The organism is Archangium sp. (assembly GCF_036277355.1).
Taxonomy (GTDB): Bacteria; Myxococcota; Myxococcia; order Myxococcales; family Myxococcaceae; genus Archangium.
Genome location: NZ_DASUNC010000196.1, coordinates 1 through 56,137 on the forward strand (window position 1 = coordinate 1; position 56,137 = coordinate 56,137).

Here is a 56,137-nt window from a genome sequence, read left to right on the forward strand (position 1 = left end):
GTCTGCTTCAATCGTGGCAACCCCCAGGCACTTTCACGCTCCACTGGAGCTTCTGGCGACGCCGTCACCAAGCCATTGCCAAGCTCTGTCACTACCGCAAGCGCACCTCTCAGAGCAGGTAAATCACTCGCAACTGTAGTGATTGATGCGATGGCGAAACGGGGGAGCCGCCCTAGATGAATTCCATGCCACGGACTCAGGCACGGCGTTGGTCAACCGGCCCAGCGCCACGTCGAAGCGGCCGACCGCGTTGTGGAACGCGGTGATGCGCTCGAGGTTCTTCAGGTCCGTGTTGCTCATCACAGCGCTCTTCTCGTTCGAGTTCATGGTTGTCGTTACTCCGGGGCAGCTCTCCGGCCCCTTTCGACATGAAACCCCGGCGTGCCGCGCGTGCGCCGGCTGTGAAGGGTGTCACTGGAAATCGGCGAACGGGAGCACACCCGGGAATGCGGTCGCGGATGCCACGGGCCCGACAAACGCCTGCTCACTCGCCGAGGGGGCGGCGTCTGGTGCTAGGCTCCCTCTTCCGCCGTCAACGCTGAAGAGGGGGAGCCATGTCTCGTCGCCGCTCGCGCTGGGTTGCCGTCCTGTTGCTCACGTCCGCCTGCGCCACCGCGCCCAGGCCCCTCTCCCGGGAGGGCTCGGGAGAGGCCGTCGCGCGGAGCGGGCGCACGGTACCGGACACCCGGTCGCGCGACTTCCTCACGCCTCCGGAGTTGATGAAGCGGATCGAGGCCTCGCCGGTGCAGTACCTCATCGAGGACCTCGAGAGTCTGAAGGGCGTTGCTCCCGAGCAGCTCGTGGATGCCGTCTGGCCCCATGGCCCCGAGCCTTTCGACGTACCCGTGGTCGAGCAGTCCGCGGACGGCTCACGGGTCGTGCGGCCGGCGACGTTCAATCCCGAGGCGATGGCGTTCATCCAGCAGGCCGAGGTGCACTACCGGGCGAAGCGCTACGCGGAGGCGGAGAAGCTGTATGCCCAGGCGCTCGAGAAGGAGCCGGGCAACTACCTGGCGGCCCTCAATCTCGGGGACGCGGCGCTCTTCTCGGGGCACCCGAAGACGGCGCTCACGCGCTACGAGCGGGCCGCTCGCATCAACCCCGACGACCATCGCAGCTACTTCTTCCGGGGCACCGCGCTCGTGCATCTGGACCGGATGGCCGAGGCGCGTGACATGTACGCCTGGGCGCTCACGCTGCGCCCCGAGCACCCGTATGTGATGCACGCCCTCGAGCAGAACGCGGACACGCTGGGCATCCGGTTGCAGCCGCGAGTGCTGCGGCCCCGGGCCCTCGCGCGCGTCGAGGGCAAGGGGGTCTCCGTCCATGTCGACCCGGAGTCCTCCTGGCTCGTCCATGGGCTGTGCAAGGCGCTGTGGCTCGGCGAGGAGTCCCATCGCGTGGAGATGACGGGCGAGCGCGACCACCACCCCACCCACATCGAGGAGCACGAGTGCCTGGGCCTGCTCGGCGCCGTCTACGCGCGGTTCCAGGAGGAGGGAAAGCCGAAGGACCCGGCCCTGGAGCGCCTCCTGCGCATCGTGGAGGATGGCTACGGCAAGGAGCTCATCCTCTACGAGGTGCTCGCACGGCGGGCGCCCCACGTGGTGCTCTCCCTCGAGCCCGAGGCCCGCGAGCGGCTGCACCAGTACGTGCTGCGTTTCGTGGTGCCGCTCGAGGGGGAGGGTGACACGGGCACCATTTCGCTCTGAGTGGGAAGGTCCTTTTGCACGGCCCGGATGTGCCCCAGGAGGGAAGACGTTTTCCCAGGGTGGGCATCCGGCTGCCCCTCCGGCGGGCGGTCCTGACCACCATCCGCCATGCCGCTCGCGGCGGGCTGGCACCGCCTTCGCAGTGACTCCCGGGCTCAGGGGGGAGGGCACGCGATGGTGAAGAAGAAGACTCCCACGCGGAAGCGCAAGGCCCGGGGGGCCGTGGTGGTGGCGGGGGCCCTGGCGCTCATCGGGGCGGCGGTCGAGGTCGCTTCAGGCGGCGTGACGGTCGCCGAGCGCATGCTCGCCCTCGTGGTGAAGGCCCGGCAGGCGCTGGCTCCCTCCGCCAACGCCGCCGAGCCGCCGGTCTGCGAGCTTCCCAGGAAGTAGCCTTCCCGCCCGCTCTACGGGCGCGGCGGACCGTACGCCACGGGCCGGATCGCCGAGCCCGAGCCTCCGCGCTCCTTGAGCGGCAGCACGAGCGTGCAGGAGAGCCAGGTCCTGTCCTGGGCCATCGCCGTCAGGCGCACGTTCTCCAGCAGGTGGATGCCCGCCTGGCTCAGCAGGTAGTGGTGGGCGTAGAAGGGGAGCCCTGGCGGGGTGCCCGCGGGAGGCGGCGCCTGGCCCTGCAACTGGCCCGGGTTGACCGGATCCACGAAGGGCGCGTCGAGGCCCACCGCGACGATGGCCTTCTGCGCGATGTAGTTCACCGCGTCCACGGAGAGCCCGGGCGCCTGGGAGTAGTAGGTCCCCGTCACGCTCGGATCCTCCCAGAGCTCCTCCCAGCCGGTGTAGATGTAGAGCACGTCGCCCGGGAGGATGCCGCGCCAGCCCAGCCCCTGGGCCTGGAGCATCCCCTGGATGTGGGCCGCGGTGATGAGCTGGCCTCCCGCGAGCCGGTTGCCCCCGCCCACGTACGTCCGCGCATCCAGCAGCACGGCCGTGGTGACGATGGGCGGCGCCTTGTCGATTCCCAGCTTGAGCAGGGGCGAGCCGGGAGCCGGCTTCACCTGCGCCTGCGTGTAGCCGTTGTAGTAGACGGCGTTCTGCGAGGGGATGGGGCCCGTGGCGGGATCCCACGGCTGGGGCAGCACACCGAAGTGGCCGATCGCGTCCATCTGCGTGCCCTGGCCCGCGGGCTCCCCGCAGATCGTCTCGCCGTTGACCGCGTGCCGCGAGTACGGCGGGCCGAACGTCGGCTCGTACTCGTAGTCGAGCGGAACGGCGAACGGCGACATCGGCATGGTCTCCGAGCGCACGTGCGACAGCTCGTACTCCCGCGACTTCGGGTTGATCAGGTACGCCGCGCAGCGCATGCGCGTGGCCACCCCTTGCGTGTTGCCCATTCCGCGCTCGTCACCGGCGGGCCACGGCGGTGTCGGCGCATGCAGCAGCGACTCATCCAGCAGCAGCGGGTCATTCAGCCGCGGATCCCTCAGCAGGGGATCGCTCAGCAGCGGATCATTCAAGAGCTGCCGCTCGCGCTGGGACTGGAGATCCTCCGGGGAGCGCATGGCCGACGAATCACAAGCACTCAGGGCACCCGCGGCGAGCGTCACCGCGATCACGTTCATCCATTTCATGTTGTTCCCACCCTCCGCCGGCCAGGGTAGGGGAAAGCGCTTCAACCGTCGATGTGGGCCGTCATGGGAAGCTCGAGCGTGGCGAGGGCGCCCTGTCCGGGTCCCGCGCTCTCCAGCGTCAACTGTCCCCCCAGCAATCGCGCCGCGAGCGCGCTGGAGTGCAGCCCGATTCCGTGGCCGCCCTTGCGCGTGGTGAAGCCATGGTTGAAGAGGCGCCGGGCCACGTTGGGCGCGATGCCCTGGCCGGTGTCCCGCACCTGGATCCGGATCCACGCTCCCTCCGTGTGCAGGCCCAGCCACAAGGTGCGCCGCCCGGGATCCACCGCCTCCATCGCCTGCCAGGCGTTGCTGATCAGGTTGAGGAGGATCTGCAGCAGCCGGTGCCTGTCCACCTTCACCCGGGGGATGGGCGCGAGCTCCTTCTCCACCCGCACGCCCGTCTTGCGCAGGGCCCCGCCTTGCAGGCGCAGGGCCTCCTCCAGCACCTCGGGCAGCTCGCACTCCTCCACCAGGAGCGTGGACGTCGCGTACGTCTGCTGCAGCTGGATGATGGTGCGCACGCGCTCCACGTTCTTCCCCAGCGTCCTCAGGCCCTGCCGCAAGGACTCGCGCTCCATCTTCAGCTCGGACGCGAGGCTCGGCAGGTAGGTGAAGAGGTGCTGGCCCCGCTCGTCGTGCTCGAGGAAGTCCGAGAGGTGGGGCCGGTGCTCGGCCAGCAGTTGGAAGACCTTGTCGACCCGGTCCACGCGCGAGGCCTCCACCGTGTGGTGCATCTGCTCGGTGTCCACCACGATGCTGGTGAGCGTGTTGCCCACGTCGTGCAACACATTGGAGGCCACCTCGGCCATTCCCACCGAGCGCGCCGTCTCCACCAGGCGCGCCTGGGCCTGCTTCAGCTCGCGCGTCCGCTCCTCCACGCGCTGCTCCAGCTCCTCGTTGGCCCGGCGCAGGGCCGCCTCGGCCTGCTGCACCTCGGTGTAGAGCCTCGCGTTCTCCACGGAGATGGCCGCCTGGGAGGCCAGGTGCCGCAGCAGGGTGATGCGGCCGGACTTGAAGGCCTCGGTGGTGAGCGCGTTCTCCAGGTACAGCAGTCCGCAGACCCGCTCCTGGCGCATCAAGGGCAGGCACAACACGGCGCGCGCCCGGCTGTGGGCGAAGAAGATGTCCGACGCGAAGGGGTGGGCCTCGGAGGTGTCGTTGATGAGGACGGGCTCGCTCGTCCGCCGCACGTAGGAGAGCAGGGTCCACGGCAGCACCGGGGGCGCCCCCTCCGGCGGGGTGGGCTCCAGCGCTCCGCGAACGGAGTCCACGAGGGCCTCCACCTTCAGCGCCCCGCCTTGCAGCAGCAGCAGGGCACCCCGCTGGGCGCCGGCATTCTCCAGGGCCACCCGCATGAGCGTGGCCACCAGCCTCCCGAGATCCATCTCCGAGGAGATGGCCTGCTGCGCCTTGACGACGGTGAGCGCGTCCAGCTGGGCCGAGTCCGAGTCATAGCTGGTGGAGTCCTCGTGGCTGGAGGCCGGCGCGCCCGTCAGCAGCGACCACTGCCGCTCCAGGTGCCGCGCCTTGCCGTCGGCACCCCACTGGACATAGGCCTCGCGGGCCCGGCGGGCGTAGAAGCGGGCCAGGGCGTCCAGCCCCCGCTCCTCCCAGAAGCGCGCGGCCAGCTCACAGGCCAGCGCGAGGTGGTTGACGAGGCCCTGCTCGTGCGCGGCTCGAATGGCCTCCTCGTAGACCGCCGGGGCCGTGTCCACCCGTCCCTGGAGGCGCTCCAGCTCCGCCGCCACCATCCGCTCGGGGGCGCGGAACGTCTCCGGGCAGTGCCGCGCCCACTCGTCCAGCTGTTGGTGGTGGCCCTGGAGCTCCTTCAGATCCTCCCGTTGCCGCTCCGCCTGGCCTCCCCGGTAGCTCGCCGCCAGGGCCAGGGCCCGGTAGAGGTGGTACTCGAGCTGCTGGATGCGCCCGAAGTTGGACCAGCTCAGGCCCCTGGCGACTTGCGCGGCCTGGCGGGCCTCCTCGTAGGCGCCCCGCATGAGGCACGAGCGGGCCGTGATGATGGCGTACCAGAAGCGCAGCGTGGGCATGCGGCTGCCCAGCTGGGCCTCGAACGTCTTCTCGTCGAAGCCCTCCATGCTCAGCGAGTCGAAGGACACGGTGAGCCCCCGCATCTGCTGCACGAAGGCGTGGGAGACCCGCATCATGTCCTCCGGCTGCGGGTAGCCCACCTTGTGCGCGAAGTCCTTGCGCACGACCATCTCCCGGGCCACCTCGGCCAGGTCCGTGCCGGAGAGCAGCTGCACCGTCGTGATGAAGAGGCAGCAGTAACACGCCACCTGGTAGTCGCCCGACTGGAGCGTCTGCTGGAAGGCCCGGTGGTAGAGCTTCATCGCCTCGGGGATGGGCTTCACCCAGAGGCTCGCGTGCGCCAGGGTGAAGATCGTCCTGCCCCGCCAGGCCGCGCCGTCGGGGCTCTCGACGAGCTCACAGGCCAGCCGCCCGAAGGCATAGCCCCGGTGATAGTCCTTGAAGTAGCTGGCGATCACCGTGCCGTACCACGCGTAGCCCGGTGCGGCCGCGGCGGTGTACCCGTGGCGGAGCGTCAGGGCCACCGCATGGCACAGGTGCAGGGCCAGGAGCTTGTCGTCCGAGAAGAAGGCGGGCCAGGTCAGCGCCGCCAGCAGCTCCATGACGGTCTTCATGTCCGGATCCGTCATGGGGGGCAGCTCGCGGAGGCTCTCGACGGGGCGCTTGCCCAGCAGGGCCTCGGTCTCCTGGTGGGCGGCGATCACCTGCTCCCAGGTGGGCCTGGGCGGAATGCTCACGCCGAAGCGCTCCAGACACTCCAGCAGGCAGGCGGCGGCGGCGGCCCCCTGGTTGCGCGTGAGGAGGAGGGTGCTCTTGAGCTGGTAGGCGGACGCCATCTGCTGGCGCGTGGTGGCCCGGGTGAGCAGCTCCTCCACGAGCCCGCTGGCCCCTTCGCTGTTCCTGCTCACCAGCTCGCACGTGGCCTGCTCCAGGCGCAGCGAGAAGGCCATCGCGGGCGCCGTCCGCCAGGGGTCGCCGGGCAGCAGCGAGAAGGCCATGGTGAAGTAGCCAATGGCCGAGCGGTAGGCCACCGAGGCCTTGGCCCGTGCGCCCGCCTCGGCGTTGAGCCGCGCCAGCCGCGAGCGCTCCTCCACGCTGGAGATCAACTCCGCGCCCGCGTTGAGCTGGCCCACCACCTCGAAGAGGCGCTCGTGCAGCTCCCCGGGCGAGAGGCGGCTCCACAGCCGCCGGCCGATCTCCAGGTGGACCGCCTTGCGCTCCTCCTCGGGGATGAGGGCATAGGCGGCCTGGTGGATGCGATCATGCGGGAAGCGGTACTGCTGGGCGCCCGTCTCCACCAGCAGCCCCTCCTGCAGCGCCGGCTCGAGCCCGCGCTCCACCTCGGGGGCCTCCTGGCGGGAGAGCAGGGCCACCGTCTCCAGGGCGAAGGCATCGCCCACGCACGCGGCCAGGCGCAGCAGTTGCTGGGTGGGGAGGGGGAGCTCCCGCAGCCGCCCGGCCATGAACTCCACCACGTTGTCCGAGTAGCCCCGCGCCCGGACGGCCCGCTCGTTCCAGCGCCACGCGCCGTCCGACCCGCGCGTCACCCCTCCGTCCTGGTAGAGCGTCTGGAGCAGCTGGAGGAGGAAGAAGGGGTTGCCCCCCGTCTTCTCCTGCACCAGCGCGGACAGCGGCTCCACGAGCGCGTCCGTGGCGCCCGGCAGGGCATCCGCCACCAGCCGCCGCGTCTGCTCGGGAGCCAGCGGCCCCAGGTGGATGTCCAGCAGCCGCCCCGCCGCCTTCTGCGTCTCCGCCAGCGTCAGCGCCAGCGGGTGCGAGGCGCTCACCTCGTTGTCCCGGTAGGCGCCGATCAACAGCAGGGGAGGGGTGTCGGGGTGGGTGGCGAGGTACTTCAGCAGCGCGAGGCTGGCGAAGTCCGCCCACTGCAGATCATCCAGGAAGAGCACCAGCGGCCGCCCGGTGGTGGCGAACACCGCGAGGAAGCGCAGGAAGAGGCGGTGGAAGCGGTTCTGCGCGTCGGCCGGTGGCAGCTCCGGCACCGGGGCCTGCCTGCCCACCACCTGCTCCAGTTGAGGCACCAGCGCCACCAGCACCTGCCCCAGGCCCTCGAAGGCCTCCAGCAGACGCTGGCGCCAGGTGGCCACCTCCTCGTCGCTGCCGGCCAGCATCTGCTGCACGAGCGCCCGCATGGCCTGGGCCAGCGTGGCGTAGGGCACGTCCCGCTGCAGCGGGTTGAACTTGCCCCGGAGGAAGAAGCCGCGGCGCCCCAGCAGCGGCTTGTGCAACTCGTGCACGACGGAGGACTTGCCGATGCCCGAGTAGCCCCGCACCAGCACCCACTCCGTCTTCCCGGTGCGGGCCACCCGCTCGAAGGCCTCCAGCAGCGTCTGCCGTTCCGCGTCGCGCCCGTAGAGGCACTGCGGGGCCTGGAAGCGCGCGGGGAAGTCCCGCTGCCCCAGGGGGAACTCCTCCGGCTCGCCCCGCCGCAGCCCCTCCCCGTACCGCTCCAGGTCCGCCTTCAGCCCCTCGGCGCTCTGGTAGCGATCCTCGGCGGCCTTGCCGAGCAGCTTGAGCACCACCGCCGACAGCAGGGGCGGCACCGAGGGCACGCGCTGGCTCGGGGGCACGGGCGCCTGGGCCACGTGCGCGTGGACCCACTCCAGGGCGTCCCGGCCCCGGAAGGGCTGCTGTCCGGTGAGCAGCTGGTAGAACACCACCCCCAGCGAATAGAAGTCCGTCCGGTAGTCCACCGCCCGGTTCATCCGCCCGGACTGCTCCGGGGACATGTAGGGCAGCGTGCCTTCGATGAGCGGGGCCGCCGCGGCCTCCACGTGCTCCAACTGCCGCGGGCTGGCCAGCCCGAAGTCGATGAGCCACACCCGCCCTCCCTCCGAGAGCAGGATGTTGGCCGGTTTGATGTCCTTGTGGATGACGCCCCGCCGGTGCACCGCCGCGAGGATGTCCGCCAGGGGCACGGCGATGGCCAGGAAGCGGGAGGGCTCCAAGGGCGCGCCCACCTGCTCCGAGAGCGCCTTGCCGCCCACGTCCTCCAGCACCAGCACGGGCCGATCCGCGTGCACCTCCAGGCCATGGGCGGTGATGACTCCGGCCGTGCCGCGCAGCCGCTGCAGCAGGGTGTACTCGCGCTGGTAGCGGGCGCGCTCGCGGGGACCGGGCTGCTCCGAGCGCGGCGTCTTGAGGATGACGGGCAGCCGGTCCGCCTGACGCACCGCATGGAACAACAGGTTGTTGTTCGTCGTCTGGAACAGACTTCGAAGCTCGTACCCCGGCAGTTCCATCATCCTGGACTCCATAGACCCGGCCACCGAGCGAAGGAATATAGGAGTTTTACGGATAGGGCGGACGGAACTCCCACGAAATCCCCGAGCGCACAGGGGCAAAGGTGTGTCCGCACGTGCTGTGATTTTCTCCAAGGAGCCGTCCATGCGCTCGAAGGTGCGGTCGACGTTCATGACGATGATGTGGGGAGTCTCGCTGGCGGGAGGTGCCGCGCTGGCGGAGGCCCCGCGGGAGCCCGCGACGGAATCTCTCCGCTCCTCCACCGGAGCCCTGGAGTGGACGGAGGCGCTCGGTACCGGAGAGGGCACGGGCGAGCTGGTGCGCACCCGGGAGGGGCTGGTGTACGAGCCCTACAACGTGATGCGCCGGCCCGAGGGGCTGCGGACGCTGACGGGCCTCTACACCTTCCCGGCCCGCCGGCTGGAGCGGCCGGTGGACACGGTGCGGCCGCTGATCCGGGCGCGGCTACGCCACCACGCAGGCGGTGTCGGATCCGGCGGTGTTCTTCTTCTACCTGTCGGCGCCGGCCACCAAGACGATCGACGCCCGGTGGACCGCGGGCACCAACCGCTCGACGACCGCGCCCTTCATCATCACCAACGCCAGCGGCACCAACCTGGCCACGGTGAGCGTGAACCAGCAGATCAACGGCGGGCAGTGGAACACGCTCGGCTCGTGGAGCTTCCCGGCCGGCTGGAACAAGGTGCAGCTGAGCCGCTGGACCACGACGGGCTACGTCGTCGTCGCCGACGCCATCCAGGTGCGGTGAGGCACTGAAGCGGGGTGGGGCACGGCTTCGGGGCCGTGCCTCACTCCTCGCCCATCAGGCCCAGGTTGTATTTGAGGATGTAGGGTTTGCCGGCCTGGATCTCGACCTGCAGCGTGATGTGCTTTCCCTGCTCTTCGTTGACCAGTTGCACCATGTGCTTCCCGGCGGGAAGCTCGTAGGGCGGCAGCGGTGTCTGTCCAAGGCGCTTCCCGTCGACCCACACGATGGCGTAGGGCCGGATGCGGAACTCCAGGCTGCCTGGCTTCTGTCTGGTTTGCGCGGGCTCCAGGTCGAGGACCGGTACGACGATGGGCCGGTTCTTCGGTCCCTTGATGGACGGGTTCTTCCTGGGGCCAGTCCGCGGGGGCGGTGGGGGTTCCGGACGCGCGATCTCCTGTGTGGGTTCCGGACGCTTCGTCTCCGGAGCGGGAGGAATCACGGAGGGGTCGGCGGAAGCGATGGCTCCCGCGGGCGTCTCCGTCTTTGTCTCCTGGGGCTTTTCAGGGGCGGGTTCCGCTTCCGCTGCCTTCGGGAGCGGAGCCGGTGCTGGCGGTTGTTGCCGTGGTGGAGCCGTTGCCCGAGGCGTGGACACGGCCGGCTCCTGGAGCGCGACCGGCTGGGGGCCGGGTGTCTCGTCACGCCGGGCCATGCATGTCAGCACGAGCAGCACCGCGACTCCCGCTGCCACGGCCACCAGGCGCTTTCCGAGCTTGTGTCTGGCGGAACGCTCGTCCGGCTCCAGGCGCGGCTCGGACGCGGGAGCCTCGGCTGGGATCTCGGTCTCCTTGCGCGTGGGAAGGGTGGGAGCGGGACGTTCCATGCTCGTCACCAGCTCCGGCCTGGGCTCCTGTGGGCTGCTGGGAATGCCCTTGGCGGGAGTCTTGGAAGGCATGCCCTTGGGCGGCGTGCCCTTGGGCGGCGTGCCTTTGGCGGGAGTCTTGGACGGTATGCCCTTGGGAGGTGTGCCCTTGGCGGGTGTGTTCCTGCCCGGCGTGTATCCGGAGATGGGCTCCGTCACCGCGGCCTCGCTCAAGGCCGTCACCCGTTTCATCAGCTGCGCGAGGTGCCAGGTGCCAACGGGCTCTCCGGTCGACACCATGAAGCGCTCGAGGTCCGCCTGGAAGACATGGCAGTCCGGGTAGCGTTGATCCCGATCCTTGGCCAGTGCCCGCTCCAGGATGTTCCTCAGCGCCACCGGGAGATCCGGCTGCCGCTTCTCCGCGGGGATGAAGGGCTCGTGGAGGATGGCTTGCACCATGCTCGCTTCGGTGGTGGCGTCGAACGGCTTGTGCCCCGTGAGCAACTCGTAGAGCACGATGCCGAGCGCGTACACGTCCACCCGCCGATCCAGCGCGGCGCCCCGGAGTTGCTCCGGAGGCATGTAGGCCAGCTTTCCCTTGATGACCCCCGTCTGTGTCCGATGCCCCTGGTCCGCCGCCTTGGCGATTCCGAAGTCCACCACCTTCACCGCGCCCTGATGGGACAGCAGGATGTTGTCCGGGCTGATGTCGCGGTGGATGAGGCCCAGCGGCACGCCCAGCTCCGGATCCCGGCTGTCGTGGGCGAAGGCCAATCCCTCGCAGGCGCTGGCGATGATCCGCGCACAACAGGCCGGCGGCAGGGGCACCTCCACGGCCCGGGCCCGCTTCGCCAGCACGCGCAGGTTCAACCCGTCGATGTACTCCATCGCCAGGAACCAGGTGCCGTCCGCCTCTCCGAAGTCGAAGATCTGGACGATGTTGGGATGGTTCAGCTGCGCGGCCAGCCGGGCCTCGGCGATGAACATCTCCACGAACTGCGGGTCCTCCGCCAGGTGCGGCAGGATGCGTTTGACCACCAGCGCCTTGGTGAAGCCCATGGGGCCATCGGCTCGGGCCAGGTACACCTCGGCCATGCCCCCCGTGGCGAGCTTGCTGACCAGCTGGTACTTGCCGAGCATCATGGAGATTGCCCCCCGAGGCAGCTCAATGTGGTCCGCCCGGGGGCAAGCGGGTAGGCGGGCCGTCGATCGCTTCTGCTGCTGCAAGACAGACGGCGCGTCCGGCTGTTCGCGCGCGGACATCCCGGGGCCCCCCGCGCTTCCCCGGTGAGATCCCGCATTCCGGGCAGCCCAGGGCAAATCGTACAGACTCACTGGACTCGCGGGTTTTCTTGGCTCTACCCTGAAGGCCAGGATGCCTGGCTGCCCTCCTGGCGGCCAGAGGGGAGCCTGGATGAATCGGACACTCGAATGGAGCCTGCCGCTCACCGCGCTGGTGGTGGGACTCGGCGCCGGAAGCGCCCGCGCGCACTACAACCCGTCGACGGTGGCGTATGACGCCAACCCGGCCCCGTCCCTGCTGGCGACGGTGTCGGGGTGTGACGACTGCTCGGAAGTGGTGAACCTGCCGTTCGCCTTTCCCTTCTATGGGAAGACCTTCACGCAGGTGACGGTGTCGAGCAACGGCTACCTGGTGCTCGGCAGCACCACCGCCAGCAGCATCAGCAATCCCCAGTTCTCGTGGTCGGGCTCGGCCGTCGCGCCCGCGGGGACGATCTCCCCCATGTGGGACGACTGGAACCCGGGCGCCGGCGGAGACGTGTACGCGGGCCAGGTGGGCTCGGCCTACGTGGTGGAGTGGCGCAATCTCTACCACTACGGGCAGTCCACCGCCGGGGGCTACACCTTCAAGGTGAAGTTCTTCAGCGACGGTGCCTTCGAGTTCCACTACGGCACCGTCACCGGAGGCTACGGCGCGGGCGCGGACAATGGCCTCTCGGCCACCGCGGGCTTCCAGGAGGGGCAGAACACCGTCGCCCATCCGGTGAGCTACAACCAGGCCTCGCTCGCGAGCTTCTCCGCCCGGCGCTTCACCCGCCCGGGCGCCGCGGCCGTCTACGTCAACATCCGCGATGGTCTCTTCAATCAGTTGCGCCCCGAGCTGATGTACTCGCTCGACTACACGTGCGGCACCTTCAACGGCTCCACCACCGCCGTCAGCACCAGCTCCAGCGCGAATGACGGGTGGGCCTTCTCGGCCGTGGGCTGCTCCTCGACGCCCTCCCTGCGCGGCACCCGCTTCGGCGGTGACACCGCGGGCTACAGCGTCTCCACCTATCCGCTCATGGGCGGCGAGACCGCCGTCACCAGCGGCACCTACGTCTTCATCAAGCGCTCGGACGTGACGCCCCGGCAGACGCGGCAGAGCGGCTTCAGTGTCACCTACGGCGGCACCACCTCGTACCGGGCCGTGCTCGACTACTGGCAGAGCGGTGCGCTCGACAAGCCGCTGCTCATCATCACCGGGTTCGATCCGCTCAACACGGACTCCACCGCCAACTACCTGATGCTGATGGGCGACCTGGTGCGCACGCTCAACGCCGAGGGCTACGACGTCATGATCGGCAAGCACGGCGACGGCAACCAGCGGCTCGGCTGGTTCCGGGGCGAGGTCTCCGCGTGGGTGGATGACATCCTCGGCCGCATGCCCCTGGGCAGCAAGGTGCAGGTGGCCGGCATCAGCCAGGGCGGCATCGTGCTGCGCGACACCCTGCACAACAACACCAACGGGATTCTGGGCAAGGTGAAGGCCTGGTACTCCATCGACTCGCCGCAGCTGGGCGCCAACCTGGGCCGTGCCTACCGCGGCGTCCAGACGCTCCTGCTGTGCCACCAGCCCGAGACGAATACCGGCCGGCGCAAGCTCACCTCGCCGCCCGCGTATGACCTGTCCTACAGCATGGCCACCACGTGCTCCTGCGACAACGAGCCGGAGAACTCCACGTGCGGCAGCACCAGCAGCTACCACGCTCTGTATTACGGGAGCATCGGCTGGCCCACGTCGTCCATTCCGCGCTACGCGCTGGCCTTCGGCGACGCCAACCCCACCAACGGCTACACGAAGATGGGCAGCGACTCGCGCCTGTATGACTTCACCTATACCGGGTGGTTCTGCTCGGAGGACCGGGACTGGGAGCCGGGCCAGCGCGATTGCGTGGCGGGCTCGCGCAGCATCTCCGGGGCCGACGTGAACACGGACCAGGGCGCCTCGCTGTGCGGCACCTTCCGGCTGCGCCTCCAGTTCGAGCCGGCCTTCATCAACGCCGACTCGGCCCTGGCGGTGACGGGCAACGCGCTCAACCCGGAGGCGGCCAGCTCGAGCTGCCCGGTCAACTACAGCTCGCTCGCTCCCACGCAGTGGAAGGACTGGGCCTCCAACGACTACAACGAGAAGCATGAGATTCTCACCTCCGCGCTCGCCAACCGGATGCTCACCTGGCTGAGGGCGGAGCAGTGAGCCGGACCGGAGCCCGGGCCCCTTCCGCCCGGGCCTCCGGGAAGGAGCGAGGATGACGTCGGCAGACAGTCAGCGTCCGGGGCGGGCCCGGTGGGTGGTGATGGGCCTGGGGCTCGCCGCGGTGCTGGGCGGAGGTCTCGCCGTGTGGCGCGGGGCAGGGGAGCCGCCCGTGCCCGAGCAGGCCGTGGCCGGGGCTTCCGCGCCTCGTGCCGGGGCGGCGCCGGCGCTGGCCTCACGGCCGGTGGGGGCTCCGCTGCGCATCGTCCGCCTCACCGCGTCGCCGCACGACGTGCCCGTGGGCGGGCGGGTGGAGCTGGGCTGCGAGGTGGAAGGCGGCTCGGGCGAGGCCAGTGCACGGCGCTACACCTGGGTGGCGGCGCGGGGACGGCTGGAGCAGGAGAACGGACCGGCGGCGGTGTGGGTGGCTCCGAAGACGCCGGGCCTCCACCAGGTGGGCGTGCTCGTCCAGGAGGGCGAGGCGCAGGTGAAGCAGACGTTGATGCTTCATGTCCACGTCCCCACGCCCGAGGATCTGGCCACGCTCATGAAGGAGGGGGACTGGAAGAAGGCGCGGGAGCAGTCGCTCGCGGAGCGGCAGGCGGCGGACACGAAGCTCGCGGCGCTGGGCGAGGTGGTGGCGAAGCGGGAGACGCGGGAGGACCGGCTGCGGGCGTACTTCGCGCTCGAGGACCTGGCGGCGCTGCAGCTCGACGAGGGCCGCTACGAGGAGGCGCTGCGCTCCTACGAGGAGCTGCTGGGGAGCCACCTGGAGACGGATCCGAAGCGCAAGCCGTTCCTCGCGGGGAAGGCGAGCGCGCTGTTCGCGCTCGGGCGGGAGGACGAGGCCCTGCGGGTCTACGCGCAGGCCGGGGATGAGAACCTCCCCATGTCCCACTACTACGCGGGCCTGTTGCTGGAGGCGCGGGGGCAGTTGCCCGAGGCGCTCGAGGCCTACCGGAGGGCCGCCGAGGCCAATCGCTGGTTCGCGGATCCGCTGCTGCGCCAGGCCCAGCTGATGTTGCGGCTGGGGCGGCCCGCCCAGGAGGTGGTGGAGCTGCTCGTCACGGCCTCGCCGCGCTTCGGGCGGGAGCTGCTGCTCGAGCGGCTGGCCACGGACTCGCAGTTCGCCGCGGTGAACCAGGCGCTCACGGCGAGTGGCCGGGCCGCGGAGCTCGAGGAGCGCCGGCCCATCGAGACGCGCCTCCCGGAGCCGCCCAAGCCTCCCGAGCCCGGACGGACGGCGGTGATCACCCCGGAGGAGTGAGGGTTGATCTCCAGCCGCGAACGAGCAGGCGCTATCGTCCAGGACCTCAACCGCTGCTCCAATCGAGGTCACGCCATGCTCCATCCCTCGCCAGCCCGTATGCTCAGCCTCGCGCTGGGTTCCCTCGCCCTGTCAGGCGCCATTGGCTGCAGTCACGTGGCCAACCGCGTCATCCAGCGAGACACGCTGATCAACGCCGATCTCTTCTCGCCGCGGCCGGAGATCCTCTCGGCCGGCTACGGCTTTGAAGGCATCATCGGCGTCAAAGGTGGCGAAGCCGAGGTGCGCGCCGCTGGCGGCACGTGGAACAGCGTGACCTGCACCCACGGCGAGTCCCCTTCCCGGCGGGTGCTCACCTCATCGGTCGAGCCCAACATGGGACTTCCGGTCGAGCACGCCGACGCGATGCCCATCGTCTTCAGTTGGCCCTTCCTGCCCTCGACGCTGGCGCCCACCGATTTCGCGATCCACCTCAACGACGGCACCACGGTCACCCCCGCCTACGCCACCCTCTCGCCCAACTACGAGTACAACGAGCGGCAGGTCGCCGTCGTCTTCGGCGAGTTCGGCAACCGCCTGCGCCCCGGCGAAGAGGGCGCCCTCTATCCGGTGCGGGTCGAGGTCGTCGCCGATGACAAGCCGCTGATGCTCGTGGGCCCCAACGGTCCCGTCAGCGCGGTCGGCCTCGGCAAGGAGAGCAGCAACCCCTATGTCGCCGGGCCTTCGCTCGTCGCCGCCAAGCTCACCCGCTACTCGACACTGGGCGAGGGCGGCCCGCCTCCGCTCGCGGGTCCCTTCCCCAACGATGGCGTCGCCCTCTATGGCAACGCCGCCAGATACCGGCTGCGGACCTACACCTCGGGTGGTTTCTCTCCAGACGGCGTCCGCGGCCTGCGCCCCAACGAGTTCGAGCGCTTCTTCCGCCTGCACCTGCGTCAGCCCGACGGCACGACGCTCGTGGTTGATCGCGCCGGCGTCGATTACACCGTCGCTGGCGGCAAGCTCCGCGTCGTCGGCCTCGCCGACCTGGGCCTGGTGGCCTCCGACGCGGTGAACTACGACGACTGCTACGTCGAGGACTGGGACAACTACATCGACATCGTCCTCGACGGTGACGAGGTGGCGATGCGGACCCTCACCGCGGTCGAGATTCCCGCCACCGGGCCCTACGGCGCCTTCTACAACCCGGGAGGCCCCGGCAATGCCCCCACCCCCGGCGTGCGCTACACCGAGCCAGGGCGGGCACAGGTCCAGCCGGTGACGCTCGCGCTCGATGATCCGATGACGGTCAACTATGGCCAATAGGGGCCCGTACCTTACTTCGCCCGGGAGCGCCTCATGACAGCGCGCTGGTACGCCGCATGCTTCTCGTCCCGGTGTGTGCTGGAACGAGGGTGTGAGGATGGTTCGTGCAACGAAGGCGTTCCCCCTGATTGCCGCCCTGCTGGCGGGCGCACTGGGCGCCTGTGACGAGGACGAGGCGGGTCCGACGGCGCCCTTCCGCGCCTGGGTGCTGGTGAAGTCCGCGTATGTGCGTCGGGAGCCCTCCCCGGACTCGCCCGTGGTGGGGCTGGTGGCGCGCGATGATGAGCTGTGGATCACCGGCTGTGTGCCCGCCTGTGACGCTCCGGAGGGCTGGGCCCTGCTCGGCGGGGATGGGGCCATCCGCCTGGCGAACCTGAAGCTCAATCCCCCCTCGCGCGCCACGCCGCCTCCCGGTGTGGCGCTGCCCTACGTCTATGGAACGGTGAAGAAGGGTGGGGCGGTGGTGCGCGAGGATCCCCGCGCCGACGCCCCGGTGCTGGAGCAGGCGCAGGCCTCGCACGTGGTGGCCTTCCACGACGAGCCGGAGCTCCAGGACGCGGGCTGGCTCGGACGGCCCGGCGGTGGCTACGTGTCCACTTCCGACGTGCGGCTCGCCCATCCGAGCACCTTCGCGGGAGAGCACCTGCCCACCCTGCCTCTGGCCTTCATTCTCCGGGGCCCCAAACCGGTGCCCGCCGGTGACGCGGGCGTCCCGGACGGCGGCGTGCCCTTCGCCCCCCAGAAGCACGATCGCTTCACCTTCCAGGGCATCGACAAGGCGGGGAGGGTGCTCGTCGCGGGAGGCGCCCTGCCGCGCCAGGACGTGCGGCTGGTCCTCCCTCGCGAGCGCCCGCCGCAGGTGAAGCCGGACGAGCGCTGGGTCCACGTCGAGGTGTCGGAGCAGGTCCTCACCGCGTACGAGGGCGACACGCCGGTGATGGCCACGCTCGTCTCCACCGGCAAGGCCGCCACCCCGACGCAAGAGGGGCTCTTCCGCGTCTGGCACAAGGTGGTGCACGACACCATGCACGGCCCCGAGAGCGACCCCTACGTCGTCGAGGAGGTGCCCCACTCGCTCTTCTTCCACCGGGGCCAGGCGCTCCACGGCGCCTTCTGGCACGACGCTTTCGGCAACGCCGTCACCCACGGCTGCGTGAACCTGTCCGTGAAGGACGCGGCGTGGCTGTTCGAGTGGGCACCGCCCCCGCTGCCCAGGGGCTTCCACGCCTACTCGCCCGAGCCCGCCGGGCGCACGGGCCTGTGGGTGCTCGTCGAGCGGCGTCCCGTCACCCGGGCCATTCTGGAGGGCGGCAAGCCAGTCGGGCCCCGGGACGGTCCTGCACAGGTCTCGCCCCTTCGTTAGGTTGACATCAGGCCCGCCAGGGATGGGCATGCAGGACGCAACTCTTGCCGTCCGAGCCCCGCCAGTGCGCAAGGGATGCGTCCTCGCGCACCTCCACCCCCTGACGGCCGGAAGGCAGGGCGCTTGCAGTCCTGGAGGGCATCATGACCCCGCTCAGGTCCATCTTCCCCGGTCCTCCCGCCTTCACCCAGGGCTGGCATGTCTCGGTGTCGGACGTCTCCTCGTGGCTCGAGCGGCGGAACAAGGTCGTGCTGGCCGTCATGGCCACGCTCCTGCACGCGCTGCTCTACGGGTTGCCCAACCGCATCCACCTCGCCCCGCCGGTGCAGCTGCCGATGACGTGGCTGGACCGCGTCACTCCCTTCCTGCCCCTGACGCTCTGGCTCTACCTGAGCGCCTACGCGCTGGTGTTCACCGCCTTCTCGCTGTGCCGCAAGCCGGGGAGCACCGCCCGCTTCATCTACGCCTTCTTCACGGTGGTGGGCGTGTCCACGCTGGTGCACTGGATGTGGCCCACGGCCTACCCGCGCGCGCTGTTCCCCGTGCCGGAGCAGGCCTCGCCCTTCGTGCACTGGACCATGGCCCGTTTCCGCGAGCTGGACAGCCCCGCCAGTTGTCTGCCGAGCCTCCACGTGGCGGCCGCCTTCATCTCGGCGTTCGCCGTGGCGGGGGAGGGGGATCGCCGCGCCCCGCTGCTCATCGCGTGGGCGGCGCTCATCTGGGGCAGCACCCTCACCACCAAGCAGCACTACGTGGTGGACGGGGTGGCGGGGCTGTTGCTGGCCCTGGCCGTGTGGGCCCTCTTCTATGCCAGGCCCGGGGCCCGGGAGCAGGCACGGCTCAGCAGCCGGGATTGCTTCCCGGGCTCACGCCGAGCAGGCTCGTGAAGCGCAGGTAGGTGTCCACGCGGCTCTCACCTAGACTGGCCGTGCCGCACAGCCCAGAGGGAGACCATGCCTCAGATGCTTCGCCCACCGTCCGTGGGCCCCATCGTCGGACACACCACGGACACCCGCGTCCGTCTCTGGATTCGCGCCGCCGATGTTCCGGACCTGCGCACCGTGGGCGTGGCCGCGCTCTACGAGTGGGGCCGCTCCGAGCCCAAGGAGGTGCGCTACTTCCGCCTCCATCGCGAGTACGACCGCACCGGCACGGTGGACTTCGAGGGCTTGAAGCCCGACACGCGCTACACCGCCCGCGTGGGCTCGGTGACGGTGGACAGCCTCGACTCGGAGCTGATCGTCGAGGACGAGGAGGTCTTCGAGCGGCTCCCCAAGGATCTCCGCGTGTGGAAGGAGGACTTCCTGCGGTTGGATCCGGAGGTGTCCGAGGCCTCCTTCACCACCTATCCCAGCGCGGCGAGCGGCGGCTTCTCCTTCCTCATGGGCTCCTGCCGCTACCCGGGCCTCATGGGCCAGTCCAAGCGCTCGGATGAGATCTTCCAGGCCATGTACCGGCACGTGGAGATGGCCCGGAGCGAGGACGCGCTCCCGCCCCGCTTCGTGCTGATGTTGGGAGACCAGATCTACGCCGACAAGCTCAACCGGAGCCTCCCCCTGGGCCGCGCGGACACCTGGCGCGAGTTCCAGGAGCGCTACGTCGAGGCCTTCACCACGCCCTACATCCGCCAGCTCATGCGCTCGGTGCCGACGTACATGATCCTCGATGACCACGAGATCGAGGACAACTGGGTGCAGTCACGCCTCAAGGATGCCCTCAAGCGGGATCTCTTCCACAACGCCATCCGCGCGTACATGAGCTACCAGTGGGTGCACGGGCCGCGGAACTTCGACAAGCGCATCCACTACAGCTTCGACTACGCCCAGGTGCCCTTCTTCGTGCTCGACGGGCGCACGCAGCGCATCCGCGACGACGCCGATGACTCCCTGCGCGGCAACCACCTGCTGGGCTTCCCCGCCAAGGCGAGTGCCCCCGGCTTCAAGGGACAGCTGGACCAGTTCTGCGACTGGCTCGTGGAGATGCAGGCGCGGCGCGGCAACGTGCCCAAGTTCGTCGTCTCGCCCGGCGTCTTCGTGCCCAACGGCGTCGGCTCGCGCGGCGGGAATGGTGGGGCGAGTGACTCCTGGCCCGCGTTCCCGGAGACGCGGCGGCGCGTGCTGCGCACCCTCATCGAGAAGGGGGTCCAGAACGTCGTCTTCCTCTCCGGTGACATCCACTGCTCCAACGTCTCGGAGATCTCCTTCGAGAAGAAGCGCGGCGGGAAGCTGCCGCTCAAGGCCTTCTCCATCGTCTCCTCGGCCTTCTACTGGCCCTTCCCGTTCGCCGATGGGGATCCGCTCGGCTTCGTGCACGACTCGAAGGCCGAGGAGGATGGTTTCGACGTCGACGGCTCCGTCACCATGCACTACCGCACCCGCGGCTTCGAACAGGACGACAACTTCACCCAGGTCACCTACGACATGGCCCGCAACGCGCTCGTGGTGCGCAACTACGGCCGCAAGGGCAAGGCCTTGAATGAGCCCAACGAGCTGAAGCTCGCGGCGCTTTGATTCACGGGCTCGGGGTGGGGAGCGCGGCCTGCTCGCCGTGCTCCACGTCTCGCGCCCGCCGCCACGCCCCCGGCCCCACGCCATGCCAGCGCTTGAAGGCCTTGTTGAAGGCCACGGCGCTGCGCGAGGGTCATGCGGAAATCTTCCCTTGGTCCAGGTCGTGATTCCTCATGCCTCGCGAGCCTCCCATCGTCCTGCCCGTCTCGCTGCCCCTGCTCGGGCACGCCAACCCCTGGGCGCTCCTGCTCGCGAAGGAGGAGGGTTATTCCCTCTCCGCGGCCTCCCTGCTCTCCGAGCGCTATGCCCTCAAGAGCGATGAGAAGCCCTTCGTGAGGGAGCTGCTGCGCCGCAAGCGCAACGTGTGGGCCTTCCGCTGCGACCAGCGCCGCTTCGCGGGCGACTTCGTGGTCGTGGACATGTCCGAGCCTCGTCCCGAGCGGCGATGGGTGGTGGTGCTGGACCTCAAGATGGGCGCACCGCTCGTGCTCGGGGGTGGCGGGGCCGGTGTTCAGCTCACCCATGCGCAGCTCGCCGTGGAGGCGCTCGCCGCGCACCAGGGCGTCATCAGCTCCGGTACCCGGTACGAGCTGGCCACGGGCGACAAGGCCGCCATCCTCGACTGGCTGTGCGCTGGACGCCGCCGGGGGCGCTCCGTATCGCGCTGATGGAAGACCCTCAACCCTCCCTCAGGGCTTCAACGCGCCCATCAGCTCCGCGAGCATGTGTGGCGGGAAGCGGTGCCAGCTCTGCCAGTAGCGGAACGCCGCGAAGGCGTTCACCGCCACGCCGAAGAGCAGGGCGTTGGCGAGCAGCCACCTCGGGATGAAGCGCTGGAACAGTTCCAGCTCCAGGGCCTTCACCAGGCCGATGGCCATCAGCGGCAGCAGGGGCACGATGAGGCGCGGGCCATAGCACCAGCCGCCTCCCCAGTCGTTCCAGAGGGCCACCAGGAGGAAGGAGGGGAGGATGCCGGCCAGCAACATGCCTCCCTCGAGGGGCCGCTCGCGCACGAGCCTCGGCCACCCCAGCAGCCCCACCAGCACGGCCGGCGCGAACCACACCAGGCCCTTCGGCCGTGACACCAGCAGGCCCTCGAGCCCCTCCCAGAGATTGCCCACCATGAAGGGGTAGGGGCCTCGCCAGGGCGAGCCGTACATGTGCTGGTTCAGCCACAGCAGCAGCCCGGTGGCCACCGCCGGCATCACCGCCACGAGCACCCCCTGGAGCCAATCGCGCCGCAGCAGCGCGGGCACCATCAGCACCGGCACCAGCAGGGCCAGTTGCGGCTTCATCAGCATGCCCGCGGCCACGCACAGCCCCGCCCAGAAGCCGCCGCGCTCGCGAAAGCCGAGCACATACGCTCCCAGCAGCAGCGGCACGAGGAAGGGCTCGGTGAAGAAGCTCCGGCCGTGGTACCAGACCGGCGTGGCCAGGAAGGCCGCCACCAGGGTGAGCCGGAGGGCGCTCTCGTGCGTCGTGTAGCGCCGCAGCAGCCGGTCCAACAGCAGCATCCCGCACACCGTGGCGAGCCCCGCGCACAGCAGGGCGCCCGTCTCCACATACGGGGTGTGGCGCAGCGGCCAGAGCACCGGAGCGAGCAGGAAGGCCAGCCCCACCGGGTGCGCGCTGTACTCGGGGCCGAGCGCGAGCCGGGGATCGAACCGCGCGTGGAAGGCATACCGCGGCAGCCCGTTCGCGTCCCTCGTCCACCGCGAGTGGTCCACCAGGTCCCGCCACACGTAGCGCTGGCCGTCGATGTACCAGATGGAGTGGTGGTCCATGACGCGGCCGGCGTTCTTCCTGCCGCCCTGCGGGGCGCCCATCACCACCTGCGCGTGGTTGTTCTTCAGGTCGAGGTCCCCGTCCAGCAGCACGCTGTTGAGGAGGATCAGGTACGCTTCCTCGTCCGCGCCCATCACGGTGGCCGGGCCGAGGTGGTTGCGCCACGGGCCGGGGTACTCGGTGACGCACTGGGGCGCGAGGAGCGCCAACGCGAGCAGCGCGAGGAAGAGCCGGTGCGAACGGGAAGCCGCCATCGGCCCGCACCATAGCGTCCCGCCGCCGCGCGGTGGGCCGAATCCCGGCCGGCCAGCCGCCGGGGGGCAACCCTTCGCGGAGGCGGGAATCCGCGGAGCTTCGCGGTAGAATGGCCACGCTCACGTGGCACGAGCGGCCCCATGACGATGAACCCGACTCCCCCCAACAGGCGCATCCTCGTCGTCGACGACAACGAGGACATCCACGACGATTTCCGCCGGATCCTCCAACCCCGGGTGGACACCACCGGGCTGGACGACCTGGAGATGATGCTCCTGGGGGAGACATCGGCCGCGCCCCGGCCGCCGACGTTCGAGCTGACGAGTGCCCACCAGGGCGCCGAGGCGCTCGAGAAGGTCCGCGAGGCGCTGAAGGCCGGCACCCCCTATGCGCTCGCGTTCATCGACATGCGGATGCCGCCCGGGTGGGATGGCGTCGAGACCCTCTCGCGCATCTGGCGGGAGGATCCGCGCCTCCAGGCCGTCATCTGCTCGGCGTACTCGGACTTCTCGTGGGAGAGCATCAGCGTCCGGTTCGGACAGACGGACCGCTTCCTCATCCTCAAGAAGCCGTTCGATGCCGTCGAGGTCCGCCAGATGGCGTGTGCGCTGGTGGAGAAGTGGATCCACCACACCGCGAGTCAGCAGGCCGAGCAGGCGCTGCTCGGGAACGAGGCGCGGCTGCGCGCGCTGCTCCAGGTGCTCCCGGGCGCGCTGCTGCGTGTCGCCGCGGATGGCACCTGTCTGGAGTTCCAGCCGTCCCGCGAGGCCACCCCGGGCTCGCGGCTGGCCTTCACTCCAGGCTCCAGGCTGGCGGACTCCCTGCCGGCGGCCACCGCCCGGGAGCTGCTCGCCTGGCTGGGCCAGACCCCCAGCGGAGGCCCGGCGCGCGTCCTCCAGCTCGAGCTCCCGGTGGAAGGCGAGGTCCGGTGCTTCGAGGCGCGGATCGCCGCCATCCACCCGGCGGAGGCCTTCGTGCTGCTGCGCGACGTAGCTCGGGAAGACGGCGGATGACGCGCAAGCTGCGACAACTGCTCTGGCCCTTGTTGGGGATGCTCGCGCTGAGCATCTCCCTGCAGGCGGTCTCGTTGGTGGCGGTGGTGGAGATCGACGCGCGGGTGGATCGGAACCGGCAGTACGCCGCGGCCGCGTCGAGCCTGCACGACATGGTCGAGAAGTTCGAGAACGCGACCTATCTCGCCGTCGTGGGGCTGGCGGCGTCCGATGGGGAGATGTTGCTCCGGCAGCGGGCGGCCGCCCAGGCCCTGTCCGAGCGCTTCATGGCCCTGAGCGGGGCGATGCTGCGAGGAGGAGGCCAGGAGGGGGGCGAGTTGCCGCCCGAGGGCATCCAGGAGCCCGAGGCCCTCGAGGCGATCAGCTCCCTGGTGGCGCTGTGGGACAAGGCCAACGCGGCCCATGTGCGCGTCCTCCGCTCGGAGAACCGCTCGCTCAAGAACAACCCCGATCTGGAGGCGTTCCGGGCCGCGACGCGGGACCTGTCCGAAGCGTCCGGGAACGTCTCCGGGATGCTCCAGCGGCACACCCAGGAGGAGCTGAGCCTGCTCGGTCTGGTCCAGCGCGTCATTCCGGTGGGCGCCTTCCTGCTGACGCTCCTGCTCTTCGGGTTCGTGATCCAGCGCATCTTCCTGCCGTTCGTCGCCTCGACGGAGGAGCTCGAGCGCAGCGAGGCCGCGCTGCGCTGGGTCCGCGATGAGCTGGAGCAACGGGTCATCGAACGGACCGACGAGCTCGCGCGGGCCAACGAGGCGCTGCGCCACGCCCACGACGACCTCGAGCTGCGCGTCAAGGAGCGCACGCAGGAGCTGCGGGACACCCAGCGCCGCGCCGTGGAGCTCGCGCGCCAGGCGGGCATGGCCGAGCTCGCCACGAACGTGCTCCACAACGTGGGCAACGTCCTGAACAGCATCAACACCTCGGCCACCATCCTCGGCGAGCGGCTGCGGGCGCTCCGTCTGCCGTCGCTGCTCAAGATCGCCGGACTGCTGGAGGAGCACCGCGCCGAGCTCGGCACCTTCATGACGGGGGACGAGCGCGGGCGGCGCCTGCCCGAGTTCCTCGGCAAGCTCGGGGAGAACCTGTCCGCCGAGCGCGACGAGATGCTCACCATGACGGCGGCCCTCCACCGCCACGTCGAGCACATCCGGACGATCGTCGAGGTGCAGCAGAGCTACGCCATGTCCTCGAGCCTCGTGGAGGCGGTCTCCCTGGAGGAGTTGATCGAGGACGCCCTGCGCATCAACGGGGCGGCGCTCGGGCGGCATGGCATCACGCTCGAGCGGAACCTCGTCCCGCTGCCCCGCGTGATGGTGGACAAGCACAAGCTGCTGCAGATCGTCCTCAACCTCATCAGCAACGCGAAGTACGCGCTGAACGACAACCCGCCCGGCGAGCGGCGGCTCACCGTGAAGGTCGAGCGGCCCACGGAGGAGCTCGTCCGCGTGCAGGTGAGCGACAACGGCATGGGCATCGCGCCGGAGCTGCTCACGAAGATCTTCCAGCATGGCTTCACCACGCGGAAGGAGGGGCATGGCTTCGGCCTGCACTCGTGCGCGATCGCCGCCCGCTCGATGGGGGGCTCGCTCGCGGCGCACAGCGACGGCCCCGGGAAGGGAGCCACCTTCACGCTCGAGCTGCCCTTCCGGCCCGAGACCGGCACGGCGGAGCGGGTGTCCGCCTAGAGGCGCGCGTTAATCCAGATGCCGTCCATCCGTTGGAAACAGAGCCGTGCTTTGATGTCCGGATGCATTCGGACATGACCGTCGGCTGTCGCGCACTGGAGGTCGAGGATCGGGTTCAAGGCGCACGTATTCCCGTGCGGGTGCTCTACCCGGCGCGAGCGCCTGAACGGCTCGAGCACTTCGGACCGTATTCGCTCTCCGTCGCCACCGACGCCCCGGTGGAAGGGGAGCGGCTCCCGCTCGTCGTCATCAGTCACGGGACGGGTGGTTCTCCGTGGACCCATCGCGGCATGGCGGCGCACCTGGCGCGTGCTGGCTTCGTCGTGGCCCTTCCGGAGCACCCGGGCAACAGCCGCTCCGACAACAGCCTTGCGGGCACGGCCGTGAATCTCGAGAACCGGCCTCGCCACGTGCGCCTCGTGCTCGATGCGCTCTTCGGTGATGCGCAGCTGGGCCCGAGGTTCTCGCCCGCTGGGGTGGGGGTGATCGGCCATTCCATGGGCGGCTACACCGCGCTGGCGGTGGCCGGTGGGCGCCCGTCCTCCTCCCCGAACGAGTCTCCCGATGGACAGAGCCGGGCCATTCCCGTCGTTCGCGATCCTCGGATCCGTGCGCTGGTGCTGCTCGCGCCCGCGTCGCCCTGGTTCATGGCCGAGGGGGCGCTCTCCGGCGTGGACCTGCCCATCTTGATGCGCACGGCGGAGCTCGATGAGCACACGCCCGCCATGCACGCGGAGATCATTCTGCGAGGCGTTCCTCGTCCGGAGCGCATCGACCACCGGATCGTCCCGAACGCGGGCCACTTCTCCTTCCAGAGCCCGTTCCCTCCGGCGATGACGAGCCCCGGGTTTCCTCCTTCCCAGGATCCCAAGGGCTTCGACCGTGCCGCGTTCCAGCCGGTGCTCCACGCGGAGATCCTGACGTTCCTCCGGGATTCGCTCGGGAGTGACGCGCGCCCCGCGGCGTGAGGATGTCCACAACTGGACACCCGGCATCCGCGAGTGCCCCAGCCGGCCGAGCACGTCGCGCAGGCGGTGCTCCTTCAGGAGCCGTCCCCTCCGTGTGCCACTGCGTATGGGGAAAAAGGAAACCCTAGGAAGTCGCAGCGGCACCCGTCGAGGCGCGCGAGCCTCGCCCGAGGGGTCGGGCCTCACGCGCCCGGGTGTGGGGCGGAGTGAGGCCATGACCGTGCATCGGGGGGGGGAGTGGTTCAGTGCTCGTGGCCGGGGCCGTGGGCGTGGCCGTGCTCGAGCTCCTCCTTCGTCGCCGCGCGCACCTCGCGCACGGTGACGTCGAAGTGGAGCGTCTTGCCGGCCATCGGATCGTTGAAGTCGATCACCACCGTCTTGGGGCGCACCTCCTTCACGAGGAACTCCACGTCATCCCCGTCCTCGTCCGTGGCGCTCACGATGCCACCGGCCTCCAGCTCCATGTCCGGCGGGAAGTCCTCGCGCGGCACCTCCTCCACCCCGTCCGGATCGTATTCCCCGTAGCCGTCCTTGGGCTCGACCACCACCTTCAGCGACTCGCCTGCCTTCTTGCCCTCGAGCGCCTTCTCCAGCCCGGGGACGATCTCCTCGTACCCGTGCAGGTAGACGAGCGGATCTCCCGGCTCACTCTCGTCGATGATCTTCCCGTCTCCCAGGTGGAGCCGGTAGTCGATGGAGACGACGCTGTCCTTCGCGATCTGCATGGAAGCCCTCCTTCGGGCTGCACTCGGGCTCGCCCGGAGCCGGACCTTCCACCGGCGGCGCGGGGGAGGGGACTCCTGCGGGGCCCGAGTGATGATGGGGTTGCGCACGCGCTCCGTGCAGTGGAGCGGGCCGCTCACCTGCTCTCCAGGTGAGTGGGTGCCGGCGCTCTGTAGCACGCGGCATGGCCGCCCGCTCCACGAGATTCAGCTTCGGTGGATCTGTTCGAGCAGGCGGGACAACTCGAAGCTCCATGCGCACACGCCCCGCGTCCTCGCACGTGCAAAGTGTGCGCGGGGGCTCATTCATGAACTCCTGGACAGGCCTGGGTTCCTCGAACCCCATGTGGTGCCCGAGTGACCCAGATGAGAGTGGCTGGCAGCTGTAGTACTCTTCTCAAGGTCAGCCCGGCGTGCGTGTTCCTCACGAATTCATCGAATGGGATCTCGATGGATGCCGAGGAAGCCGCTCATCGGTCCCCTCGACTCACTTCTCCCTTCGGGCTGCGAGGACGGTTTATGGCCCCGTCGAGTTCTTTCCGGAACGACGTCTCTCCCTCCGTGGTGATCAAGGGCAGTGGCATGGCGCTGCCGCCGCTCGCCTTCACCAACGAGGACATCTGCCAGTGGCACGGCCGGCGGGATCCGACCTGGGTCTACGACACCTTCGGGGTCAGGACGCGGCACACCCGCTACGACTACCACCATGATCGGCTCGATGACCTCGACGAGGACGATCTCGTCTTCGAGGCGGCGAAGAAGGCGCTGAAGGACGCGGGGATGCACATCAACGATGTGCAGGTCATCCTGTTCGTGACCCTCACGCCCACCACGCTGTGCACGCCGGATCCCGCGTGCATCCTGCACCAGCGGCTGGGGGCGCCGGCCAACGTGCTGGCGCTCACGCACGTGGCCGGCTGCGCGGGCACGCTCAACGCGATGATGATGGCCACGGCGATGATCCGCTCGGGCCAGGCGCGCAACGTGCTGGTGTGCGCCGCCAGCTCCATGTCCTCGTACATCAAGCCGGAGCTCAAGGATCGCGTCTGGCTGCAGGCGACCATCTTCGGGGATGGGGCGGCGGCGCTGGTGCTGTCGGGGGAGCGCACGAAGGAGCCGGTGGGGTTCTCCAACTTCCACATGCACACGGAGCCCGGGCGGGACATCGTGCACAAGAAGTTCGGCGGCTCCAAGCACGTGCCCACGCGCGACAACATCCAGGAGGTGCTGGAGGACCACTTCGTCATCGACTACCGGAGCGTCCCCAACAACATCTCCCAGGCGTTCTCGCGGCTGTACACCGAGGTGCTCGCCGCCCGGGAGATGAAGGAGGCCGACTGGGTGCTCTTCAACATGAGCAACGCGCAGCTGCAGCGGCGCTGGCTCAAGAGCGTGGGGGTGCCCGAGGAGAAGTCGTTCTTCAACATGGAGGAGCAGGGCAACTGCGCGGCGGCCTCGCTGGGGCTCGTGCTGACGGACTTCCTGCACGCGGGGCGCCACGAGTCCGGGCAGACGGCGTTGATCCTCGGGGTCGGCTCGGGACTACACTCCGGGGGAGTGCTCTACCGCTTCCCCTGAGAGGGTCATGGAGTCACCGGCGTCGTTGACGGCCCTGGATGCGTTCTTCGCGGGGCCGGATGATCTCCCCATCGAGTTCGCCTTCTTCTACGAGCGGTTGCCCGCGGTGGAGGTGCTGGCCGAGGGGCTGGCGCGGACGCTGCCCGCGTTCGCGCGGCTGAGGGAGGGGGTGCCGCTGGTGGAGGTCTCGGGGGTGGAGGTCCCCCCCGAGGACAAGGTGTCGCGGGCCGTGCTCTTCGACTCCGTGCAGCCGGGCTCCGGGCCGCGGTGCCGGATGAAGATCTCCCACTTCACGGGGGGAGGAGGGTGCCTGGGGGCGAGCATGTCGCACGGGCTCGGGGATGGGGTGAGCCTGGTGGGCTTCCTGAGCGCGTGGGCGCGGGCCGTGCGCGGCGGGCAGGTGGCTCCGGCGGCTCCGGCCATGGAGCCCGTGTTGCCGCCCCTGCCGTCGTTGGACAAGTCCCTGTCCCTGGAGGCGCAGCTGCGGCGTGCGGGCTTCCGGCTCCGGGCGCCCACGACTCCCCGCGTCCGGGAGGAGTACCGCTGGGACATCCGGCGCTTTCCTCGCGAGGAGGTGGACACGCTGCTGCGGGACGCACGGGTGAGCCGTCCCCAGGTGACGTCGGGCGACGTGCTGGCGGCCCTCCTGTGGCGGCACTACCGGCAGTCCGGGCGGATGGCGAGATCCGAGCCGGAGCTGGCGACCGTCTTCGACTTCCGGCGCGTTCCCAGACTGCTGCCGGCGTCGTACTTCGGCAATGCCGGGCTGCCGCTGCGCGTGTCCCTGTCGTACGAGGAGGCCGCGGCGCTGTCGGTGCCCGCGCTCGCGGCCCTCATCCGGGCGCGGCTCCAGTCCGCGAACGCCGAGGACTTCCTGCGGTGCCATGCGCTCCTGGAAGAGGTGCAGCGCAGGTGGGGGCGCGAGGGCGTGGACTGGCTGGGGTTCTCGACGGAGGGCCACGGGCTGCTGGTCAACAACATCTCCCGCTTCGATCTGTCGCTGCTCGACTTCGGCACGGGCGCGCCGCACGCGTTCGACGTGATCACCCCGATTCCGCGCGTGTGCTTCATCATCTCCCGGGGAGACACCCTGGAGGCGCATACGTCGCTGCCGAAGGCCTAGCGCGCCGGCTCGTCCGGTGGCCGAGGGAGCGGGCCTCTCCCGGGGGCCCGTTCCATCACATCCGTCCCGTGCGGACTCCTTCTTGATTGACGTGTACCCCCAGATGGCCGACAGGCCGCGAGGAGTCCGACATGAAGAAGAACGCCAAGGACAAGGCACCTCGGAAGGGTGGGAAACCCTTCTTCGCGCACTTGCTGGAGGCGCAGGAGTTGGAGCGGGTCTCGGGTGGCTGCAGGCCCGTATCGCATCCGGAGACCCGGAAGTACCCCTCCGACTCCGACGAGGGCGACAAGGAGCCGATCTTCACCACCTTGAAGTACCCCTCGGACAATGAGGACAGCGGCACCATTTCCTGAGGCTCCATCCCACGCCGGGACCGCGATGTGCCCCCCATGACCCGGCGGTGCCTCCGGCCGTATCGTTGGACCTCATGCGATCGTCGGGTCCCGTCGTGGGTCGTCCGTTGATGTTCCTGCTCCTGCTCGCGTCGAGCGCCCGGGCCTCCGAGCCCGCGCCGGACAGCGCCGCGAAGCCGCCTCCGGCCGCGCTCCAGCAACGGGTGGAGCAGGCGATGAAGAGCGCCGAGGAGCCTCTCTCTCGCGAGGAGTGCCAGGCGCTCACGGGCTGGACGCAGCCGCTCGAGGAGTGCTCGCTCACGGCCGTGGTGGGAGGAAGGGCCGCGTTCCTCCAGCTCACGACGGAGTGTGGCGGGGACTCGTGTGACGTGCAGGTCTTCGTCTACCGCCCGGGCCGGCCCCTGCTGCGGTTGCCGGACTCCATCAAGGGCGGCTCGCTCACGGGGGGCCACCTGGCGATGACGCCCTCGCTGGAGCACGTCATCACCGACTGGGTGGGCCTGGGTCCGCGAGACATGGGGGACTGGCGCGTCGAGCTCTACCGGATCGAGCTCCGGACGGGGAAGGCCTCGCCCTGGGTGAAGGGCTGCTTCTCCCCGGCGCTGTCTCCGGGAGGCCGGTGGATCCTCTGCCGCAACCGGCGCGGGGACGTGTTGAAGGTGCCCCTCACGGGAGGCACTCCCACGCTGGTGCACCGCAGCGGCCTCTCCGCCGAGCAGGTGCTCTGGACGCCCTACGCCTCCCTCTACCCGGACGCCGTCACCTTCCCCTCGCCGGAGCGCCTCCAGGTCACCACGATCGTCCTGGGAGGCCCGGAGGGCGAGGAGCGCCGCACCCAGGAGCTTGCCTGGAAGGAGTAGCCACCCGTGTTGAGCGGGAGGCTGCACCCTCTCCCTCTGGGAGAGGGCGGGGGGTGAGGGTCTTCATTTGCGCGACGTGTTCCAGTGAGCCGATTCACCGGAACGCGTTCACGACGAAGACTCCAGCACGCGAGAATTCGAGGATGGCCGTTCCGGGTTTGGATTCGGGCTTCTTCTGCAACTGACCACGAGCGAGCCGAGCCACAGCGCAAATGGGAATCGGCTCTTCGTCGGGCACGTGCGCCTCGTAATACCGGATGACGACCTGCGGGCCACCCGTCCACACCCGGCCATAAAGACGGGTAACGGGCGGAAGGGGTCCGAGGCTCTTGTCCAGCATGCTTTCCACGGGCCCGTCATACAGGGTGATGGGGCTGGTGTCGGTCTGGTTGGTGTCCAGTTCGACGATCGAGCCATCCCCCACATTCAGGTGAAGGACCCGCATGACTTCGAGCGCCTTTTCCGGGCATTCCTGCGGGCCTGGGCTCCCGTCTGGGCGAAGGGGCACGCCTCCGGCAGTCACACAACCGGAGCACATCCACAGCAGGACGACGGGGGCCAGAAGTGGCACGTGGATCAGAGCCATTTGGGCACGCATGTACTAGCGCAACAGTTGTCGATCCAGAAGAACCCAGACCTCTCGCAGCCCGGAGCCTCGTCGGAAGAGCTCTAGAACGAGCCGCTCGGGGCCCATCTTCGAGTCGAAGACGCCCGCGTCCATGACGACGGCGATGGTCCCGCTCATTCCTCCCGGTGCCAGGTACTCCTGGGTGGCACGCAGCGCAAAAGGCTTCTTCTCTCCTCCAGCCTCGGTCACCACGCGCGCTTCCAACAGACTCCAAGACTCGGTGGGGCTGTTGTTCTTCACGTCGAAGACGACCGCGACCTTGTTGTCTTTCTTGCTGGCGAGAACGGTTACCAGGAATTCAACGCCCTGGGGATTCTTGAAAAAATGAACCAGCTTCGGACGCATCGACGTCATTTTCACCGCCCCCTTCGCCAGGAGTGCGGCGAGGGCGTGGTCGATCGAGGTCTCCTCGTTGCGGTAGCGCTCATTCTCTTCCTCGAGAACGCGCTCCCGGGTCTGGTGATGAGCCAGACGGCTCCGGAGCGCTTCCGGGCTTTCTTCGTCAGGGAACACATTCACCTGATGATCGAACCGCGCTTCTTGGGCCGTGACCGTGAAGGGGAGTTCCTTCCCGTTCAGCAGCGTCACGACCAGCAGGAAGCGATCCTCCGGGTCGAGGTCCTTGAGTGGCGTCACGACGACGAGATGACCCCCTGCGAGCAAGGGCTCGAAGCGGCCTTCCCAACCCAGCATCTTCGTTTTGGCGGGGTCGACCGGCTGCGCGAACCGAAGCACGGTTCCCATTCCACCGGCGACGTACACCGGGTGTACCGCTTCCCTTGGATCGTCCGGAAGGTAGAGGCTCCGGGAGACAGGCTCGTGTCCCTTGGCCACGGCCATGGACGCCACGAGGACCAGGAGCAGGGTAGACTGCCGAGGTAGGAAGTTCCTCATATAACCACCTAACCTAAGAAATTGGGTCGCGGATGTCCAGCGTTCCATGCTCCGACCTGTCACTGCGTCTCCGGGACCTGTTCTGAGGGTCGCGTGACTCCGAACATTCACTATGACAACCGCGAGATCGAGGGCGAGCGGATCGAGTTCCCCAAGCACGCCATCTACTTTCTCGGGCCGAACGTCACATTCCGGCGTTGCACCCTCGTCTTCAGCGTTGCCGCGAGGTGGCTGCACCTGCTGTCAGGGAAGCTGATCGACTGCACCATTCAGGCGAAGAGCGAGCTCACGACCCTGCCGTGGGCCACGATGAATCTGAGGGGATGTCGTTTCAAGGGCCGGTTTGCCGGCAACGACTTCGGGTTTCGTCAGGACCTGGACGACAGCTCGAGGAGCGGGCGGATCGAGGACTGCGACTTCACCGACGCACGGCTCGATGGCTGCCGGTTCTTCAACTGCGACATGAGCTCGATTCGACTGCCGCGCTGGCCATGCTTCACGTTCATGGATCCGCGCGGGCATGCGGTGGAGCTGGGTCGTTGCGAGTGGCCGGGCCGGTTTGGGAATCTCATCGAGAGACTTGCCACGATTCCCGAAGGCACGGTCGCGGTGACCTGGCACGCGCCTACCGTCGCAGAGAGGATGGACACGACAGGCGAGGAACTGCGCGCGGCGCTGGAGCGGGCACCTGGGATCTTCATGTAGCCCAGGCAGCTTCTTCCGCGCATCCAGGTGCCGGCCTACTCCTCCGCCTCGAAGTCCACGTTGAAGACCAGGCGCTGGTCTCCGGGCAGCATGAAGGTCTTCTCCCAGACGGACTCGTTCTGGGTGACGCGCAGCTGGTGCTCGCCCTCGAACAGCGTCTTCTCGGAGACCGGTGCCGTGCCCAGGTCCTGCCCGTCGAGCGTCACCTTCGCTCCGGAAGGCGCGTGCACCAGGATGGAGCCCATACCCAGGCGGATGCGGAACGTCACCGTGTCCGGAGTGGAGCGCACGTCGATCATCCGTGCCGTCCGCAGCCCTCGGGCCTCGTCCAGGAAGTTGAGCATGTGGCGGCCCGGCGCGAGCGGAACCGTCAACGGCGAGCGGCCCATGGCCTTGCCATCCACGGACACCGACACGTCGCCGGGACTCACGAAGATCTCCACCGGCGTGGGCGGCACGGTGGGCGCCGCCGGGGCCGCCGCCACGCGCACTCCGGCATCCGTTGGGGACGCGGGCGCGGCCTCGAGCAGCACGGGCGTGTCGAACCGCAGCTCCTCACCCGCGTCCGTCCCCAGGTCCTCGACGGGCGGGGGCTTCTGCCGGACGCTCCAGACGGTACCCACCGCGCTCACGAGCAGCACGGCGCCCACCGCGACGGCGAGGGGCGTGGACGAGCGGCGCGCACGCGCGGGCCGGGTCTCGGCGGGAGGCGGCGCCGGCACAGCGGGGGGCTCGGCCACGGCGGGCGGCGCCAGGCTCGCGGGCGGCACGCTCGGCGCCGGCTCCTCCGGTGGCACGGCCGTGGGGAGCTGCGTGCGGACGGAGACGGGCTCGGGCGCGAGGATGGGCGCGGAGCCGGTGATGGGGAGCTGCGCGCGCACGGAGATGGGCTCGGGCGCGATGATGGGCGCGGAGCCCGTGATGGGGATCTGCGTGCGGGCGGAGACGGGCTCGGGCGCGACCACGGGCACGGGCCCGGTCAGACGCGCGGGCGCGACCGCGCCGCGGGCGAGCGCCTCGAGCCCCTTGTCGATCGTCCGCTTCCGGGCGGCCCGCAGCTCGTTGTCGGGAGGGATCAGCTTCGAGATCAGCTCGGCGAAGGCCGTGGACGGGGGCAGCTCGCCCGAGACGGCCACCAGGGCCTCGCGGAAGGCGAGGGCACTCGGGTACCGGTCCCCGGAGCGCTTGGCCGTCGCGCGGCGCACCACCTCGTTGTAGGGCAGGGGGATCTCGGGCGGCAGCGGCGGCAGCGGCCGGTTGAGGATCGCCTTGTCCGGCTCGATCGAATCCTGGAACGGCTTGCGCCCCGAGAGGCACTCGTACAGCAGCAGCCCCAGGAGGAACACATCCGTCAGCACCGAGGAGGCCTCGCGGCCGCCCAGGAGCTGCTCGGGGGCGATGTACAGGCGCCGGTTGCGCACCCGGCGTCCATTGCGCTCCCTCGGCGCCACCCCGAGCGCTCCGTACCCCGACACCTTGCACACGCCGTTGAACGAGACCATCACGGTCTCCGGGCGCAGATCTCCGTGGATCAGCGGCGTCCCATCATCGTTGCCCGCCACGTGCGCGTAGTGCACGCCCATGGCCACGTCCGCGGCCACCAGCGCCGCCAGGGGCGGGGGCAGCCGCTGGGCCGCGTCCAACACCTGGCGCAGCGGCTCTCCATCCGCGTACTCCGTCACGCGCGCCAGCCGGCCCTCCAGCGTCACCAGCCCATGCACCCGCAGGATGTTGGGATGCTCGAACACGACGGCGCGCTCCGTCTCCCGCTCCAGCCGCGCGCGCTGCATCGCGTCCTGCGCCACCTCGGCCGGGGCCCACACCAGCACCACCGGCCGCGGCGCGGCTCCTTCTTCCAGCGCCAAGGCCAGAAACGGGCGCGAACCCTCTCCTGGCATCAACGGACCCAGTGACTGGTAGCGAACCTGGCTCATGGATTCCCTCTTCTACGGCGACCCGACTCCCACCGCCAGCCACAGGGTGTGAGTTCCACTCCCTGACAGAATGGTAAAAATCGAAGAATCCACCAGCCGTGAAATGAGAACTTCACTTTCCCTGGAAAACAAAGTATTAATACACCTCTACTGAATTGATTCGGTGGGGCTGTGTTGACCCTCCCTGATGGTGGAGTCGAGGCAGCCCCGGAGGGGAGTGGGGCATGCGGCGGACCTCTTACCAGTCGCTGATGCGTCACGAGGGCCAGACGGGCTCGGGGACGGGTGCGTGCCGGCCGGTCTTCGTGTTCTCCGGGCAGGGGTCGCAGTGGACGGGCATGGGGCGTGCGCTGCTGGAGCGCTCGACGGTGTTCGCGCTGGTGCTGAAGGCGTGCGACGTGCAGGTGCGGCGGCTGATGGGCTGGTCGTTGCTGGAGGTGCTGACGTCGGACAGCGCGCGGCTGGGAGACATCGAGGTGAGCTGTCCGGCCATCGTGTCCATGGAGATCGCCCTGGCGGCGCTGTGGCGCTCGTGGGGAATCGAGCCGGTGGCGGTGGTGGGGCACAGCATCGGCGAGGTGGCGGCGGCGCACGTGGCGGGAGTGCTGACGCTGGAGGACGCGATGCGGGTCATCTGCCACCAGGGCCGGACGGTGGGGAAGCTGAAGGGGAAGGGGGCCATGGCGGTGGTGGGGTTGCCGTGGGCGCACGTGGGAGAGGCGCTGCCCGAGTTCTCGGGCCAGGTATGGCGGGTCATCCACGCGAGCCCCGAGTGGACGGTGGTGGCCGCGGAGCCGGAGGTGTTGGAGCGGGTGCTGGGGGCGTTGCGCAGGCGCGGGGTGCCGGCGCGCCGGGTGGACTCGGAGGTGGCGGCGCACTGTCCGCAGGTGGATCCGTACCGGGAGGAGCTCCAGGGGTTGCTGCGGGACATCTGCCCGCGCTCGGAGCGGCGGCCCATCGTCTCCACGGTGACGGGAGGCGCGCTGGCGGGGCCGCGGTTCGACGCGGGCTACTGGGTGCGCAACCTCGCCGAGCCGGTGCTGTTCCGCGAGGCGGTGGACACGCTGCTCGACATGGGGCACGACGCCTTCCTGGAGGTCAGCCCGCATCCGCTGGTGAGGCACTCGCTGGAGTCGTGCCTGGAGGGCGCGGGAGTGGAAGGGCGGCTGTTCGTGTCGATGCGGCGCGGCAAGGAGCCGACGCAGGAGATGCTGGCGACGCTGCGCAGCCTGTCCCGGCCGCCCGCGCCGGAGCGGCAGGCCGAGGCGTCATTATCGGTGGCCGGGGAGCCGTTCCTGGCGCACGTGGCGTGAATCACCCGAGCAGCAGGGGCCGCCGAGCAAATGCGGTGTGTTGCGGCAACCCGTGGCATCCGGTGCGCGCGGGGCAATGAGACGGCGGGCGGGCGGGTGAGCGCCCGGTCGCCGCGGCAGCCGCGGCTCGGAGCCGCCCCCGGACGCCGCACCCTACCTCGGATGTCACCTCCTCCTGTATGATGGGAGGGGTCTGGCGGGAGCGCCAGCGGGAGGAGTGCGAACATGGGTCGGGGAAAGCGTCCAGCCACCTACGAGGACATCGAGGCCCTGCCGACAGGGTGGGTGGGGGAGATCATCGACGACGAGCTGTGGGCCTTTCCACGGCCGGCGGCGTGGCACACGCGGGCGGCTTCGAAGCTGGGCGTGCTGTTGGATCGCTTCGACGTTGGGCAGGGCGGTCCAGGGGGGTGGTGGCTCCTGGACGAGCCGGAGCTGCACTTCGGACGGCAGGTGCTGGTCCCGGACCTGGCGGGCTGGCGGCGGGAGCGGGCGCCCGGGCTGCTGGAACGGGACGAGCCCTTCTTCGACCTGGCGCCTGACTGGGTCTGCGAGGTGCTGTCGCCCTCCACGAGCGCGTTGGACCGGGGGCGCAAGCTGGACGTCTACCACCAGGAGGGGGTGAGCCATGCGTGGCTGGTGGACCCGCGAGCCCACACCCTGGAGGTGTACCGCCGGGGCAGGAAGGGCTGGCGGCTCGCCGCCCGTCACGGGGGCGAGGAGGTGGTTCGCGCCGAGCCCTTCGATGCCGAACCGCTCGAGCTGGGGCTGCTCTGGGTGACGAAGTCCACCCCAGCTCCAGGGCCCTGAGGCCTACCCCGGGGTGAACCACACCACGGAGAGGGGAGGCAGCGTCAGCGTGGCCGAGGCCTCCTGTCCGTCCCAGCCGAACTGCTCGGTGTGGATGCGGCCCATGTTGCCGATGCCGGAGCCGCCGTAATCCCGGGCGTCCGTGTTCATCAGCTCCACGTAGCCGCCGTGCCGGGGGAAGCCGACGCGGTAGCCCTCGCGGGGCACGGGCGACAGGTTGGCGATGCACACCACGTGGCCTCCCGGCTGCCGCGAGCGCCGCACGAAGGCGAACACGTTGGCCGCCGCCGCGTCCGGTTGCAGCCACTGGAAGCCGAACGGCTCGCTGTCCGCGTCGTACAGCGCCGGGTGGCTCCGGTAGAGCTTGTTCAGGTCCGCCATCATCGCGCGGATGCCCCCGTGGCCCGGATCCCCGAGCAGGTGCCAGTCCAGGCTCCGGTCGTTGTTCCACTCGGCGGGCTGGCCGAACTCGCCGCCCATGAAGAGCAGCTTCTTGCCCGGGTGCGCCCACATCCACGCCAGCAGCGCCCGGAGGTTGGCGCGCTTCTGCCACGCGTCTCCCGGCATCTTCCCGTACAGCGAGCCCTTGCCGTGCACCACCTCGTCATGGCTCAGCGGCAGCATGAAGTGCTCGCTGAAGGCGTACAGCAGGCCGAAGGTGAGCTGGTTGTGGTGGTGCTGACGGTAGATGGGATCCTTCGAGTAGTACGTCAGCGTGTCGTGCATCCAGCCCATGTTCCACTTGAAGTGGAAGCCGAGTCCGCCCTCGTGGGTGGGCTGGCTCACCTTGGGCCACGCGGTGGACTCCTCGGCGATCATCACCGCGCCGGGGAACTTGCGGCGCACGGTGTCGTTGAGCTCGCGCAGGAAGGAGATGGCCTCCTCGTTCTCGCGGCCGCCCCAGCGGTTGGGGACCCACTCGCCATGCTTGCGGCTGTAGTCGAGGTACAGCATGGAGGCCACCGCGTCCACGCGCAGGCCGTCGATGTGGTACTCCTCGAGCCAGAAGAGCGCGTTGGCGATGAGGAAGTTGCGCACCTCGTTGCGGCCGAAGTTGAAGACGTAGGTGCCCCAGTCCGGCTGCGTGCCCTGGCGGGGATCCGCGTGCTCGTAGAGGGCCGTGCCGTCGAACTGGCCCAGCGCGTGCGCGTCCCGGGGGAAGTGTCCGGGCACCCAGTCCAACAGCACGCCGATGCCCTGCTCGTGCAGGTAGTTGACGAGGTAGCGGAAGTCATCCGGGTGGCCGAAGCGCGCGGTGGGGGCGTAGTAGTTGCCCACCTGGTAGCCCCAGGAGCCGCCGAAGGGGTGCTCCGAGACGGGCATCAGCTCCACGTGGGTGAAGCCCATCTGCTTCACGTAGTCGGCGAGCGCGGTGGCCATCTCCCGGTAGCTGAGGGAGCGATCGCCGTCCTCCACCACGCGCCGCCACGAGGCCAGGTGCACCTCGTAGACACTCCACGGCTCGTGGTCCACGTTCTTCCCGCGGCGCGCCTCCATCCACTGCCCGTCCGACCACTGGAAGTGGTTCAGGTCGTGCACCACCGAGGCCGTGGCCGGAGGCACCTCGGTGCGGAAGGCGTACGGGTCCGACTTCAGCAGGCGCGCGCCGCCGTGGCCGGGGCGGATCTCGAACTTGTAGCGCGTGCCCTCGGCGACCTCGGGGATGAAGAGCTCCCAGATGCCCGAGGCGCCCATGCGCCGCATGGCGTGCAGCCGGCCATCCCAGCTGTTGAAGTCACCCACCACGGACACGCCCGCGGCCGTGGGCGCCCACACCGCGAAGGCCACGCCGCTGATGCCGCTGTGGTGGATGGGGTGGGCTCCCATGCGCTTCCACACGTCCTCGTGCCGGCCCTCGCCCACCAGGTGCAGGTCGATGTCGCCCAGCGTGGGCAGGAAGCTGTAGGGGTCCCTCAGGGTGAACTTCTTGTTGCCCGGGTACTCCACCTCGATGAGGTAGTTGAAGTGCTCCGTCTTGCCGTTGATCCGGGCCTCGAAGACGCCCCCCAGCCGGTGCGTCATGGGAATCCGCCCGCCGAACTCGGGCAACACGTGGAGGGCCACGGCATCCGGGCGGAAGGCCCGGACGACGATCGCGTCCCCATCCGGGTGGATGCCCAGCACGCGATGCGGCTCGGGGTGCCTCAGCTCCACCACCTGCTGCAGCTCCGCATCCACCTGCTGCCGATCCATCGGCTTCTTCACTTGCGAACCTCCATCCTCATGAGTGCCTGGACGGGGATGCGCACCCAGTCCGGCCGGTTCTGCAACTCGTAGCGCACTTCGTAGAGCATCTTCTCCAGCTCGAAGGCGTCAAGCATCGAATTGAAGGACGCATCGTCCTGGGGCAGGAAGGCCGCCCCGCGCGTGGCGGCGCGGTAGCCCTCGAGAAAGGCCTTGCGTGCCGGGCCCACGCGATCGCCGCCGCTCTGGCCCTCCAGCCCCACCGTCGCCTCCGCGTAGTCGAAGGAGCGCAACATTCCCGCAACGTCCCGCAGGGCCGAATACTTCTCCCGCCGCTGGGCGAAGCTGCGGCCCGGCTCTCCCTCGAAGTCGAAGAGGAGCCAGTCCCCCTCGGTGCGCAGTACCTGGCCGAGGTGGAGATCTCCGTGGATGCGGATCTTCTGCCCCGAGGGCGGCACCTGCGCCAGCTGGGTGGCGTGGCCGATGAGGCTCTCGCGGCGGCCCTCCAGGTCGGGGAACTGGCGGGAGGCCTCGTTGAGGGTGACGCCCATCTCTCCCACGATGGAGGCGCTCCAGCGCTGCATGTCCTCGGCGAGGAGGGGCTCCGGGGAGAAGGCGGGATCATCCGTGCTGGAGGCGAACGCATGGTGCAGCTCGCCCAGCCGCTGGCCCAGGCCGCGCAGCTCGCCGAGGAAGGCGTCCGTCAGCCGGGGTCCGGCGCGGAAGTGCTTCAGCGTGTAGAGCCAGCCGTCGGTGACGTGGGGGATGTAGCGGTGGACCACGGCGAGGGTGGCGCCCGCGGGCCCCTCGGACTGGAGCGCGCCCAGCAGGGTGGGCGTGGCCCGGAAGGACGTCTTCGTGGCGAGGAAGCGGCCCACCTCGTACTCGGGGTTGAGGCCGGCCTCCAGCTTGCGGATGACCTTGAAGATGACCTTCTCGGCCACCACCACCGAGGTGTTGCTCTGCTCCACCTGGAGCCGGCGCACGGGCAGGGGCGAGGGCAGGGCCATCAACCCCTCGGGGGTGTCCAGCCACTCGCCCTTCACCGAGCCCGAGGCGCTGGGGATGGAGCGCTTCTCACGGATGAGGCTGAAGAGACCGCGCAGCACCTCCACGTCATCGAGCGCGTCCTGGACGCCCTCGCCCTTGCTCTCCACGGGGAGCAGGTAGCGGTCCGGGTGGCCCAGCTCGTAGGTGACCTCCACCACGGCGAGGGTGAAGTCGCGTCCGCCGGGCAGCTCGACGCGGGCGTGGTCCACCACGGTGACGGCCTTGATGGGCCAGGCCTTGCCGGCGAACCAGCGCTGGTTGCGGAGGTAGTCTGGCAGTTTGGTCAGGTCGATGGGGGCGGTCACGGCATTCCTCTCCCGGGCGCGAGCTTCTCGAGGCGGAACCACAGGAACATGTAGGGGCCGAGCGTGAGCTGGTACGGCATGCCGGAGATGCGCGGGAAGGGCGTCTCGCCGATCAGCTCCACGGGCACCTGGCCCTCCCACTCGCGCATGTCGAGCACCGCCGGCTGGGCGAAGCGCGAGAGGTTGCAGATGATGAGGATCGTCTGTCCCTCGTACTCGCGGGTGAAGGCGAGCACCTTGCGGTTGTCGTGGTGGACCCAGCGCAGCTTGCCCATGGCGAAGGCGGGGTAGCGCTGGCGTACGCGCAGCAGCCGCTTCATCCAGTTGAGCATGGACGAGCGGGTGCGCTCCTGGGCCTCCACGTTGATGGACTGATAGCCGTAGACGGGGTCCGCGATGATGGGGGCGTACAGGCGCGCGTAGTCGGCGCGGGAGAAGCCCGCGTTGCGGTCGCTCGTCCACTGCATGGGGGTGCGCACGCCGTTGCGATCGCCCAGGTAGATGTTGTCCCCCATGCCGATCTCATCCCCGTAGTACATGACGGGGGTGCCGGGCAGGGTGAACAGCAGGCTGTGCATCAGCTCGATCCGCCGCCGCCCGTTGTCCATGAGGGGAGCGAGCCGGCGCCGGATGCCGAGGTTGATGCGCATGCGCGGATCCGTGGCGTACTCCCGGTACATGTAGTCGCGGTCCTCGTCCGTGACCATCTCGAGCGTCAGCTCGTCGTGGTTGCGCAGGAAGATGGCCCACTGGCAGTTGTCGGGGATGTCCGGGGTCTGCTGGAGGATTTCCACGATGGGCGTGCGGTCCTCGCGGCGCACCGCCATGAAGAGGCGGGGCATCACGGGGAAGTGGAAGCCCATGTGGAACTCGTCGCCGTCACCGAAGTAGACGCGCACGTCGGCGGGCCACTGGTTGGCCTCGGCGAGCAGCATCTTGTCGCCGCCGTACTCCGCGTCGAGCGTCTTGCGCAGCTTCTTGAGGAAGGCGTGGGTCTCGGGGAGGTTCTCGCAGTTGGTGCCCTCGCGCTCGAAGAGGTAGGGCACGGCGTCGCAGCGGAAGCCGTCCACGCCCATGTTCAGCCAGAAGCGCATGACGTCCAGCATGGCCTCCTGGACCTCGGGGTTGTCGTAGTTGAGGTCCGGCTGGTGGCTGAAGAAGCGGTGCCAGAAGTACTGCTTGGCGACGGGATCCCACGTCCAGTTGGAGCGCTCGGTGTCGGTGAAGATGATGCGCGTGCCCCGGTACTTCTCGTCCGTATCGCTCCAGACGTAGAAGTCGCGCTTGGGGCTCTTGGGATCGCGCCGCGCCTCCTGGAACCAGGCGTGCTGATCGCTCGTGTGGTTGACGACGAGCTCGCTGATGACGCGGATGTCGCGCTTGTGGGCCTCGTCCACCAGGCGCTGGAAGTCCGCGAGCGTGCCGTAGTCCGGGTGCACCGCGTAGTAGTCCGCGATGTCGTAGCCGTCGTCCTTCAGGGGTGACGGGTAGTGGGGCAGGATCCACAGGCAGGTGACGCCCAGGTCCTGCAGGTACGGGAGCTTCTCGATGAGACCGGGGATGTCCCCGTGCCCATCCGCGTTCGAGTCATAGAACGCGCGGATGTGCAGTTCGTAGATGACTGCCTTCTTGTACCAGAGCGGATCCGTCCGGGTCATAAGCTCGCTGGGGTGTCATTCGTAGTAGTCGAACGCCTGTTCGCTGCGGCGGAAGCGGTACACGGCCCAGATGGCCGCGGGCTGCTCGGGCGTGAGACGCACGTGCGCGGTGGGCCCCTGCCACAGGCTCCGCTCGTCCGTCATCAGCTCGTGGACCTGATACGTCTCGTCCGGTGGGATGCCCAGCTCCTTCAGGGGCACGTGCAGCACGGACTCCTGGGCATGGTAGGGATCGAAGCTCACCGCCACGAGCACCTGGCTCGAGCCGTCTGGGGTGCGCTTCAGGTAGAACATCACCTGCTCGTTGTCCGAGGGATGGAAGCGCAGGTTGGAGTAGAGCTGGAAGGCGCGGTGCTCGCGGCGGATGGCGTTGAGCCGGGAGATGTAGCCGCGGATGTTGCCCGGGCGCTCCAGGTCCCACGCCTTGAGCTCGTACTTCTCCGAGTCGAGGTACTCCTCCTTGCCCGGCTTGACGGGAGTGCCCTCGCACAGCTCGTAGCCGCAGTACATGCCCCAGGTACTGGAGAGCGTGGCGGCCATGGCGGCGCGCAGGCGGAAGCCTCCGGGGCCGCTGCGCTGGAGGAACTCGGGGAGGATGTCCGGGGTGTTGGGCCAGAGGTTGCCGCGCATGAAGTCGGCCACGGGCGGCGAGGTGAGCTCCGTGAGGTACTCCTCCATCTCCTGCTTGAAGTTGCGCCAGGTGAAGTAGGTGTACGACTGCTGGAAGCCGAGCCTGGCCAGGGCCTTCATCACCTTGGGACGGGTGAAGGCCTCGGAGAGGAAGACGACGTCGGGCCGGACGGAGTGGACCTCGCGGATGAGCCAGGCCCAGAAGGGCAGGGGCTTGGTGTGCGGGTTGTCCACGCGGAAGATGCGCACGCCCTGCTCCACCCAGTGCATCACCACCGACTTGAGCTCGGGCCAGAGCGTGGCACGCCCGGGGCCCATCCAGTCGAAGTTGACGATGTCCTCGTAGCGCTTGGGCGGGTTCTCGGCCGTCTTGATGGTGCCATCGGGCCGGTGGAGGAACCACTCGGGGTGCTCCTTCACGTAGGGGTGGTCCGGCGAGCACTGCCAGGCGATGTCCAGGGCGATCTCGATGCCCAGGGCGTTGGCGGCCTGGACGAAGTGCCGGAAGTCCTCGAGCGTGCCGAGCTGGGGGTGCACGGCCTTGTGGCCGCCCTCGGCGGCGCCGATGGCCCAGGGGCTGCCCACGTCCTCGGGGCCCGCGGTGAGGCTGTTGTTCTTTCCCTTGCGCGCCGTGCGGCCGATGGGGTGGATGGGTGGCAGGTAGATGACGTCGAAGCCCAGCGACTGCACGTAGGGGAGCCACTTCTCGGCGTCCCGGAAGGAGCCGTGCGTGCGGCCGTCGTTGCGCGTCGAGCGCGGGAAGAACTCGTACCAGGCGCTGAACTGGGCCTTCTCGCGGTCCACGAAGACCTCGAGCACGCGGTCGTACCGGGTGGCGAGGGAGCGATCCACGTACCTGGAAGCCGTGAGGGTGAGCCCTGGATCCATGGCCGCGGCGATGGCGTTGGGGCTCATGCCCTTGTCGAAGAGGGCGGCGGCCTCGGTGAGGCGCCGGGCCTCGTCGGGGCTGCCGGCCTTCTGGGCGCGCTCGGCGTGGGCGCGGAGCATGGCGGCGCCCTCGAGGAGCTCGCTGCGCACGTCACGGCCCACGTCCACCTTGCGTTTGATCTCGGTGACCCAGGTGGCGAAGAGGTCCGGCCAGGCCTCGACGGTGAACTCGTAGCGGCCGTTGCGGGCGAGGGGGAACTCGACCTCCCACAAGTCGTTGCCCTTGGCGGCCATGGGCACCTCGGCCCATTCGGTCACCTGCTCCTTGGGCGCGGATTGCCTCCAGCGCACCACGGCCACCAGGATGTCGTGACCCTCCTTGAAGATGTCGGCCTTGACCGTGAGGGACTCGCCCTCGACGCGCTTCACGGGCCATCGTCCGGCGTCCAGCTGGGGGCGGACGTTCTCGATGACCGTGCTTCCGATTCTTTCGCTCATAAAGACAGGTGGCCTCTATAGGTCCCCGCGCCGCGCTGCCCTGGCGCTATTTTTCACCACGCGTTGATTCAAGACGCTCCAGGCGTCCGGCCCGTTGGCCCGTCAACGTTAGGAATGGCTCCGCACGGTGCACACCGGGTGGGATGGGCCGCTCCCCTGTCCGGCGCTCGGGCCAGGCGAGCGGGCAGACGGGGCAGGGGGTGGTGGGGCGGGCCCCGGGTTGCTTGCCCGGTGGTTTGACGGGCCAGGGGATTAGCGCCTGTAATCCTTGAGTTTCGGCTTCCGGCCCCTTCGGTGGGCTGGGGAAGGTGCGGCGTGTCCCTCCAACTCGTTGATCTGAGCCCCTCGCGAGCGCAGCGGTCTCCCGGCTTCATCGTGCTCGCGCTGGCGGGCCTGCTGCTGGTGCTGCTTGTTGGGTGCAGCACGGCCTCACGGGTCGTGCGCCTGGACACGGGTGAGGGCAAGCCCCTCGTCGTCACTCCGCGCGGCGGCGAGCCGCCGGTACAGTTGCGCGAGGGCGAGTTCAAGGCATCCCTGGCCGAGCTGGCGCGGGAGGTGCGGCCCGCGGCCAACCCCCTGCAGCACGCCCGGCAGTTGATGTTCGACTCCCGCTGGCACGAGGAGGTGTACCTGACGTGGACGGGGCGGCGCCTCGAGCTGGACCCCGAGGGAGAAACGGCGCGGCGGGCGGCCCAGGCGTGCCTGACGCTGACGCACGACTACGGTCGTTGGTGTGAGCGCCAGGGGCGATCTCGAGACTGCCTGTCGCTGCTGAAGCACGGGCCTGTCCTCGATGCGGATGGCCGGTACGTCGTGGCCATGGAGCTGGCGCTCGGCGTGGTGTGGAACGAGACGCGGGAGGCCTTCAAGGACATGGCCAGTCCGGAGGCGGTGCGAGCCACCCTCGTGTCCGCCATGGCCATGTACCTGATGCTCTGGTCGATTCCCGAGCCCGCGAGCAAGGGCCTGGCTGCCAGCCTGACGGCCGGGCTCATCGCCTACCTTGGCGTGGACACTGTCTGGAGCCTCATCCAGGGCTGGAGGCTACTGGTCGCGGAGGCGGACCAGGCCACCACCTTCGCCGAGCTGCGCGCGGCGGGCGAGCGGTTCGGCCGGGTGATGGGGAAGAACTCGGCGCGCGTCTTCATCCTTCTGACGACGGCGGCGCTCGGGAACACGGCGGGGCTGGCGGTGAAGGGGCCGGGATTGCCTGGGGCCTCGCGGGCGGCGGTGCTGGCGGAGTCCCAGGCGGGCTTCCAGTGGGCCGCCGTGGGCGAGGTGCGGTCCGTGGCCGTGTCCGCGGAGGGGAGCTTTGCCATTGCCCTGGCACCGGGGGCAGTGGCCATGACGGCCCAGGGTCCGGGCGGTGGACAGCCCTCTTCCGGAAAGACGTCCGTCTACATTTCCGAGAGCCCAGTCACTGGAGATGTCCAGTACGTGGGTATCACCGATGCCATCGCAAGGCGCAGCGCTGAGCAGCTCAGGCAAAAGGGCATTCCTATTGAAAGGTTCATGGAGAACCTATCGAGGGAGGATGCGCGGGCTGTTGAGCAGGCGTTGATTGAAATCCATGGTCTCGGCAAGAACGGAGGGACGCTGATGAACCGCATCAACAGCATCGCCCGCTCCAATCCGAAGTACGCCGCCGCACTGCGCCGGGGATTGGAACTTCTCGAATCCATCGGCTACACGGTGAAATGACATGACGAAGCGGCGTAAGCGGGTTCGTATCGGAGATGTCCTGGAGGTCAGCACACCCAGGGGGCTGGCCTATATCCATCACACCTACTTCACCTATAGGCCGTACTTCGAGGTCATCCGCGTGCTGCCGGGATTCTTCGCCACGCGCCCTGTGGACTTCACGGATCTCGTCAACCACCCGAAGGCATACTTTGCCTTCTACCCGGCGCGAGTTGCGGTCTCCGAGGGCGTTGTCGAGATTGTTGCCCACCACCCGGTGTCTGCCGATAAGGCGTTCCCGGCCGTATACCGGTGGGCCGGAGCAAGGAGCCGGGAAGGCAGGGTCCTGGCCTGGCGAATCTGCGAGGGCACGAAGCAGACGCTGGTCCGAGAGCTCAGCGAGGAGCAGCGCTACCTGCCCATCGATCGGATCTGGATGCACGACTCCCTGGTGTCCGCCTTGGTGAAGGAATGGCGGCCCGAGCACGACATTGGCATCCCCCCAGCACGGCAAGCACCGGCCCCCACACCGGAGGTGCCGAAGCGCTCGGAGGACTCCGCCCCGCAGCGCGTCCGGCACTTCCTGTACTTCCCGACGGCGAAGGCCAGCAAGGCGGTGGCCGACCAGCTCTCCGCACAGCGCTTCACGGTGGAGCGCCGCAAGAGCGCCGAGGGGAAGAACTGGCTCGTCCTGGCCGGGCACACGGTGGGCCCGGATACACCGGACCTGGACTCCGTGCGTGAGACCCTGGAGCGCCTCGCGCAAGAGCATTCAGGGGAGTACGACGGTCACGAAGTCGAGATGATTCCCTGCACGGAATCGTCTCCATGAAAGTGAAGGGTGGGTTCATGCAGTGGATTTCTTCTGCCGGAGGTCCGCTGGTGCTCATCCCCAAGAGCTTGCAACCGCGATGGCAGGGGACGTGCGGAGTTCCCTCCGACTATGAGGTGGCTTGCGGCGTCGAGGGATACGCGGGTGTCATCGAAAAGGAGGGGAGCCATGTTCTCGTGCTTGGCGACGAACCTCTCCAGACCGCGGTCTCCCGTCTAAACGGAAGGCCTTGTCTGGTGCGGTGGGTCTACGCACCCTCTCCCGGTGTCGCGGAATCCTCTATGACGGCCATGGCGCCCCTGCTCTTGCGAGGCCCCATGGAATCCGTCGCCATTCGTGTCGGTAGTTCTCCCCTGGTTCTCATGGATGCCGGAGCCCATGGCGAGCACCCTGTTGACACGCTCGAAATGGAACTGGAGCCCGGTTCTTACGTTGTCCACGTGTATGAATTCGCTCCTGCTCGGGACATGAAGTTCCTGGTGCATGCGTTCGAGCCGCACTCAGAAAGATGACATGACGAAGCGGCGCACGCGGGTCCGTATCGGAGACGTCCTGGAGGTCAGCACGCCCAGGGGGCTGGCCTACATTCATTACACCTACTTCACCTATCGGCCGTACTTCGAGGCCATCCGCGTGCTGCCCGGCTTCTTCGCCACGCGTCCGGCGGACTTCACGGTCTTGGTAACCCACCCCAAGGCGTTTTTTGCCTTCTACCCGGTGAGACCGGCTGTCTCCCAAGGACTCGTCGAAGTCGTCTCCCATCACCCGGTGTCACCCAACCAGGCATTCCCGGCCATGTACCGGCGTGCGGGAGCCATGAGTCGAGAAGGCAGGGTTCTGGCGTGGCTCATCTTCGAAGGTACGGAGTACACGCTGGTCCGGGAACTGAGCGAGGAGCAGCGCTACCTGCCCATCGATCGGATCTGGATGCATGATTCGATGGTGTCCGCGCTGACGAACGAATGGCGGCCCGAGCAGGACGTCGGCATTCCCCCAGCGCTGCGAGAACCGTCCCCCAGGTCGGAGGCACCGAAGTCCTTGGATGATTCGGCCCCGCAGCGCGTCCGGCACTTCCTGTACTTCCCGTCGGCGAAGGCCAGCAAGGCGGTGGCCGACCAGCTCTCCGCACGGGGTTTCACGGTGGAGTGCCGCAAGAGCGCCGAGGGAAAGAACTGGCTCGTCCTGGCCTGGCACACCGTGGGCCCGGACTCACCGGACCTGGACTCCGTCCGTGAAACCCTCGAGCAGCTCGCGCAGGAGCACTCGGGGGAATACGACGGCCACGAAGTCGAAGTGACTCCCAGCCCGGCTTGACGGAGGGGATGAGCACAAGGCGCCCGGGCGGCAGGGGAGGGGGCGGATACCCGCGGACGGGTCGCCACCAGCTCCTGGGAGCCAGCCTCGGTTCGCGATGAGGGGTAAAGCAGGGACGCCCCTGGCGAGCTGCGCGCTCAGGGTCATCGGGTACCACTCTCGGTCATCAGGACCCGGGATGGCTGCGACGGCGGCTACGGCTGCGACTTGTGCTTGTAGAACAGCACCAGCGTGTAGCAGTGGAACTCGTTGTCGCTCGACTGGGCCACCACCCGGTCCACGATCTCCAGATCCGAGTTGCTCCTGATCCAGCGGGTGACGTTCTCACCCAGTTCCTCTCGCTCCTTCGCCTTCGTCGCGGAGAACACCTTCACGCCCGTGAACATCGCCTTCCACTCCTTGCGCTGTGTTTTGGACTGGTACTGAGTGTGAGGAAGGTTATCGCGCGCTCTTCACAGGTGTCAAAAAACCTTACCTGTAGGGGCCTCATGTAGGCAGGGGCTTCCCGCCCGGGGGGCCATGCCTAGATTCCCCGGGTCGCTGGATCTGGAAGCCCGGGGGACGGGCCCTCGGCAAGGGGTTGGGCGAAGGGGGATGGCCGTGGACGTCAAGACGAAGAAGGACCTGGCGGTGGACTTCATCAATGAGATCCGGACCATGGATCCCGCCGCGCTCAACGCGCTGATCGTCAAGGAGGCAGGCGAGGACCTCGCCCAGTTCTTCCTCAACTACAGCGCCAACCTCATCTCCAAGGACCCCTCCCGGGTCCTGGAGAACACTTCCTCGCTCATGCTGATGGGCTACCTCATCCGCACCCACGAGGAGAAGAACGGCCAGTCCAAGCCCACCGGGCTCCAGGGCTACGCCTTCGCCTGATTTCCGGCGGAGCAGGGTGCGCCGACACTCGACAGCTCCCACGGGAGCCTGCTAGGGACCGGCGCCCATGCTCATCGATCTGCACGCGCATTCCTACCTGTCCAAGGGTTGCGACCTGGATCCGCGCGCGGTCCTGGATCGTGCCGCGCTGTTCGGTCTGGACGGCGTGGCCTTCACCGAGACCAACACCCAGGACGGTTGTGACGAGCTCTTCGAGATCGGCGCGAAGTCCAAGGTGAAGGTCTTCGTCGGCCTCGAGCTCGTCACCGACCGGGGCCAGTACCTCTGCTTCTTCCCGAAGCCGGAGCGCGCCCCCGAGCCGGTGCAGATGTGGGGCAGCAACCGCGAGAAGCCCTGGAGTGCCGCCGAGTGTCTTCCCAAGGTGCGCTCGCTCGGCGCCGCCATCGTGGCCGCCCGGCCGTATGACCGGGACTCGCCCAACCCCGCCATGGACTACGTCCGCTCGCTCGGCGGCGTGCTGTGCGCCGTGGAGGGCTACAACGCCCGCGTGAAGCAGACCTCCAATGATCTCGCCGTCGAGGCCGCCGAGGTCCTCAAGCTGCCGTGCACCGGTGGCAGTGACGCCCGCGGCTCGCTCGACGAGGTGGGCTATGGCGCCACCTTCTTCAAGAAGCCCGTGCAGACGCAGGAGCAGCTCGTGGCCGCGTTGCTGGCCGGGGACTTCTACCCCGTCATGGCCGGCGAGCTGCCCCGGCTCACCCGCCCGGGCGAGGCCCAGGCCTCCCGCGGGGGTGGCAAGCGCCGTGGCGGTGGAGGCGGTGGCGGTGGCGGGGGTGGGCGCCGTCGTCGCGGCTGACCCCCACCCCCACGGGGGAGAGGGAGTCGTCCGCGGCTACTTCGCCGTGGCGGGTGGGGCCTCGTCCACCCGGGTGACCAGGCCGTCGGTGATGTACACCCGGCGCTTTTCCCCCGGGTAGATCCACTCCTGGTGCACCTGCGTCCCGTCCAACGTGCGACGGATGCGCTCCGGCAGCCCCCAGGACATCTGCACCGCCCCCTCCGGCATGTACTCGAGCACCTTCTTCTGCCGGATGGCCTCCTGGAAGCGCTGCTGGAACTTCGCCATCTTCGGCGCCGGATCATGCTCCGCCAGGTGCCGATCCAGCTCGGCCTTCACGTCCTCCGGCGTCTTGAGCTGCGGCGGCAGCACCAGGATGACCGGCGGCCCCGCCGGCACGCCCTCGATGTCCAGGTACACCCAGGGCTGCGTGCGCGGCGAGTACAGCACCCGCTCCGCCATCACCCACGCCGTGGGGAACTCCACCTTCAGCACCCGCACCTTCGTGCCCGCGGGCGCCATCGCCTGGATCGGGCCCGGGTTGATCGGGTTGCCCTTCGTGTCGTTGAGCAGCCGCACCTCCTCGGGAGGGTAGGGCGTCAGCAGCCGCTTCGACGCATCCCCGAAGAACGGGGTGACGTAGCTGGAGGCCTGCAGGTAGCGCACCGCGGCCGGGCCCGTGGTCAGATCATGCTGGAGCTTCGTGCGATCCTCCGCGCTGAGCAGCGTCTGGCTGGCGCACCCGGTGGCCAGCACCGCGGGGACGAGGACGAGCAGGGCGAGCAGTCGTTTCATGGCTCGGTCTCCGTCAGAAGTTGAAGGAGAAGGCCCGGGTGGTGATGGCCGGGGCGTCGCGTCCGCCCGACACGTCGGCCACCTGCACCGCGCGCTCGCGCATGACCTCGACGATCCGCGGCCCGCCCGCCTTGGCCAGCGCGTCGATGCCCTGGATGACGTGCGAGACGAGCAGCGCCACGCCGCCCAGGCCCCAGAACCAGCCACCGCCCACGACGAACCGGAACACGGAACTCACCACGATGATGGCCACGTCCACCACGAGGAACAGGAGGAAGCCATTCGTGTCCCTCACCAGCAGGTGGCCCGTGCCGAAGCCGATGAACAGCCCCAGCACCAGCGCGAGCACCTGCCGCACCTCGCCACTGATGGCGCCTCCTCCGCCGCGGCCTCCGGACTCCTGGCGCAGCGGCTCGTGCAGACGGCCGTAGTGCAGGGCATCCGTGAAGCCCTCCGGGGTGAGGTTGGCGTGGAAGGTTTCCGCCAGGGGAGCCTCGTCCAGGAGCCGCGCGTGGCGGCCCTCCATGGCGTGGGCGAAGGAGACCGTCGGATCGGCGGCGAAAGCCGGCTCCAGAGCGGGGGACGTGGCCAACAACGACGCGAGCAACAGGGAAGCGAGCATCGGACGCACCTCGGCGTGGATACGCGGGAGGGCGCCTTCCTTAGCTCAGCGGGGGCTCGGCGTCAGCGATGCGTTGTCCCGGGCGCGGCTTTGCTCTCCGCAGCCCTTCAGGGGCGGACAGATGGGGCCCCGGCCATCGGGGTCCGGCACCAGCAGGAAACGGCCCAGACCACGGGCGTCGGTCAGCTCTGGATGGCCACAGAGCACGCAACGGCGGGGGGGACGCTTGGAAGGAGGGAATGGCACGTGGCCAACTCTCCCTCCGGTCCGCCACCCGCGCGACTTTTCGGCCGCTCAGCTCTTGCTTCCGGCCGCCGCCGCCGGGGTGCTCGGGGTGCTGCTGGAGCTGGAGCTGGAGGAGCTCGAGCTCGAGCCCGCGTCCGACGAGCCGCTGGCGCCGCTCGAGGGGGCGCTGGAGCTGCTGGTCGACGAGCCGCTGCTGGAGCTGCTCCCGTCCTTCTTGGTGGAGCTGTAGAGGTCCGAATACCAGCCCCCTCCCTTGAGGACGAAGCTGGAGCGGCTGACGACCTTGCTCAGCGAGTCCTGGGCTCCGCAGGCGGAGCAGGTCTCGGGCGTCGGGTCGCTGACCTTCTGCAGCACATCGATCGTCTTCCCACAGGACTTACAGGCGTACTCGTAGATGGGCATGGCTTGGCCTCTTCACTAAGACTCAGGCGTGGAATGAGGGGAGGGCTCCGAGCCCCGCTTGCGCAGGCCCTCGGCCACTCCCAGGCGCTCGAGCGCACGGAGCACGAGCTCGGACGGGGCGCCGTGCTTGCGGGCCACCACGTCCGCGAGCTCGGAGAGCGTCTTGACCCCCGGCAGCTCGTCGCGCGTCAGCACATCGAGCTCCCGGCGGAGCATGTCCGTGAAACGCTTCTTGATTCCCAGGTCCACCAGGTACTTGTCCCGCCCCAGCAGATCCAACTTCTGGGTCAGGTTGCGCCCGGTGAGGGCCTCGCGGCGGAAGCGCTCGCGCACCTCCTCGACCTCCCGGGAGATGCCGGCCTTGGCCTCGAGCTGACGCAGCTCGGAGGGACTCAGGCCCAGCGCCCAGCCGACCCGGCCGGAGGCGCCGCGGTGCTCGGTGAAGGCACTGAGAAGGGCCGTGCGCTCGCGGTTCTCCATGGCCTCCATCAACCCGTGAGCCCTCAGCACTCCTTCCAGCTCCTGCAGCGTCAGGTCCCCCCGGCCGCCGTTGTACTGCTGGGCCAGGGACTGCAGCAGGGCGAAGCGGTGCTCGTGCGAGCCCACCGCCGCCTCCACCACGTCCTTGCCCGAGGCGCGCGTCAGCTCCTGCATGCTCGTCTTGGGAGCGTCCAGGCGGGTGAAGCGGCCGCGGGGCTTGGGCAGATCCCTCTTGAGGAAGCTCGACGCCTCCTCGCCCTCCTCGAAGTCGGGCGGAGCGGCCTCGGTGGCGGTGCGCTTGCGCGGGGCGATCCGCGCCTGGACCGTCTCCCCCCGCGACCTCGGAGCCTGCTCCGGCTTCGCGGGCACGGGGGCCGGTACGCCCGCTCGCGGGGCCGGCGTGGCGAAGGTGGGCACGTCGGGGGCGGGGGGAGGAGCGGGCGGCCGCTTCTCCTCGTGCACCCGGGCCAGTTCCTGCACCACGTCGTAGAAACCGCACCCCTGCCGCGTCGCGGCGATCGCGGGGGCCGTGCCCTTGAGCACGTCCACCACCGCGAAGGGTCCGAGCGGCGTGGCCGCCGGCTCGGTGTCGGTCAAGGTACGCACCCGGAAGTCGTCGGCCTCGGACAGCAGGGCGAGCGCTTCGCGGACCTCGGTGGGGGTTGCGGGAGCCTTGGCTCGCCTGCAGTAGTCGGATACGGCTACTGCCACCGGGGTGGGCACGTCATCGGGTTGCCGCTGTCTCTGCCAGTGACTGTTCATGAAAGTTGCGGAAAAATGCTCGTTTACGAGGCTGGGTGCCTCTATCTTCGCTGGCGGACGGGTGTCAATGAATCCGACGGGCCCCAATCTAAACAGCCAGAAGACGATGCAAGTCGGTGTCTCACCCGGGCGGGGCTCCAGGGACCCCGCACGTTCGGCCGGTGGACATTCGATGGGACGAGGGGCCATCCGCATGGCTCGGGAGGCAGGCGGGCCGTGATGAATCAGGACATGGACGAGGTGCTTCAGCGGTACATGGCGCAGCACGGGCTGAAGAGCACGCGCCAGCGCAGCCTCATCATCGACACCTTCTTCTCCGTGGGCGGGCACCTGTCCGTGGAGGAGCTGTGGAACCGGGTCCGCGAGCAGGACACCCGGGTGTCGGTGGCCACGGTGTACCGGACCATGAAGCTGCTCAACGAGTGCGGCCTGGCCCACGCGCGCAACTTCGGCGACGGGCAGACGCGCTACGAGGCCGCCGCCGGCCGTCACCACCATGATCACCTCATCTGCACCCACTGCGGCACCATCGTCGAGTTCGAGGATGACCGCATCGAGCAGATGCAGGAGGCGGTGGCGCGCAAGCACGGCTTCACGGTGACGTCGCACAAGATGGAGCTGTACGGGCTGTGCCGGAACTGTCAGCGGCAGGGCGTGAAGAGCGAGGCATGAGGCGCGCGGCCCTGGCGGTGGGGTGCGCCCTGGTGCTGGCGCTGGCCGGGTGCCGCACGGTGTCCGAGGAGCCCGCGAGGGGCCCGGGGGTCTCCCCGTACCTGCGGGCGCTCGCGCTGCCCTCGGTGGGACCCACGCCCCTGGACTGGAATCAACTGCCCGGGCGCGTGGTGCTGGTGTCCTTCTTCGCCACCTGGTGCTTCCCGTGTCTGGCGGAGCTGCCCACGCTGGAGGCCCTTCAGAAGGAGCATGGCCCCCAGGGCTTCCAGGTGGTGCTGGTCGGGTTGGACATCGACGGCTTCAAGGTGCTGGAGCCCTTCGCCGAGCAGTACGCGCTCAACTTCCCCGTGCTGGTGTCCGACGAGCCCATGCAGAAGGGACACAGCGCCTTCGGGCTCATCCCCGCGCTGCCCGCCACCTTCCTGCTGGACAAGGAGGGCCAGGTGGCCGGCGCCTGGCAGGGCATGGCCGGTCACTCGGACGTGTCCCGGGCCGTGGAAAAACTCCTGCGCCGCTGAAGCGCGAGCACGGTCATCTGTCTCCTGGACGGAGCGGCACCACCCCGTGACTTGCACCCGGGGACAGGGGATGTGCATGCCTCCGGACACGGGAGGTGCAATACGGTGACGGGAGCAGCGGACAGCCGGATGGCTCGTGTGCGCCCGTCCCCGGTGGCGCACGGGTCCGGGTGGGTGCTCCCGAGGCGGGGGGAGGCCCGATGAGGGTGCCCTCCCTGACGGGTGGACTGCTCTCCCTGACGGGTGGACTGCTCGTGGCCCTGGGCCTGGCGATCCTGCTCGCGCTGAGCGTGGGGGTGGCCTCGGTGCTGACGCTGCGCTCCGTCACCCATGAGCAGGGCCTGGCCCTGGTGCGGGAGGCCTCCACCCTGGAGTCCGTGCAGGTCCTGCTGGTGTTGAGCGAGCGGCGCGCCCGCCATGCCCGCTCCTGGTTGCTCTCCCCGGAGCCGCACGTCCGCGAGGAGCTGGAGGTGACCCGCCACGAGTGGGAGCTGCGGCTGCGGCAGCTCGAGGAGTCCTTCACCGGAGAGGAGGAGCGGGCGCTGCTGGCCCGCATCCGGGAGCGGCAACATGCCATCCAGGCGATCATGGATCGCCTCCTGGCCCAGGGCGGGCAGGAGGTCCGGAAAGAGGACTGGAGGGCCCGGTTCGAGGCGGAGCTGCGCCCCCTGCGGGTGGGCCTGGATCAAGAGCTCTCCCGCCTGGTGGCGCTCCAACAGGAGTCGCTCCAGGAGGCCGTCCGTCAGCAGGAGCGGACCCGGTTGCGCGCCGTCACCCGGTTGGGGGTGGCGATGCTCGGCGCGGTGCTGGCCGCCGGGGCCTGTGGGGCGTTGCTGGTGCGCAGCCTGCGCCAGCACCAGCGGGCCGAGGCGCGGGTGCAGCGCAGCGAGGCCCGCTTCCGCGCCACCTTCAACCAGGCGGCGGTGGGGCTCGCCCAGGTGTCCATGGACGGGCGCTGGGTGCTGCTCAACCCGCGCTTCCGCGACATCCTCGGCCACGGCGAGCGGGAGCTGCTCGGGCAGCGCTTCGCGGACTTCACCCATCCGGAGGATCGCGCTCGGGACGAGGCGCACGTGCGCCGGCTGCTGGCCGGGGAGCTGTCCTCCTTCACGTACGAGAAGCGCTACCTGCACCCGGGGGGCGCGGTGGTGTGGGTGAACCTCTCCGCGTCGCTGGTGCGCGATGACGCGGGCAGGCCCCTGTACATGCTCGCGGCCATCGAGGACATCACCCGGCGCAAGGCGCTGGAGGACGAGCGGGTGCTGCTGCTGGCCGAGGCGCGGGAGGCGCTGCGGCTGCGCGAGGAGTTCCTCTCCGTGGCCAGCCACGAGCTGCGCACGCCGCTCACGCCGTTGAGCCTGAACCTGCAGATGGTGCTGCGCGAGGCCCGGGTCCACCCGGAGCAGTCCTTCGCCCGCCGCGTGGCGCAGCGGCTGGAGTCGGGGCACCAGCAGGTGCAGCGGATGACGCGGCTCATCGAGGATCTGCTGGACGCCAGCCGGTGGGGAACGGACAGGCTGGTGTTGAGCCTGGAGGACGTGGACCTGTCGGCGCTGGTGCGCGAGGTGGCCCGGCGCTTCGAGCCGGTGGCTCGGCGGACGGGGAGTGCCCTGGAGGTGGACGCACCCGCGCCGGTGGTGGGCCGGTGGGACGCGCACCGGCTGGAGCAGGTGGTGGCGAGCCTGCTGTCCAACGCCCTCAAGTTCGGCGCGGGACGGCCCGTGCTCCTGCGGGTGGAGGCGGAGGACGGCCTGGCACGGCTCACGGTGCGGGACGAGGGCATCGGCATCGCGCCGGAGCTGCTGCCCCACATCTTCGAGCGTTTCTCGCGGGGCGTGTCGGACCGGCACTACGGCGGCATGGGCCTGGGGCTGTTCCTCACCCGGTACGTGGCGCGCTCGCTGGGTGGAGAGGTGGTGGCCGAGAGCACGCCGGGCCAGGGCGCCACCTTCATCGTCCGGATTCCCTTGCGGCCCGTGGAGGGCAGGGGAGCACTGGCCTCGCGGGACGAGGCTTCCGTGCCGCCCGTCTGAGGCGCTCAGTCCACCCGCTCGCCCAGCTTCTGCCAGCCCCCACAGGAGCGGACGGCGCCACCGGCTCAGGCGCCGGGAGGCGGGTGGTGGGGTGGGGGACACGGTGGGCATCCGGCTCCTTCGCGAGGGGATTCCATG

46 protein-coding genes and 2 pseudogenes are annotated in these 56,137 nt (G+C 69.2%); 30 read left to right on the forward strand and 18 right to left on the reverse strand.

Annotated elements, in window-relative coordinates:
• Positions 1 to 123 precede the first annotated feature (123 nt).
• Positions 124 to 327: a hypothetical protein gene (locus VFZ09_RS48165; protein WP_329734604.1), complete on the reverse strand. Its 204-nt coding sequence runs from the start codon at positions 325 to 327 to the stop codon at positions 124 to 126.
• A 227-nt stretch (positions 328 to 554) separates the two neighbouring features.
• Here VFZ09_RS48165 and VFZ09_RS48170 point away from each other — a divergent pair, with 227 nt between their 5' ends.
• Together VFZ09_RS48170 and VFZ09_RS48175 are read left to right on the forward strand one after the other, a co-directional pair.
• Positions 555 to 1,712, forward strand: coding sequence for a tetratricopeptide repeat protein (locus VFZ09_RS48170; protein WP_329734605.1), 1,158 nt, complete (start codon positions 555 to 557; stop codon positions 1,710 to 1,712).
• A gap of 174 nt (positions 1,713 to 1,886) precedes the next feature.
• Positions 1,887 to 2,102, forward strand: coding sequence for a hypothetical protein (locus VFZ09_RS48175; protein WP_329734606.1), 216 nt, complete (start codon positions 1,887 to 1,889; stop codon positions 2,100 to 2,102).
• A gap of 14 nt (positions 2,103 to 2,116) precedes the next feature.
• On the opposite strand, the gene VFZ09_RS48180 is transcribed toward VFZ09_RS48175, so the two are convergent.
• Together VFZ09_RS48180 and VFZ09_RS48185 are read right to left on the reverse strand one after the other, a co-directional pair.
• Positions 2,117 to 3,295 (reverse strand): cyclase family protein, encoded by a 1,179-nt coding sequence (locus VFZ09_RS48180; RefSeq protein WP_329734607.1) that lies wholly within the window; start codon positions 3,293 to 3,295, stop codon positions 2,117 to 2,119.
• A gap of 41 nt (positions 3,296 to 3,336) precedes the next feature.
• Positions 3,337 to 8,643: a trifunctional serine/threonine-protein kinase/ATP-binding protein/sensor histidine kinase gene (locus tag VFZ09_RS48185; RefSeq protein WP_329734608.1), complete on the reverse strand. Its 5,307-nt coding sequence runs from the start codon at positions 8,641 to 8,643 to the stop codon at positions 3,337 to 3,339.
• Between the two features lie 473 nt (positions 8,644 to 9,116).
• Here VFZ09_RS48185 and VFZ09_RS48190 point away from each other — a divergent pair.
• Positions 9,117 to 9,410, forward strand: a pseudogene (locus VFZ09_RS48190) (N-acetylmuramoyl-L-alanine amidase); the annotation flags it as partial.
• A 40-nt stretch (positions 9,411 to 9,450) separates the two neighbouring features.
• Here the strand turns inward: VFZ09_RS48190 and VFZ09_RS48195 are convergent.
• Entirely contained in the window at positions 9,451 to 11,352 is a 1,902-nt protein-coding gene (locus VFZ09_RS48195; protein ID WP_329734610.1) for a serine/threonine protein kinase, read from the reverse strand.
• A 271-nt stretch (positions 11,353 to 11,623) separates the two neighbouring features.
• Between VFZ09_RS48195 and VFZ09_RS48200 the strand changes: the two genes are divergently transcribed.
• The 7 genes from VFZ09_RS48200 (at position 11,624) to VFZ09_RS48230 (ending at position 20,794) form a co-directional block, all read left to right on the forward strand.
• Entirely contained in the window at positions 11,624 to 13,687 is a 2,064-nt protein-coding gene (locus tag VFZ09_RS48200; protein WP_329734611.1) for a hypothetical protein, read from the forward strand.
• Positions 13,688 to 13,739: 52 nt separating this feature from the next.
• Positions 13,740 to 14,951, forward strand: coding sequence for a tetratricopeptide repeat protein (locus VFZ09_RS48205; protein ID WP_329734612.1), 1,212 nt, complete (start codon positions 13,740 to 13,742; stop codon positions 14,949 to 14,951).
• 75 nt (positions 14,952 to 15,026) lie between these two features.
• Entirely contained in the window at positions 15,027 to 16,256 is a 1,230-nt protein-coding gene (locus tag VFZ09_RS48210; RefSeq protein ID WP_329734613.1) for a hypothetical protein, read from the forward strand.
• Positions 16,257 to 16,353: 97 nt separating this feature from the next.
• Positions 16,354 to 17,619, forward strand: a complete 1,266-nt coding sequence (locus tag VFZ09_RS48215; RefSeq protein WP_329734614.1) for a L,D-transpeptidase — start codon at positions 16,354 to 16,356, stop codon at positions 17,617 to 17,619.
• 143 nt (positions 17,620 to 17,762) lie between these two features.
• Entirely contained in the window at positions 17,763 to 18,506 is a 744-nt protein-coding gene (locus VFZ09_RS48220; protein WP_329734615.1) for a phosphatase PAP2 family protein, read from the forward strand.
• 66 nt (positions 18,507 to 18,572) lie between these two features.
• The gene (locus VFZ09_RS48225) at positions 18,573 to 20,129 is read left to right on the forward strand and encodes an alkaline phosphatase D family protein (protein ID WP_329734616.1); all 1,557 of its coding nucleotides are present in this window, start codon (positions 18,573 to 18,575) and stop codon (positions 20,127 to 20,129) included.
• Positions 20,130 to 20,299: 170 nt separating this feature from the next.
• Positions 20,300 to 20,794, forward strand: a complete 495-nt coding sequence (locus VFZ09_RS48230; protein ID WP_329734617.1) for a hypothetical protein — start codon at positions 20,300 to 20,302, stop codon at positions 20,792 to 20,794.
• Between the two features lie 21 nt (positions 20,795 to 20,815).
• Here the strand turns inward: VFZ09_RS48230 and VFZ09_RS48235 are convergent, their stop codons facing one another.
• Positions 20,816 to 22,165, reverse strand: coding sequence for a hypothetical protein (locus VFZ09_RS48235; RefSeq protein WP_329734618.1), 1,350 nt, complete (start codon positions 22,163 to 22,165; stop codon positions 20,816 to 20,818).
• 141 nt (positions 22,166 to 22,306) lie between these two features.
• On the opposite strand from VFZ09_RS48235, the gene VFZ09_RS48240 reads away from it, so the two are divergent.
• The 3 genes from VFZ09_RS48240 (at position 22,307) to VFZ09_RS48250 (ending at position 25,832) form a co-directional block, all read left to right on the forward strand.
• The gene (locus VFZ09_RS48240) at positions 22,307 to 23,179 is read left to right on the forward strand and encodes a response regulator (protein ID WP_329734619.1); all 873 of its coding nucleotides are present in this window, start codon (positions 22,307 to 22,309) and stop codon (positions 23,177 to 23,179) included.
• Positions 23,176 to 24,864: a sensor histidine kinase gene (locus VFZ09_RS48245; protein ID WP_329734620.1), complete on the forward strand. Its 1,689-nt coding sequence runs from the start codon at positions 23,176 to 23,178 to the stop codon at positions 24,862 to 24,864. The genes VFZ09_RS48240 and VFZ09_RS48245 overlap by 4 nt, the downstream gene beginning before the upstream one ends.
• Positions 24,865 to 24,938: 74 nt before the next feature.
• Positions 24,939 to 25,832 carry an alpha/beta hydrolase family protein gene (locus VFZ09_RS48250; RefSeq protein WP_329734621.1) on the forward strand — a complete coding sequence of 298 codons (894 nt, stop codon included), beginning with the start codon at positions 24,939 to 24,941 and terminating at the stop codon, positions 25,830 to 25,832.
• A gap of 242 nt (positions 25,833 to 26,074) precedes the next feature.
• Here the strand turns inward: VFZ09_RS48250 and VFZ09_RS48255 are convergent, their stop codons facing one another.
• Positions 26,075 to 26,557, reverse strand: coding sequence for a peptidylprolyl isomerase (locus tag VFZ09_RS48255; protein WP_329734622.1), 483 nt, complete (start codon positions 26,555 to 26,557; stop codon positions 26,075 to 26,077).
• 516 nt (positions 26,558 to 27,073) lie between these two features.
• Here VFZ09_RS48255 and VFZ09_RS48260 point away from each other — a divergent pair.
• From VFZ09_RS48260 to VFZ09_RS48275, 4 genes are all read left to right on the forward strand, one after another.
• Positions 27,074 to 28,132, forward strand: coding sequence for a 3-oxoacyl-ACP synthase III family protein (locus VFZ09_RS48260; protein WP_329734623.1), 1,059 nt, complete (start codon positions 27,074 to 27,076; stop codon positions 28,130 to 28,132).
• A gap of 7 nt (positions 28,133 to 28,139) precedes the next feature.
• Positions 28,140 to 29,255, forward strand: a complete 1,116-nt coding sequence (locus tag VFZ09_RS48265) for an acyltransferase (protein ID WP_329734624.1) — start codon at positions 28,140 to 28,142, stop codon at positions 29,253 to 29,255.
• A 131-nt stretch (positions 29,256 to 29,386) separates the two neighbouring features.
• Entirely contained in the window at positions 29,387 to 29,611 is a 225-nt protein-coding gene (locus tag VFZ09_RS48270; RefSeq protein WP_329734625.1) for a microviridin/marinostatin family tricyclic proteinase inhibitor, read from the forward strand.
• Between the two features lie 74 nt (positions 29,612 to 29,685).
• Positions 29,686 to 30,471, forward strand: coding sequence for a hypothetical protein (locus VFZ09_RS48275; RefSeq protein WP_329734626.1), 786 nt, complete (start codon positions 29,686 to 29,688; stop codon positions 30,469 to 30,471).
• Positions 30,472 to 30,565: 94 nt separating this feature from the next.
• On the opposite strand, the gene VFZ09_RS48280 is transcribed toward VFZ09_RS48275, so the two are convergent.
• Together VFZ09_RS48280 and VFZ09_RS48285 are read right to left on the reverse strand one after the other, a co-directional pair.
• Positions 30,566 to 31,057: a serine/threonine protein kinase gene (locus tag VFZ09_RS48280; protein WP_329734627.1), complete on the reverse strand. Its 492-nt coding sequence runs from the start codon at positions 31,055 to 31,057 to the stop codon at positions 30,566 to 30,568.
• Between the two features lie 15 nt (positions 31,058 to 31,072).
• Entirely contained in the window at positions 31,073 to 31,939 is an 867-nt protein-coding gene (locus tag VFZ09_RS48285; RefSeq protein WP_329734628.1) for a DUF2381 family protein, read from the reverse strand.
• A gap of 147 nt (positions 31,940 to 32,086) precedes the next feature.
• On the opposite strand from VFZ09_RS48285, the gene VFZ09_RS48290 reads away from it, so the two are divergent.
• Positions 32,087 to 32,698 carry a hypothetical protein gene (locus tag VFZ09_RS48290; protein ID WP_329734629.1) on the forward strand — a complete coding sequence of 204 codons (612 nt, stop codon included), beginning with the start codon at positions 32,087 to 32,089 and terminating at the stop codon, positions 32,696 to 32,698.
• A gap of 35 nt (positions 32,699 to 32,733) precedes the next feature.
• On the opposite strand, the gene VFZ09_RS48295 is transcribed toward VFZ09_RS48290, so the two are convergent.
• Complete coding sequence (locus VFZ09_RS48295) at positions 32,734 to 34,632, reverse strand: protein kinase domain-containing protein (protein WP_329734630.1); 1,899 nt, start codon at positions 34,630 to 34,632, stop codon at positions 32,734 to 32,736.
• A gap of 224 nt (positions 34,633 to 34,856) precedes the next feature.
• Between VFZ09_RS48295 and VFZ09_RS48300 the strand changes: the two genes are divergently transcribed.
• Both VFZ09_RS48300 and VFZ09_RS48305 read left to right on the forward strand, forming a co-directional pair.
• Positions 34,857 to 35,945, forward strand: a complete 1,089-nt coding sequence (locus VFZ09_RS48300; protein WP_329734631.1) for an acyltransferase domain-containing protein — start codon at positions 34,857 to 34,859, stop codon at positions 35,943 to 35,945.
• A 225-nt stretch (positions 35,946 to 36,170) separates the two neighbouring features.
• Entirely contained in the window at positions 36,171 to 36,755 is a 585-nt protein-coding gene (locus VFZ09_RS48305) for a Uma2 family endonuclease (protein WP_329734632.1), read from the forward strand.
• Positions 36,756 to 36,758: 3 nt separating this feature from the next.
• Here the strand turns inward: VFZ09_RS48305 and glgB are convergent, their stop codons facing one another.
• Genes glgB through VFZ09_RS48325 form a run of 4 tightly spaced genes read right to left on the reverse strand, consistent with a single transcriptional unit; the run spans position 36,759 to position 43,968 of the window.
• Positions 36,759 to 38,960 carry a 1,4-alpha-glucan branching protein GlgB gene (gene glgB / locus VFZ09_RS48310; RefSeq protein ID WP_329734633.1) on the reverse strand — a complete coding sequence of 734 codons (2,202 nt, stop codon included), beginning with the start codon at positions 38,958 to 38,960 and terminating at the stop codon, positions 36,759 to 36,761.
• Entirely contained in the window at positions 38,957 to 40,294 is a 1,338-nt protein-coding gene (locus tag VFZ09_RS48315; RefSeq protein WP_329734634.1) for a maltokinase N-terminal cap-like domain-containing protein, read from the reverse strand. Before VFZ09_RS48315 ends, glgB begins: the two co-directional genes overlap by 4 nt.
• Positions 40,291 to 41,952, reverse strand: a complete 1,662-nt coding sequence (gene treS / locus VFZ09_RS48320) for a maltose alpha-D-glucosyltransferase (RefSeq protein ID WP_329734635.1) — start codon at positions 41,950 to 41,952, stop codon at positions 40,291 to 40,293. The genes VFZ09_RS48315 and treS overlap by 4 nt, the downstream gene beginning before the upstream one ends.
• A 15-nt stretch (positions 41,953 to 41,967) precedes the next feature.
• On the reverse strand, positions 41,968 to 43,968 hold the full coding sequence (locus VFZ09_RS48325; protein ID WP_329734636.1) for an alpha-1,4-glucan--maltose-1-phosphate maltosyltransferase: 2,001 nt from the start codon (positions 43,966 to 43,968) through the stop codon (positions 41,968 to 41,970).
• 315 nt (positions 43,969 to 44,283) lie between these two features.
• On the opposite strand from VFZ09_RS48325, the gene VFZ09_RS48330 reads away from it, so the two are divergent.
• From VFZ09_RS48330 to VFZ09_RS48340, 4 genes are read left to right on the forward strand one after another with little or no spacing between them, the layout of a single operon-like run.
• Entirely contained in the window at positions 44,284 to 45,669 is a 1,386-nt protein-coding gene (locus VFZ09_RS48330; protein WP_329734637.1) for a hypothetical protein, read from the forward strand.
• Position 45,670: 1 nt separating this feature from the next.
• Entirely contained in the window at positions 45,671 to 46,480 is an 810-nt protein-coding gene (locus tag VFZ09_RS48335) for a ribonuclease E inhibitor RraB (RefSeq protein ID WP_329734638.1), read from the forward strand.
• Between the two features lie 17 nt (positions 46,481 to 46,497).
• Positions 46,498 to 46,992, forward strand: coding sequence for an Imm21 family immunity protein (locus tag VFZ09_RS51840; RefSeq protein WP_414640814.1), 495 nt, complete (start codon positions 46,498 to 46,500; stop codon positions 46,990 to 46,992).
• Position 46,993: 1 nt separating this feature from the next.
• A complete protein-coding gene (locus VFZ09_RS48340; protein WP_329734639.1) occupies positions 46,994 to 47,794 on the forward strand; it encodes a ribonuclease E inhibitor RraB in 801 nt (266 codons plus the stop codon).
• Positions 47,795 to 47,988: 194 nt separating this feature from the next.
• Here VFZ09_RS48340 and VFZ09_RS48345 read toward each other — a convergent pair whose 3' ends face one another.
• Positions 47,989 to 48,180: a hypothetical protein gene (locus VFZ09_RS48345; protein WP_047857644.1), complete on the reverse strand. Its 192-nt coding sequence runs from the start codon at positions 48,178 to 48,180 to the stop codon at positions 47,989 to 47,991.
• 214 nt (positions 48,181 to 48,394) lie between these two features.
• Between VFZ09_RS48345 and VFZ09_RS48350 the strand changes: the two genes are divergently transcribed.
• Positions 48,395 to 48,670: a hypothetical protein gene (locus VFZ09_RS48350; protein ID WP_043410121.1), complete on the forward strand. Its 276-nt coding sequence runs from the start codon at positions 48,395 to 48,397 to the stop codon at positions 48,668 to 48,670.
• A 67-nt stretch (positions 48,671 to 48,737) separates the two neighbouring features.
• The gene (locus tag VFZ09_RS48355; protein WP_329734640.1) at positions 48,738 to 49,487 is read left to right on the forward strand and encodes a PHP domain-containing protein; all 750 of its coding nucleotides are present in this window, start codon (positions 48,738 to 48,740) and stop codon (positions 49,485 to 49,487) included.
• Positions 49,488 to 49,523: 36 nt separating this feature from the next.
• On the opposite strand, the gene VFZ09_RS48360 is transcribed toward VFZ09_RS48355, so the two are convergent.
• Together VFZ09_RS48360 and VFZ09_RS48365 are read right to left on the reverse strand one after the other, a co-directional pair.
• On the reverse strand, positions 49,524 to 50,264 hold the full coding sequence (locus VFZ09_RS48360) for a hypothetical protein (RefSeq protein ID WP_329734641.1): 741 nt from the start codon (positions 50,262 to 50,264) through the stop codon (positions 49,524 to 49,526).
• Positions 50,265 to 50,277: 13 nt separating this feature from the next.
• Positions 50,278 to 50,886 carry a hypothetical protein gene (locus tag VFZ09_RS48365; RefSeq protein ID WP_329734642.1) on the reverse strand — a complete coding sequence of 203 codons (609 nt, stop codon included), beginning with the start codon at positions 50,884 to 50,886 and terminating at the stop codon, positions 50,278 to 50,280.
• A gap of 301 nt (positions 50,887 to 51,187) precedes the next feature.
• On the opposite strand from VFZ09_RS48365, the gene VFZ09_RS48370 reads away from it, so the two are divergent.
• Positions 51,188 to 51,361, forward strand: a complete 174-nt coding sequence (locus tag VFZ09_RS48370; RefSeq protein WP_329734658.1) for a hypothetical protein — start codon at positions 51,188 to 51,190, stop codon at positions 51,359 to 51,361.
• Between the two features lie 74 nt (positions 51,362 to 51,435).
• Here the strand turns inward: VFZ09_RS48370 and VFZ09_RS48375 are convergent.
• Together VFZ09_RS48375 and VFZ09_RS48380 are read right to left on the reverse strand one after the other, a co-directional pair.
• Positions 51,436 to 51,534: pseudogene (locus tag VFZ09_RS48375) on the reverse strand (FmdB family zinc ribbon protein); the annotation flags it as partial.
• Between the two features lie 15 nt (positions 51,535 to 51,549).
• A complete protein-coding gene (locus VFZ09_RS48380; protein ID WP_329734643.1) occupies positions 51,550 to 52,776 on the reverse strand; it encodes a hypothetical protein in 1,227 nt (408 codons plus the stop codon).
• Positions 52,777 to 52,995: 219 nt separating this feature from the next.
• Between VFZ09_RS48380 and VFZ09_RS48385 the strand changes: the two genes are divergently transcribed.
• The 3 genes from VFZ09_RS48385 to VFZ09_RS48395 all read left to right on the forward strand — a co-directional run bounded on the left by VFZ09_RS48385 (position 52,996) and on the right by VFZ09_RS48395 (position 55,999).
• Complete coding sequence (locus tag VFZ09_RS48385; RefSeq protein WP_198956123.1) at positions 52,996 to 53,448, forward strand: Fur family transcriptional regulator; 453 nt, start codon at positions 52,996 to 52,998, stop codon at positions 53,446 to 53,448.
• Positions 53,445 to 53,966 carry a TlpA disulfide reductase family protein gene (locus tag VFZ09_RS48390; protein WP_329734644.1) on the forward strand — a complete coding sequence of 174 codons (522 nt, stop codon included), beginning with the start codon at positions 53,445 to 53,447 and terminating at the stop codon, positions 53,964 to 53,966. Before VFZ09_RS48385 ends, VFZ09_RS48390 begins: the two co-directional genes overlap by 4 nt.
• Before the next feature lie 200 nt (positions 53,967 to 54,166).
• A complete protein-coding gene (locus tag VFZ09_RS48395) occupies positions 54,167 to 55,999 on the forward strand; it encodes a sensor histidine kinase (RefSeq protein ID WP_329734645.1) in 1,833 nt (610 codons plus the stop codon).
• Positions 56,000 to 56,137 lie beyond the last annotated feature (138 nt).

Excerpts from the sequence above, each read along its gene's own strand:
- VFZ09_RS48165 (WP_329734604.1), bottom strand. The coding sequence starts at position 327 with ATGAACTCGAACGAGAAGAGCGCTGTGATGAGCAACACGGACCTGAAG.
- VFZ09_RS48170 (WP_329734605.1), top strand. The coding sequence starts at position 555 with ATGTCTCGTCGCCGCTCGCGCTGGGTTGCCGTCCTGTTGCTCACGTCC.
- VFZ09_RS48175 (WP_329734606.1), top strand. The coding sequence starts at position 1,887 with ATGGTGAAGAAGAAGACTCCCACGCGGAAGCGCAAGGCCCGGGGGGCC.
- VFZ09_RS48180 (WP_329734607.1), bottom strand. The coding sequence starts at position 3,295 with ATGAAATGGATGAACGTGATCGCGGTGACGCTCGCCGCGGGTGCCCTG.
- VFZ09_RS48185 (WP_329734608.1), bottom strand. The coding sequence starts at position 8,643 with ATGATGGAACTGCCGGGGTACGAGCTTCGAAGTCTGTTCCAGACGACG.
- VFZ09_RS48195 (WP_329734610.1), bottom strand. The coding sequence starts at position 11,352 with ATGATGCTCGGCAAGTACCAGCTGGTCAGCAAGCTCGCCACGGGGGGC.
- VFZ09_RS48200 (WP_329734611.1), top strand. The coding sequence starts at position 11,624 with ATGAATCGGACACTCGAATGGAGCCTGCCGCTCACCGCGCTGGTGGTG.
- VFZ09_RS48205 (WP_329734612.1), top strand. The coding sequence starts at position 13,740 with ATGACGTCGGCAGACAGTCAGCGTCCGGGGCGGGCCCGGTGGGTGGTG.
- VFZ09_RS48210 (WP_329734613.1), top strand. The coding sequence starts at position 15,027 with ATGCTCCATCCCTCGCCAGCCCGTATGCTCAGCCTCGCGCTGGGTTCC.
- VFZ09_RS48215 (WP_329734614.1), top strand. The coding sequence starts at position 16,354 with ATGGTTCGTGCAACGAAGGCGTTCCCCCTGATTGCCGCCCTGCTGGCG.
- VFZ09_RS48220 (WP_329734615.1), top strand. The coding sequence starts at position 17,763 with ATGACCCCGCTCAGGTCCATCTTCCCCGGTCCTCCCGCCTTCACCCAG.
- VFZ09_RS48225 (WP_329734616.1), top strand. The coding sequence starts at position 18,573 with ATGCCTCAGATGCTTCGCCCACCGTCCGTGGGCCCCATCGTCGGACAC.
- VFZ09_RS48230 (WP_329734617.1), top strand. The coding sequence starts at position 20,300 with ATGCCTCGCGAGCCTCCCATCGTCCTGCCCGTCTCGCTGCCCCTGCTC.
- VFZ09_RS48235 (WP_329734618.1), bottom strand. The coding sequence starts at position 22,165 with ATGGCGGCTTCCCGTTCGCACCGGCTCTTCCTCGCGCTGCTCGCGTTG.
- VFZ09_RS48240 (WP_329734619.1), top strand. The coding sequence starts at position 22,307 with ATGACGATGAACCCGACTCCCCCCAACAGGCGCATCCTCGTCGTCGAC.
- VFZ09_RS48245 (WP_329734620.1), top strand. The coding sequence starts at position 23,176 with ATGACGCGCAAGCTGCGACAACTGCTCTGGCCCTTGTTGGGGATGCTC.
- VFZ09_RS48250 (WP_329734621.1), top strand. The coding sequence starts at position 24,939 with ATGACCGTCGGCTGTCGCGCACTGGAGGTCGAGGATCGGGTTCAAGGC.
- VFZ09_RS48255 (WP_329734622.1), bottom strand. The coding sequence starts at position 26,557 with ATGCAGATCGCGAAGGACAGCGTCGTCTCCATCGACTACCGGCTCCAC.
- VFZ09_RS48260 (WP_329734623.1), top strand. The coding sequence starts at position 27,074 with ATGGCCCCGTCGAGTTCTTTCCGGAACGACGTCTCTCCCTCCGTGGTG.
- VFZ09_RS48265 (WP_329734624.1), top strand. The coding sequence starts at position 28,140 with ATGGAGTCACCGGCGTCGTTGACGGCCCTGGATGCGTTCTTCGCGGGG.
- VFZ09_RS48270 (WP_329734625.1), top strand. The coding sequence starts at position 29,387 with ATGAAGAAGAACGCCAAGGACAAGGCACCTCGGAAGGGTGGGAAACCC.
- VFZ09_RS48275 (WP_329734626.1), top strand. The coding sequence starts at position 29,686 with ATGCGATCGTCGGGTCCCGTCGTGGGTCGTCCGTTGATGTTCCTGCTC.
- VFZ09_RS48280 (WP_329734627.1), bottom strand. The coding sequence starts at position 31,057 with ATGGCTCTGATCCACGTGCCACTTCTGGCCCCCGTCGTCCTGCTGTGG.
- VFZ09_RS48285 (WP_329734628.1), bottom strand. The coding sequence starts at position 31,939 with ATGGCCGTGGCCAAGGGACACGAGCCTGTCTCCCGGAGCCTCTACCTT.
- VFZ09_RS48295 (WP_329734630.1), bottom strand. The coding sequence starts at position 34,632 with ATGAGCCAGGTTCGCTACCAGTCACTGGGTCCGTTGATGCCAGGAGAG.
- VFZ09_RS48300 (WP_329734631.1), top strand. The coding sequence starts at position 34,857 with ATGCGGCGGACCTCTTACCAGTCGCTGATGCGTCACGAGGGCCAGACG.
- VFZ09_RS48305 (WP_329734632.1), top strand. The coding sequence starts at position 36,171 with ATGGGTCGGGGAAAGCGTCCAGCCACCTACGAGGACATCGAGGCCCTG.
- treS (WP_329734635.1), bottom strand. The coding sequence starts at position 41,952 with ATGACCCGGACGGATCCGCTCTGGTACAAGAAGGCAGTCATCTACGAA.
- VFZ09_RS48325 (WP_329734636.1), bottom strand. The coding sequence starts at position 43,968 with ATGAGCGAAAGAATCGGAAGCACGGTCATCGAGAACGTCCGCCCCCAG.
- VFZ09_RS48335 (WP_329734638.1), top strand. The coding sequence starts at position 45,671 with ATGACGAAGCGGCGTAAGCGGGTTCGTATCGGAGATGTCCTGGAGGTC.
- VFZ09_RS51840 (WP_414640814.1), top strand. The coding sequence starts at position 46,498 with ATGCAGTGGATTTCTTCTGCCGGAGGTCCGCTGGTGCTCATCCCCAAG.
- VFZ09_RS48340 (WP_329734639.1), top strand. The coding sequence starts at position 46,994 with ATGACGAAGCGGCGCACGCGGGTCCGTATCGGAGACGTCCTGGAGGTC.
- VFZ09_RS48345 (WP_047857644.1), bottom strand. The coding sequence starts at position 48,180 with ATGTTCACGGGCGTGAAGGTGTTCTCCGCGACGAAGGCGAAGGAGCGA.
- VFZ09_RS48355 (WP_329734640.1), top strand. The coding sequence starts at position 48,738 with ATGCTCATCGATCTGCACGCGCATTCCTACCTGTCCAAGGGTTGCGAC.
- VFZ09_RS48360 (WP_329734641.1), bottom strand. The coding sequence starts at position 50,264 with ATGAAACGACTGCTCGCCCTGCTCGTCCTCGTCCCCGCGGTGCTGGCC.
- VFZ09_RS48365 (WP_329734642.1), bottom strand. The coding sequence starts at position 50,886 with ATGCTCGCTTCCCTGTTGCTCGCGTCGTTGTTGGCCACGTCCCCCGCT.
- VFZ09_RS48380 (WP_329734643.1), bottom strand. The coding sequence starts at position 52,776 with ATGAACAGTCACTGGCAGAGACAGCGGCAACCCGATGACGTGCCCACC.
- VFZ09_RS48385 (WP_198956123.1), top strand. The coding sequence starts at position 52,996 with ATGAATCAGGACATGGACGAGGTGCTTCAGCGGTACATGGCGCAGCAC.
- VFZ09_RS48390 (WP_329734644.1), top strand. The coding sequence starts at position 53,445 with ATGAGGCGCGCGGCCCTGGCGGTGGGGTGCGCCCTGGTGCTGGCGCTG.
- VFZ09_RS48395 (WP_329734645.1), top strand. The coding sequence starts at position 54,167 with ATGAGGGTGCCCTCCCTGACGGGTGGACTGCTCTCCCTGACGGGTGGA.